General features: G+C 48.6%; 60 protein-coding genes, 2 tRNA genes, 3 rRNA genes and 1 pseudogene (1 of these 66 only partly in view). 16 read left to right on the top strand and 50 right to left on the bottom strand.

Translation table 11 applies throughout. The annotated features are described in order from the left end of the window. The 27 genes from rpsK to rpsJ form a co-directional block, all read right to left on the bottom strand. On the bottom strand, positions 1-194 hold the 5' portion of the coding sequence (rpsK, locus tag ACQY33_RS05595) for a 30S ribosomal protein S11 (protein ID WP_428074757.1). Its footprint begins 235 nt before the window's first position; the window shows 194 of its 429 coding nt (coding positions 1-194); its start codon is at positions 192-194; its stop codon lies beyond the left edge, outside the window. Positions 195-218: 24 nt separating this feature from the next. Continuing rightward, positions 219-599, bottom strand: coding sequence for a 30S ribosomal protein S13 (gene rpsM, locus ACQY33_RS05590; RefSeq protein WP_428074755.1), 381 nt, complete (start codon positions 597-599; stop codon positions 219-221). 21 nt (positions 600-620) lie between these two features. Next, positions 621-734, bottom strand: coding sequence for a 50S ribosomal protein L36 (gene rpmJ, locus ACQY33_RS05585; RefSeq protein ID WP_177746066.1), 114 nt, complete (start codon positions 732-734; stop codon positions 621-623). Beyond that, positions 735-947: a translation initiation factor IF-1 gene (gene infA / locus ACQY33_RS05580; RefSeq protein ID WP_428074753.1), complete on the bottom strand. Its 213-nt coding sequence runs from the start codon at positions 945-947 to the stop codon at positions 735-737. A gap of 44 nt (positions 948-991) precedes the next feature. Next, on the bottom strand, positions 992-1,744 hold the full coding sequence (gene map / locus ACQY33_RS05575; RefSeq protein WP_428074751.1) for a type I methionyl aminopeptidase: 753 nt from the start codon (positions 1,742-1,744) through the stop codon (positions 992-994). Further along, on the bottom strand, positions 1,741-2,382 hold the full coding sequence (locus ACQY33_RS05570; protein ID WP_428074749.1) for an adenylate kinase: 642 nt from the start codon (positions 2,380-2,382) through the stop codon (positions 1,741-1,743). The genes map and ACQY33_RS05570 overlap by 4 nt, the downstream gene beginning before the upstream one ends. A 140-nt stretch (positions 2,383-2,522) precedes the next feature. Further along, positions 2,523-3,863, bottom strand: coding sequence for a preprotein translocase subunit SecY (gene secY / locus ACQY33_RS05565; RefSeq protein ID WP_428074747.1), 1,341 nt, complete (start codon positions 3,861-3,863; stop codon positions 2,523-2,525). Continuing rightward, complete coding sequence (rplO, locus tag ACQY33_RS05560) at positions 3,863-4,324, bottom strand: 50S ribosomal protein L15 (protein ID WP_428074745.1); 462 nt, start codon at positions 4,322-4,324, stop codon at positions 3,863-3,865. Before rplO ends, secY begins: the two co-directional genes overlap by 1 nt. A gap of 18 nt (positions 4,325-4,342) precedes the next feature. Next, complete coding sequence (gene rpsE / locus ACQY33_RS05555) at positions 4,343-4,942, bottom strand: 30S ribosomal protein S5 (RefSeq protein ID WP_428074743.1); 600 nt, start codon at positions 4,940-4,942, stop codon at positions 4,343-4,345. Positions 4,943-4,960: 18 nt separating this feature from the next. Then, positions 4,961-5,326 carry a 50S ribosomal protein L18 gene (gene rplR / locus ACQY33_RS05550; RefSeq protein ID WP_428074741.1) on the bottom strand — a complete coding sequence of 122 codons (366 nt, stop codon included), beginning with the start codon at positions 5,324-5,326 and terminating at the stop codon, positions 4,961-4,963. A 2-nt stretch (positions 5,327-5,328) separates the two neighbouring features. Further along, complete coding sequence (gene rplF, locus ACQY33_RS05545) at positions 5,329-5,880, bottom strand: 50S ribosomal protein L6 (RefSeq protein WP_428074739.1); 552 nt, start codon at positions 5,878-5,880, stop codon at positions 5,329-5,331. Between the two features lie 9 nt (positions 5,881-5,889). Beyond that, positions 5,890-6,282: a 30S ribosomal protein S8 gene (gene rpsH / locus ACQY33_RS05540; RefSeq protein WP_428074737.1), complete on the bottom strand. Its 393-nt coding sequence runs from the start codon at positions 6,280-6,282 to the stop codon at positions 5,890-5,892. Positions 6,283-6,356: 74 nt separating this feature from the next. Next, a complete protein-coding gene (locus ACQY33_RS05535) occupies positions 6,357-6,542 on the bottom strand; it encodes a type Z 30S ribosomal protein S14 (protein WP_087289315.1) in 186 nt (61 codons plus the stop codon). A gap of 14 nt (positions 6,543-6,556) precedes the next feature. Next, positions 6,557-7,150, bottom strand: a complete 594-nt coding sequence (gene rplE, locus ACQY33_RS05530) for a 50S ribosomal protein L5 (RefSeq protein ID WP_428074735.1) — start codon at positions 7,148-7,150, stop codon at positions 6,557-6,559. 16 nt (positions 7,151-7,166) lie between these two features. Beyond that, positions 7,167-7,475, bottom strand: a complete 309-nt coding sequence (gene rplX / locus ACQY33_RS05525) for a 50S ribosomal protein L24 (RefSeq protein ID WP_428074733.1) — start codon at positions 7,473-7,475, stop codon at positions 7,167-7,169. A 1-nt stretch (position 7,476) separates the two neighbouring features. Further along, positions 7,477-7,845, bottom strand: coding sequence for a 50S ribosomal protein L14 (rplN, locus tag ACQY33_RS05520; RefSeq protein ID WP_176778112.1), 369 nt, complete (start codon positions 7,843-7,845; stop codon positions 7,477-7,479). 28 nt (positions 7,846-7,873) lie between these two features. Further along, positions 7,874-8,143 (bottom strand): 30S ribosomal protein S17, encoded by a 270-nt coding sequence (gene rpsQ / locus ACQY33_RS05515; protein WP_428074731.1) that lies wholly within the window; start codon positions 8,141-8,143, stop codon positions 7,874-7,876. Positions 8,144-8,154: 11 nt separating this feature from the next. Then, positions 8,155-8,358, bottom strand: a complete 204-nt coding sequence (gene rpmC / locus ACQY33_RS05510) for a 50S ribosomal protein L29 (protein ID WP_428074729.1) — start codon at positions 8,356-8,358, stop codon at positions 8,155-8,157. 1 nt (position 8,359) lies between these two features. Continuing rightward, the gene (gene rplP / locus ACQY33_RS05505; RefSeq protein WP_428074727.1) at positions 8,360-8,770 is read right to left on the bottom strand and encodes a 50S ribosomal protein L16; all 411 of its coding nucleotides are present in this window, start codon (positions 8,768-8,770) and stop codon (positions 8,360-8,362) included. A 15-nt stretch (positions 8,771-8,785) separates the two neighbouring features. After that, positions 8,786-9,517, bottom strand: a complete 732-nt coding sequence (gene rpsC, locus ACQY33_RS05500) for a 30S ribosomal protein S3 (RefSeq protein ID WP_428074725.1) — start codon at positions 9,515-9,517, stop codon at positions 8,786-8,788. A gap of 3 nt (positions 9,518-9,520) precedes the next feature. After that, on the bottom strand, positions 9,521-9,880 hold the full coding sequence (rplV, locus tag ACQY33_RS05495) for a 50S ribosomal protein L22 (protein ID WP_428074723.1): 360 nt from the start codon (positions 9,878-9,880) through the stop codon (positions 9,521-9,523). Positions 9,881-9,896: 16 nt separating this feature from the next. Beyond that, positions 9,897-10,181, bottom strand: a complete 285-nt coding sequence (rpsS, locus tag ACQY33_RS05490; protein ID WP_428074721.1) for a 30S ribosomal protein S19 — start codon at positions 10,179-10,181, stop codon at positions 9,897-9,899. Between the two features lie 2 nt (positions 10,182-10,183). After that, entirely contained in the window at positions 10,184-11,026 is an 843-nt protein-coding gene (gene rplB / locus ACQY33_RS05485) for a 50S ribosomal protein L2 (RefSeq protein WP_428074719.1), read from the bottom strand. A 23-nt stretch (positions 11,027-11,049) separates the two neighbouring features. Then, positions 11,050-11,346: a 50S ribosomal protein L23 gene (locus ACQY33_RS05480; RefSeq protein ID WP_428074717.1), complete on the bottom strand. Its 297-nt coding sequence runs from the start codon at positions 11,344-11,346 to the stop codon at positions 11,050-11,052. Then, positions 11,346-11,978: a 50S ribosomal protein L4 gene (rplD, locus tag ACQY33_RS05475; RefSeq protein ID WP_428074715.1), complete on the bottom strand. Its 633-nt coding sequence runs from the start codon at positions 11,976-11,978 to the stop codon at positions 11,346-11,348. Before rplD ends, ACQY33_RS05480 begins: the two co-directional genes overlap by 1 nt. Before the next feature lie 12 nt (positions 11,979-11,990). Beyond that, a complete protein-coding gene (rplC, locus tag ACQY33_RS05470; RefSeq protein ID WP_428074713.1) occupies positions 11,991-12,782 on the bottom strand; it encodes a 50S ribosomal protein L3 in 792 nt (263 codons plus the stop codon). 15 nt (positions 12,783-12,797) lie between these two features. Then, positions 12,798-13,142, bottom strand: coding sequence for a 30S ribosomal protein S10 (gene rpsJ / locus ACQY33_RS05465; RefSeq protein ID WP_428074711.1), 345 nt, complete (start codon positions 13,140-13,142; stop codon positions 12,798-12,800). Positions 13,143-13,525: 383 nt separating this feature from the next. On the opposite strand from rpsJ, the gene ACQY33_RS05460 reads away from it, so the two are divergent. Beyond that, complete coding sequence (locus tag ACQY33_RS05460) at positions 13,526-14,101, top strand: hypothetical protein (protein ID WP_428074709.1); 576 nt, start codon at positions 13,526-13,528, stop codon at positions 14,099-14,101. Next, positions 14,098-14,349 carry an ankyrin repeat domain-containing protein gene (locus ACQY33_RS05455; RefSeq protein WP_428074707.1) on the top strand — a complete coding sequence of 84 codons (252 nt, stop codon included), beginning with the start codon at positions 14,098-14,100 and terminating at the stop codon, positions 14,347-14,349. The genes ACQY33_RS05460 and ACQY33_RS05455 overlap by 4 nt, the downstream gene beginning before the upstream one ends. Before the next feature lie 106 nt (positions 14,350-14,455). On the opposite strand, the gene ACQY33_RS05450 is transcribed toward ACQY33_RS05455, so the two are convergent. From ACQY33_RS05450 to ACQY33_RS05360, 19 genes and pseudogenes are all read right to left on the bottom strand, one after another. Beyond that, positions 14,456-15,214, bottom strand: a complete 759-nt coding sequence (locus ACQY33_RS05450) for a hypothetical protein (RefSeq protein WP_428074705.1) — start codon at positions 15,212-15,214, stop codon at positions 14,456-14,458. Between the two features lie 26 nt (positions 15,215-15,240). Next, positions 15,241-15,600 (bottom strand): hypothetical protein, encoded by a 360-nt coding sequence (locus ACQY33_RS05445; protein WP_428074703.1) that lies wholly within the window; start codon positions 15,598-15,600, stop codon positions 15,241-15,243. 11 nt (positions 15,601-15,611) lie between these two features. Beyond that, positions 15,612-15,968, bottom strand: a complete 357-nt coding sequence (locus ACQY33_RS05440) for a hypothetical protein (RefSeq protein ID WP_428074701.1) — start codon at positions 15,966-15,968, stop codon at positions 15,612-15,614. A 9-nt stretch (positions 15,969-15,977) separates the two neighbouring features. Then, positions 15,978-16,301: a hypothetical protein gene (locus tag ACQY33_RS05435; protein ID WP_428074699.1), complete on the bottom strand. Its 324-nt coding sequence runs from the start codon at positions 16,299-16,301 to the stop codon at positions 15,978-15,980. A gap of 47 nt (positions 16,302-16,348) precedes the next feature. Beyond that, positions 16,349-16,684: a hypothetical protein gene (locus tag ACQY33_RS05430; protein WP_428074697.1), complete on the bottom strand. Its 336-nt coding sequence runs from the start codon at positions 16,682-16,684 to the stop codon at positions 16,349-16,351. Positions 16,685-16,829: 145 nt separating this feature from the next. Then, positions 16,830-18,932, bottom strand: a complete 2,103-nt coding sequence (gene fusA / locus ACQY33_RS05425; protein ID WP_428074696.1) for an elongation factor G — start codon at positions 18,930-18,932, stop codon at positions 16,830-16,832. Positions 18,933-18,945: 13 nt separating this feature from the next. Continuing rightward, entirely contained in the window at positions 18,946-19,425 is a 480-nt protein-coding gene (gene rpsG / locus ACQY33_RS05420; RefSeq protein WP_428074694.1) for a 30S ribosomal protein S7, read from the bottom strand. A 19-nt stretch (positions 19,426-19,444) separates the two neighbouring features. Next, positions 19,445-19,825 (bottom strand): 30S ribosomal protein S12, encoded by a 381-nt coding sequence (gene rpsL, locus ACQY33_RS05415; protein WP_428074692.1) that lies wholly within the window; start codon positions 19,823-19,825, stop codon positions 19,445-19,447. Then, a complete protein-coding gene (gene rpoC / locus ACQY33_RS05410) occupies positions 19,825-23,988 on the bottom strand; it encodes a DNA-directed RNA polymerase subunit beta' (RefSeq protein WP_428074690.1) in 4,164 nt (1,387 codons plus the stop codon). Before rpoC ends, rpsL begins: the two co-directional genes overlap by 1 nt. A gap of 18 nt (positions 23,989-24,006) precedes the next feature. After that, positions 24,007-27,963, bottom strand: a complete 3,957-nt coding sequence (gene rpoB, locus ACQY33_RS05405) for a DNA-directed RNA polymerase subunit beta (protein WP_428074688.1) — start codon at positions 27,961-27,963, stop codon at positions 24,007-24,009. 72 nt (positions 27,964-28,035) lie between these two features. Then, entirely contained in the window at positions 28,036-28,413 is a 378-nt protein-coding gene (rplL, locus tag ACQY33_RS05400; protein ID WP_428074850.1) for a 50S ribosomal protein L7/L12, read from the bottom strand. 266 nt (positions 28,414-28,679) lie between these two features. Further along, positions 28,680-29,207, bottom strand: coding sequence for a 50S ribosomal protein L10 (gene rplJ / locus ACQY33_RS05395; protein WP_428074686.1), 528 nt, complete (start codon positions 29,205-29,207; stop codon positions 28,680-28,682). A 241-nt stretch (positions 29,208-29,448) separates the two neighbouring features. Beyond that, positions 29,449-31,146 (bottom strand): hypothetical protein, encoded by a 1,698-nt coding sequence (locus ACQY33_RS05390; RefSeq protein ID WP_428074684.1) that lies wholly within the window; start codon positions 31,144-31,146, stop codon positions 29,449-29,451. A gap of 51 nt (positions 31,147-31,197) precedes the next feature. After that, a pseudogene (locus ACQY33_RS05385) lies at positions 31,198-31,674 on the bottom strand (GNAT family N-acetyltransferase). Positions 31,675-32,067: 393 nt separating this feature from the next. After that, a 5S ribosomal RNA gene (gene rrf, locus ACQY33_RS05380) occupies positions 32,068-32,186 on the bottom strand. Between the two features lie 214 nt (positions 32,187-32,400). After that, positions 32,401-35,434 (bottom strand): 23S ribosomal RNA (locus tag ACQY33_RS05375). Between the two features lie 317 nt (positions 35,435-35,751). Next, a tRNA-Ala gene (locus tag ACQY33_RS05370) sits at positions 35,752-35,824 on the bottom strand. A 16-nt stretch (positions 35,825-35,840) separates the two neighbouring features. Then, positions 35,841-35,914 (bottom strand) — tRNA-Ile (locus tag ACQY33_RS05365). A gap of 160 nt (positions 35,915-36,074) precedes the next feature. Next, positions 36,075-37,586: ribosomal RNA gene (locus ACQY33_RS05360) — 16S ribosomal RNA — on the bottom strand. The 16S, 23S and 5S rRNA genes sit together here with 2 tRNA genes alongside, the layout of an rRNA operon. 1,120 nt (positions 37,587-38,706) lie before the next feature. Here ACQY33_RS05360 and ACQY33_RS05355 point away from each other — a divergent pair. Next, positions 38,707-39,735 (top strand): phytoene/squalene synthase family protein, encoded by a 1,029-nt coding sequence (locus ACQY33_RS05355; RefSeq protein WP_428074682.1) that lies wholly within the window; start codon positions 38,707-38,709, stop codon positions 39,733-39,735. 296 nt (positions 39,736-40,031) lie between these two features. Here ACQY33_RS05355 and ACQY33_RS05350 read toward each other — a convergent pair whose 3' ends face one another. Further along, positions 40,032-40,595, bottom strand: coding sequence for a type IV pilin protein (locus ACQY33_RS05350; protein ID WP_428074680.1), 564 nt, complete (start codon positions 40,593-40,595; stop codon positions 40,032-40,034). A 161-nt stretch (positions 40,596-40,756) separates the two neighbouring features. Beyond that, a complete protein-coding gene (locus tag ACQY33_RS05345) occupies positions 40,757-41,140 on the bottom strand; it encodes a MazG family protein (RefSeq protein ID WP_428074678.1) in 384 nt (127 codons plus the stop codon). Between the two features lie 58 nt (positions 41,141-41,198). Here ACQY33_RS05345 and ACQY33_RS05340 point away from each other — a divergent pair, with 58 nt between their 5' ends. The 5 genes from ACQY33_RS05340 (at position 41,199) to ybeY (ending at position 45,873) form a co-directional block, all read left to right on the top strand. Continuing rightward, positions 41,199-42,509 (top strand): hypothetical protein, encoded by a 1,311-nt coding sequence (locus ACQY33_RS05340; protein ID WP_428074676.1) that lies wholly within the window; start codon positions 41,199-41,201, stop codon positions 42,507-42,509. Between the two features lie 77 nt (positions 42,510-42,586). Next, positions 42,587-43,216 carry an FAD-dependent thymidylate synthase gene (thyX, locus tag ACQY33_RS05335; RefSeq protein ID WP_428074848.1) on the top strand — a complete coding sequence of 210 codons (630 nt, stop codon included), beginning with the start codon at positions 42,587-42,589 and terminating at the stop codon, positions 43,214-43,216. Between the two features lie 23 nt (positions 43,217-43,239). Then, complete coding sequence (gene glgC, locus ACQY33_RS05330; RefSeq protein ID WP_428074674.1) at positions 43,240-44,448, top strand: glucose-1-phosphate adenylyltransferase; 1,209 nt, start codon at positions 43,240-43,242, stop codon at positions 44,446-44,448. A 39-nt stretch (positions 44,449-44,487) separates the two neighbouring features. Continuing rightward, positions 44,488-45,426, top strand: coding sequence for a PhoH family protein (locus ACQY33_RS05325; RefSeq protein WP_428074672.1), 939 nt, complete (start codon positions 44,488-44,490; stop codon positions 45,424-45,426). Between the two features lie 3 nt (positions 45,427-45,429). Then, on the top strand, positions 45,430-45,873 hold the full coding sequence (gene ybeY / locus ACQY33_RS05320) for an rRNA maturation RNase YbeY (protein ID WP_428074670.1): 444 nt from the start codon (positions 45,430-45,432) through the stop codon (positions 45,871-45,873). Between the two features lie 41 nt (positions 45,874-45,914). Here ybeY and ACQY33_RS05315 read toward each other — a convergent pair whose 3' ends face one another. After that, positions 45,915-46,709: a metallophosphoesterase gene (locus ACQY33_RS05315; protein ID WP_428074668.1), complete on the bottom strand. Its 795-nt coding sequence runs from the start codon at positions 46,707-46,709 to the stop codon at positions 45,915-45,917. A 77-nt stretch (positions 46,710-46,786) separates the two neighbouring features. Here ACQY33_RS05315 and ACQY33_RS05310 point away from each other — a divergent pair, with 77 nt between their 5' ends. The 8 genes from ACQY33_RS05310 (at position 46,787) to obgE (ending at position 54,975) form a co-directional block, all read left to right on the top strand. Beyond that, positions 46,787-48,787 (top strand): FAD-binding oxidoreductase, encoded by a 2,001-nt coding sequence (locus tag ACQY33_RS05310; protein WP_428074666.1) that lies wholly within the window; start codon positions 46,787-46,789, stop codon positions 48,785-48,787. Then, positions 48,780-50,066 carry a 4Fe-4S dicluster domain-containing protein gene (locus tag ACQY33_RS05305; RefSeq protein ID WP_428074664.1) on the top strand — a complete coding sequence of 429 codons (1,287 nt, stop codon included), beginning with the start codon at positions 48,780-48,782 and terminating at the stop codon, positions 50,064-50,066. Before ACQY33_RS05310 ends, ACQY33_RS05305 begins: the two co-directional genes overlap by 8 nt. Before the next feature lie 5 nt (positions 50,067-50,071). Beyond that, positions 50,072-51,304: an HD domain-containing phosphohydrolase gene (locus ACQY33_RS05300; protein WP_428074662.1), complete on the top strand. Its 1,233-nt coding sequence runs from the start codon at positions 50,072-50,074 to the stop codon at positions 51,302-51,304. 106 nt (positions 51,305-51,410) lie between these two features. Next, a complete protein-coding gene (mnmA, locus tag ACQY33_RS05295; RefSeq protein WP_428074660.1) occupies positions 51,411-52,490 on the top strand; it encodes a tRNA 2-thiouridine(34) synthase MnmA in 1,080 nt (359 codons plus the stop codon). A gap of 128 nt (positions 52,491-52,618) precedes the next feature. Continuing rightward, positions 52,619-52,930: a 50S ribosomal protein L21 gene (rplU, locus tag ACQY33_RS05290; protein ID WP_428074658.1), complete on the top strand. Its 312-nt coding sequence runs from the start codon at positions 52,619-52,621 to the stop codon at positions 52,928-52,930. Between the two features lie 21 nt (positions 52,931-52,951). Beyond that, positions 52,952-53,329, top strand: coding sequence for a 50S ribosomal protein L27 (gene rpmA / locus ACQY33_RS05285; protein ID WP_428074656.1), 378 nt, complete (start codon positions 52,952-52,954; stop codon positions 53,327-53,329). Positions 53,330-53,414: 85 nt separating this feature from the next. Beyond that, positions 53,415-53,570, top strand: a complete 156-nt coding sequence (locus ACQY33_RS05280) for a hypothetical protein (protein ID WP_428074654.1) — start codon at positions 53,415-53,417, stop codon at positions 53,568-53,570. Between the two features lie 25 nt (positions 53,571-53,595). After that, positions 53,596-54,975, top strand: a complete 1,380-nt coding sequence (gene obgE, locus ACQY33_RS05275) for a GTPase ObgE (protein WP_428074652.1) — start codon at positions 53,596-53,598, stop codon at positions 54,973-54,975. Between the two features lie 146 nt (positions 54,976-55,121). Here the strand turns inward: obgE and ACQY33_RS05270 are convergent. After that, on the bottom strand, positions 55,122-55,809 hold a 688-nt coding region (locus tag ACQY33_RS05270), incomplete at its 5' end, for a hypothetical protein (protein ID WP_428074650.1).

The raw sequence follows: 55,809 nt of genomic DNA, 5'->3' as shown, positions 1-55,809 counted from the left end.
AAACCGTGGGAACCGGCGGTAGACCAGGCGATGGTGTTGCCTTTGTCGTCGCTGATCGTTACAATGGTGTTGTTGAACGAGCAATTAATGTGCACTACGCCGAATACCGGCGCTTTGGCGTTTTTCTTTTTTCCTTTCACAGCGGCGGGAGCTTTGGCTTCCGCGGCTTCTTTCGTTACTTTTTCTTCTGCCATAGTTAAATTCCTAAGTCTCTAAATTTATTTAGCTGCAGCCTTGGAACCCACGGTTTTGCGGCGGCCGCGTCTGGTTCTGGCGTTGGTTTTGGTTCTCTGTCCGCGCACGGGCAGGTTTCTGCGGTGGCGCTGGCCTTTGTAGGAACCGATTTCAATAAAGCGGTGAATGTTTTGGGCTACTTCTCTTCTTAATTCGCCTTCCACTTTATATTCTTTCTGCAAGATAGTGTTCAAGAGACCGGCCTGCTGTTCGGTCAAATCTTTCACGCGGGTGGCGGGGTCAATCTGGCCTTCCAATTTGGCGAGGACTTCTTTGGCGTTTTTCTTGCCGATGCCATAGATGTATTCTAAGGCTACGTCTATTCTTTTATTTTTCGGTAAATCAATACCTGCGACTCTTGCCATATGTTCTAAAACTCCTGTAAATTAACCTTGGCGCTGTTTGTGTTTTGCTACTTCGCAAACCACCCGAACCACGCCGTTGCGTTTAATGATTTTGCATTTTTGACATATCTTTTTCACACTGGCTCTGACTTTCATTTATTTCTCCCTATAAGTAATCCGGCCTTTGGTTAAATCATACGGGGAAAGCTCTAATTTTACTTTGTCCCCGGGCAGGATTCTTATATGATGAACTCTCATTTTGCCGGATATGTGGCCAAGAACCGTTTTGCCCCCGGCTATCTCTATTTTAAACATAGCGTTGGGCAACGCTTCCAAGACCTTTCCTTCCAGTTCGATTTTATCGCTCATACATCTCCGAGTTCGGATTAAATCAGAATATGCTCCCGTAGGAGTTATTCAAAAGCAGTGAAAATTTCACTGCCGTTAGCCGTCACGGCTACCGTGTGCTCAAAGTGGGCCGCATAACTGCCGTCCCGCGTGACCACCGTCCAACCGTCACTAAGCTGCCTGACTCTGTACGTTCCCGCTGTAATCATGGGTTCAATGGCAAGCACCATGCCCTCTTCTAAAACAGGGCCGGTGCCCGGCTTACCAAAATTTGGTATGCTGGGCTCTTCGTGCATATTGCGGCCAATACCATGCCCGCAATAATCTCTTACTACTCCCATGTTGTGAAGCTCGGCAAAAGTCTCCACCGCGTGCCCGATATCTCCTAACCGGGCCCCGGGTTTGACAAGCCCAATCGCTTTATGCAAAGACTTCTTGGTAACGTCCATCAGTCTTTGGGCTTCGTCAGACACTTTTCCCACGCCGAGGGTGATAGCGGCATCAGAACAGAAGCCGTCAAGCCGGGCCCCTGTATCTATACTTATAATATCACCACTCTTTAATATTCTATCTTTTTTGGGGATTCCGTGCACGACTTCTTCATTTATTGAAGCGCAAATGCTGCCCGGATATCCTGCATAACCCAAGAAACACGGCGTCGCCCCGAAGGAGCGGATGGTTTCTTCGGCCGCTTTGTCCAAATCGTATGTAGACACGCCCGGCTTAACCAACTGCGTCATTAATTTTAATACCGCAGCCGTTACTTTGCCGCTGGCGCGCATTAAATCCAACTCATGTTTGCTTTTAACTTCTATCATTTTGCGCCTTCTTCCAAAATATTGGAAATTTCCGCAAATACTTGATCCGGCGTTTGATGTCCGTCCACTTCCTTATACACGCCGCTGTTTTTATAATAATCTTTTACAGGAAGCGTTTCCTGATGATATACGTCTATGCGGTGTTTTACGCGTTCGGCCGTATCGTCCGCACGGGTATATAATTCACCGCCGCAGGCCTTGCAGGTTGGCAGCGGGGAGGACGGATCCACGTGATAAATTTCCCCGCATTTTTTGCACTGGCGGCGGGAGGTGATGCGGCTGATGATTTCTTCTTCCGGCAAAGTAATCATAATCACATGCGTTACTTTGCGGTTTAGGCGCTTCATCATGCTGTCCAGTGCTTCCGCTTGGGCCACCGTGCGGGGAAAGCCGTCAAAAATTATGCCTTTATCGGTAGATTTCACAATGTTTTCCAACATGGAAATCATCAAAGCGTCCGGCACTAAATTTCCTTTGTTAATAATGCCGGCAATTTCTTTGCCCAGCTCACTGCCTTTGGCTATTTCCGCGCGGAGCACGTCCCCCGTGGAAATATGATACAAATGAAATTTGTCCTGCATTTTGGCCGACTGAGTGCCTTTTCCGGCGCCGGGGCAGCCCATTAACACGATGTTCATGATCCAAAAAGCCTGTCCTTAAAAATCTGTTTTTGGAGCTTTTAAAACCCAAAAAATAAAATAGATGTTGACTGCGTTTAAAGCTCACAGAGGCCGCCGCTTCCGCCAAGCGGAAACGCGGCAGCCTCTTAATATGCAAATTACTGGCCTACGTTAAACCAGCGGCCTTTAATTCTTTTGCTGCCTTTCATCAGCGGTTCATAATTGCGCGCCAACAGGTGAGCCTGTATCTGCCCCACTGTATCCAACGCAACGCCTACCACGATTAAAAGCGCCGTACCGCCGAAGTAAAAATCTACACCAAATTTTGTGCGGAAGAAATCCGGCAAAATGGCAATCGCGCACACGAAAATCGCGCCGCAGAAAGTTAAGCGGTTCATCACCCACTCAATGTAGTTTTTAGTCGGGTCTCCGGGGCGAATACCCGGAATAAAGCCGCCCCATTTCTTCATGTTATCCGCCAAGTCCGCGGGGTTAACCGTCATGGAGTTGTAAAAATAGCAGAAGAAAATAATCAAGCCCGAGAACAACAGCATATACCATATATTGCTGGGGTTCATATAGCTCATCAGCGTTTGGGCCCAGGGAGCTTCTTGGTTAAAGCTGGCTATCGTAAGCGGCAAAGAAATGACGGAAGAGGCAAAAATTACCGCAATCACGCCGCTTTGGTCTATCTTGAGCGGCAGATAGCTGGTTTGCCCGCCATACATTTTATTGCCTACCTGGCGTTTGGCATATTGCACCGGTATCTGGCGTTGGGCCGTTTCCAGCCAAACCACCAAAGCGGTAATAACCGCCACCGCGGCCAAAATGACTAACGCCATAAAGAAATCCATCTCATCCGTTTTAACGCGGTTGACCACTTCCATAATGGCGCTGGGCAAACGTTCCACAATGCCGGCAAAAATGATTAAGGAAATACCGTTCCCAATCCCTTTTTCCGTAATTTGTTCACCCAACCACATTACAAACATGGTGCCCGCCGCTAACGTAAGCACCGTGGTAATAAAAAACATTACCGACGGATTGACCACCGCGGACATGCCGCCCGCGCCCTCTACCTTGGTAATGGCAAAGGTCATCATGGCGCCCTGTAACAGGGCCAAAAACAACGCAAAAATACGGGTAATCTGGTTTTCTTTTCTCCGGCCGCTTTCGCCTTCCTTATGCATGCGGTCCAACGCGGGGAAAATATGCGCCCCGCGCACGAGCCCCATGATAATGGAAGCGTTAATGTACGGCATAATACCCAAAGCCAGAATGGAAAAACGCCCTAAAGCGCCCCCGGAAAACAGGTTCATAAAACCTAAAATTCCGTTTTCATGCTGGGCAAACATTTGGCGGAGCACTTCCGCATTGATGCCGGGTATCGGGATTGCGGACGCAATCCGGAAAACAGCCAACGCCCCTATCAAGAAGAGAAGCCTCTTCTTGAGTTCGGGGGCGTTGAAGATATTTGCAACCGTATTGTTGGTATCCATTATTTGGTCTTCTTTTCAATAACGGTAACGGTGCCGCCGGCTTTCTCAATCGCCGCTTTGGCGGTGGAGGAAAAACCGTGGGCGGACACTTTCAGCGCTTTGGTCAGTTCACCCATGGCGAGGACTTTTACGCTGGTGGCGTCATGAATAGCGCCGGCTTTTTTCAAAGCTTCGGGGGTTACTTCTTCACCCGCTTTAAAGAGTTTTTCCAACGTGCCTACGTTGACATAGTCAAACCGTCTGGCAAAATCTTTGTTGGAAAAACCGCTCTTAGGCGTATGGCGGATCAAAGGCATCTGTCCGCCTTCTTTGCTTTCTTTGCGGGTATTGCCGGAGCGGGAAGTCTGCCCTTTCATACCTTTGGTGCAGTAGTTACCCAAGCCGGAACCCGGGCCGAGGCCCAGTCTTCTTTTGGCTTTTCTGGAGCCATGTTTAGGGAAAAGTTTATTCAAAGTTACCATATCTTTTTCTCCACAAAACTATTCGGCCTTGGCGGCTTCGGCTTGCGCTTCGGCTTTCGGGGCGTCCGCCTCAACAGGGGCGGCTTTACCGCGCAGCACATCCACGGTTTCTTTGCTCTTGAGCAGTTTTAAGGCTTCCAACGTGGCATATACTAAATTGCACGGATTGGTGCTGCCCAAGCTTTTGGCCAACACGTCTTTGATGCCGGCGGCTTCAAACACCAGGCGCACACCCGCGCCGGCGATTACGCCGGTACCGGGGGCGGCGGGTTTCATCCATACGGAAGAAGAACCGAACTTGCCGATTACTTCATGCGGAATGGTTTCGCCCACAACCGGGAAAGAAATCATGTGTTTGCGGGCGTGGGATTCAGCCTTGGCGATAGCCAGTTGAACCTGGTTCGCTTTGCCGATGGCCACGCCGATTTTGCCGGAGCCGTTGCCAACTACTACCAACGCGCGGAAACCGAAACGTTTACCGCCTTTTACCACTTTGGCCGTGCGGGCCACGTGGATTACAGTGGATTTTCCTTCCATCGCCGGTTTGGCTTTAGGAAACTCGGCTCTTTTGCCTTTCGCTTCTTTTTTGTTTTCGCTCTTCAGCGTTTCATTAGACATTAAATTCACCTGTAACTCTTAGAATTTTAAGCCTGCTTCTCTGGCGGAATCAGCAAGCGCTTTAATTCTGCCGTGGTAGACTCTGCCGCCGCGATCAAACATCACTTCGGTAATACCTTTTTCCAAAGCTTTCTTGGCGATTACGGCGCCCAAGGCTTTGGCGGCTTCAATGCTTTTGCCAGAAGCTTCATATTTGCCGTTCAATTCGGCAGACAAGGTGGTGGCAGACACTAACGTGCTGTGGGTCTTGTCGTCAATGATTTGGGCATAAATGTATTTTAAGCTTCTGTAAACGGACAGTCTCGGTCTGTGAGCGCCGGTGGCCAGCAGGTGGCCGCGGCTTCTGTCTTTTCTGTATTGGTATCTTTCCTGTTTAGTAGCCATAATTATTTGCCTCCCGCCGCAGTTTTACCGGCTTTGCGAACAATGTGCTCGCCTTGGTATTTAATACCGCTGCCCTTGTAGGGTTCCGGAGGTCTGATTCTTCTAATCTTAGCAGCAAAGTCACCCACTAAAAATTTATCGCTTCCTTTAATGGAAACCGCACCGCTTTTGCCGTCTACGGTTACGGTTAAACCTTGCGGAATGTCCATATTCACCGGGTGGGAAAAGCCCAATTCCAGGTTTAATTTGGTGCCCGCCACGGAAGCACGATACCCTAAACCGTTGATTTCCAATACTTTGGTAAAACCGTTGGTTACGCCTTCAACAATGTTGAAAACGTTCGCGCGGGTGGTGCCGTGAATGGCGTTGAGTTCTTTTTCCTTCCCTTCCGGGATAGCAAAAGAAAGGACATTGTCTTTAAAGTTGATGGTCACGTCCGCCGGGCAAGTGTAAGACAAGGTGCCCAACGCGCCGGTGGCGGTAATGGTTTGCCCTTTTACTTCCACTTTGGTTTTGGCGGGAACATTGATTACTTTTTTACCAATTCTGCTCATATTCCCCCCTTACCAAACCTGGCACAGCAATTCGCCGCCCATCTTTTGGGCTTTGGCTTGGCTGTCGGTCATGATGCCTTTAGACGTAGACAAAATGGTAATGCCAAAAGCACCGCGGACTTTGGGAATGTTGTTGTACGCGCTGTACACCCGCTGCCCCGGTTTGGAAACTCTTCTGAGCCCTTGGATTACGCATTCGTTTTCAGGCGTATATTTGAGGAAAACTCTCACTACGCCGCCTTTGGTTTCGTTATGCACGGCTTTGAAATTGGCAATATAGCCTTCTTCTTTCAAAACGCGGGCAATTTCCGTTTTAATCTTGGAAAAAGGAATATCCACTTTTTCCTTCTTTTTCATGTTGGCGTTTCTTATTCTGGTTAAGAAATCTGCGATTGGATCCATGTGTATAGGCCGCCCTTTCAGAACACTTTCCGCTTAGCGGAGTTAATCCGATAAGGCGCCTCCTCCTGTAAATTTTACCAGCTTGATTTTCTAAGACCCGGGATTAAACCCTGGTGTGCCATCTTTCTCAGGCAGATACGGCAGAGACCGAAGTCGCGATAATAACCTCTCGCGCGGCCGCAGATCTGGCATCTGTTATGATACCGCACGGCAAACTTTTGGTCTTTAGCCATTTTTGCAACCCATGCTTTGGTAGCCATAAAGTGTTTGCTCCTTATTTAGCAGCCGCTTTGCGAAAAGGCATACCCATGTAAGTCATGAGCAGGCGGCCGGCTTCGTCGTTCTTGGCCGTGGTGACGAACGTAATGTTCATACCATGGGCTTTGGGTGATTTTTCCACATCAATTTCCGGGAAAATATAGTGTTCTTTAATACCCAGGTTTAAATTGCCTTTGCCGTCAAAAGCTTTGTCGTTAAAGCCCTGAAAGTCGCGGATGCGGGGGCAGGCAATGCAAATAAAGCGTTCCAAGAATTCATACATTCTGGCGCCGCGCAAAGTAACGCGCACGCCAATGGGCATCCCTTCTCTAAGTTTAAAGTTGGAGATGGATTTCTTGGCTCTTCTTACCTGTGCAGACTGGCCGGCAATAGCGGTCAAGTCTTCACGGGCAACGTCTAACGCTTTAATGTCTTCGCGGGCGTCTTTCACGCCTACGTTGATGACGATTTTTTCCAGCTTCGGCACGGCCATGGGGCTTTTTTGTCCCATTTCTTTAAGCAAAGCAGGCAGTACTTTTTCTTTGTACAGTTTCTGCAGTCTGGGCTGGTAATCTGACGGAACTTTCGTATTCTTCGTTTCTTTTGTCATTTTAACTTTACCTAGATTAAATGATCGGCTCATTGCATTTGCGGCATACGCGCGTTTTGGTACCATCGGCCGCTATTTGAATTTTAGGGGTCATGGCTTTTTTGCACTTGCCGCACACCACTGCCACGTTGGAAGCGTCTAAAGCCGCTTCCATCTTGGTGATGCCGCCTTGTTTGTTTTGGGAAGGCTTAACGTGTTTAGAAATCATATTAATACCCACCACTACCACTTTGTTCTTGGACGGGTTGACAGATTTCACTTCACCTTTTTTGCCTTTGTCCTTGCCGGACAAAACCAACACAGTGTCTTTTTTCTTGATAATCATACTATACTACCTCGGGGGCCAGAGAGATGATTTTCAGGAAATTCTTTTCCCGCAGTTCTCTCGCAATAGGGCCAAACACACGCGTGCCTTTAGGTTCGCCATTATCGTTAATGATGCAAACAGCGTTGTCATCAAAGCGGATATAGGAACCGTCTTTACGTCTTTTTTCGCGGGCTACGCGTACTACTACCGCGCGCACCACGTCGCCTTTTTTAATGGCGGAAGTAGGGATCGCATCTCTGACGGAGCACATCACGACGTCTCCCAAAGTTGCGATATCCCGGTGGTGGCCACCGCGCACCTTAAAGCATTGTACTTTGCGGGCGCCGGAATTGTCGGCCACGTTGAGGATGCTTCTGAGTTGAATCATAGTTTAATAACTCCGTAAGTTTTAAAAACTAAGCTCTGGCTTTTTCCACAATTTTGGAAACACGCCATTTGGTCGTTTTGGACACGGGGCGAGTGCTCATAATTTCCACTTTATCCCCGATTTTGCTCTCGTTGCCTTCGTCGTGCGCATGGAATTTGGCCGCTCTTTTCAGCGTTTTGCTGTACAGACCGGTACGAACCAGACGTTCCACGAGTACGGTGCGGGTTTTGTTCATCTTGTCAGAAACCACAACGCCGGTGAGAACTTTTCTTTGTCCACGGGATTCTTGTTTTTCCATATTTAAAACCTCTAGTTCTGCTCTTTCTTCTGGTTGATCAAGGTCTGCAGAAGAGCAATCTCGCGTCTTACAGCCCGGATTTCCATCGGGTTGGCGATGGGGGTGGTGCTGTGTTTGAAAAGAAGGTTGAATTTCTTTTCTTTCGCTTTACCGAGGGCTTCTTGTAATTGAGCCACGGTTTTTTGTTTCAAAGCTTCTTTTTCGTTCGTCTTCATACTATCTTCTCGTCACCAATTTAGTTCTGATGGGCAGTTTGTCGGCGGCCAGCTTCATGGCTTGTTTGGTATCTTCCAGCGTGGCGCCTTCCAACTCAAACAACACTCTGCCGGGTTTTACGACACACACCCAATGATCCGGAGCCCCTTTACCTTTACCCATACGGGTTTCAGCCGGGTGTTTGGTGATGGCTTTATCCGGGAAAATGCGAATCCAGAGTTTACCTTTCTTCTTGATGAATCTGGACAGCGTAATACGGGCAGCTTCTATCTGCCGGGCGGTGATCCATTTGGGTTCCAATGCTTTCAGCCCATACTCACCGAACACAACCTCAGCGCCTCTTTTGGCATTGCCTTTAATGCGGGGGGCGCTAAACGGTTTGCGATATTTTACTCTTTTAGGCATTAACATAAGTAAAGACCTCTACTATTTAGCTTCCTTGGCCGGAGCAACGACTTCCGTGACGCCTTCGGCAGAAACGCTTTCCATATCTCTATGTTTTTTAAGTTCCTGCATAATCTCTTTGGGAGATTTGGCAAAGTGCGTTCTCTTAAAGATCCACACTTTTACGCCAATTTTACCGCTGATGGTGGACGCTTCCGTAAAACCGTAATCAATATCCGCGCACAGGGTGTGCAGCGGTACGCGGCCTTCGCGTTTCCATTCGGTGCGGGCAATTTCGGCACCGCCTAAACGGCCGGATACCATAATTTTAATACCCAACGCTTTGCCAGCTAAGGCTTTTTCAATCGCTTTCTTGATGGCGGCGCCATAGTGGGCGCGTTTTTCAAGCTGCATGGCGATGGACTGCGCCACCAGCTGGGCATCCGTTTCCGGGCTCTTGATTTCAATGACGTTCACAAAGGTTTTGCTGCCGGTGAGGGCTTCAATTTCTTTGCGAAGGGCTTCAATATCGGCCCCTTTCTTGCCAATCACCACACCCGGGCGGGCGGTGTGAATGTTTAAGCGCAGGAAAGCGCCGGCACGTTCAATGCCTACGTAGCTTACGGCAGCCATTTTGAACTTGTCATCAACAATTTTGCGAATTTGGAAATCTTCCATAATAAGCGCCGGCATATTCTTGGGGGCGAACCAGCGGGAACGCCAATCCTGAATATAACCCAGTCTTATTGAACGGGGGTGAATCTTATGTCCCATATCTTAGCGACCTCCCTTTTTTTCGTCGGAAACGATGACAGTCAGATGGCACATGCTCTTTTTGTAGGGCATAGCGCGGCCTTGCGGGCCGGGCTGAACTCTTCTTAAGTGATTGCTGGGCCCTAAATTGGCAAAGGCTTCTTTAATGAACACTTTGCTCATATCCAGTTTTTTGCCCGCTTTTACTTCCAGGTTGGCGGCAGCGCTGTGAACCGTTTTGAACACGAGATCAGAGGTTCTTTTGGCAATGAACGGAAGGACGTCTTCCGCCGCTTTGACATTTTTACCGCGGATCTGGTCCAACACGAGGTTCACCTTGCGGCTACCGTACCGTTGAAATTTAGCTTTTGCACAAGCTTCCATATCAAATCCTCAACTCTTATTTCAAGGCGGTGGAGTCTTTGGTCATACCACCGTGGCCTTTGAATACCCGGGTGAAAGAAAATTCACCGAGTTTGTAACCTACCATTCTCTCAGAGACATAGATGGGAAGGAACTTTCTGCCGTTATGCACCAAGAAGGTGTGTCCCACAAATTCGGGAACAATCGTGCAGGCTCTCGCCCACGTTTTGATAGGTTTCTTTTCATTGGAAGAGTTCATCGCTTGAACTTTTTCCAACAGGTTTAAATCTACATAAGGACCTTTTTTAGTTGATCTTCCCATAATTACTTACCAGCCTTATTTTTTCTTCTGTCGCTGACGATCATCCAACCAAACGCTTTCTTAGTGGAGCGGGTCTTCAAACCGCGAGTCTGTTGGTTCCAGGGGGAACGAGGTATGTTGCCGCCTTTGCCGTGTCCGCGGCCGCCGCCCATCGGGTGGTCCACTGCGTTCATGGCGCTGCCGCGTACAGTCGGGCGGATACCGCGGTGACGGTTGCGGCCGGCGTTACCAATTACCACGTTGGCGTGGTCTACATTGCCGACTTGCCCTATCGTAGCGCAGCAGGCGCTGGGCACCAGGCGGATTTCGCCGGACGGCATTTTGATGTGGGCATATTCCGCTTCGCGGGCCATCAGCTGGGCTTGAGAGCCGGCGCTTCTGGCAAGCTGGGCGCCTTTGCCTACTTGCAGTTCAATGGCGTGGATAAAAGTACCTTCAGGAATATTTTTAAGAGCAAGGCAGTTACCCACTTTAATTTCAGCAGTAGGGCCGGACATTAATACGTCCCCCACTTTTACGCCAACCGGGTGAAGAATGTATCTCTTTTCGCCGTCGGCATAATTCAAAAGACAAATACGGGCGCTGCGGTTCGGGTCGTACTCAATGGCAACAACCTTGGCCGGAATGCCCAGTTTTTCTCTCTTAAAATCAATTTGTCTGTAAGCGCGTCTGTGTCCGCCGCCAATGTGGCGAACCATGACCATACCGGTGTTATTGCGTCCGCCGGTTTTGCGCAGACCTTTGGTTAAGCTCTTCTCCGGGGTTTTTTTGGTGATTTCCGAAAAGTCGGCCACCGTAATTGTTCTGCGGGAAGGGGTATAAGGTCTAAATGACTTAATAGGCATAGTTAGTAGTTCTCCTTAATACTCTACTTAGCAGTGGCTTCCACCACTTCTATTTTATCGCCTTCTTTAAGGGTTACGAAAGCTTTCTTGTAGTCAGGTCTTTTCCCTTCGTACCGACCCATACGGTGCGTTTTGCCCGTAACGGTGATGGTGTTGATTTTAACAACGGTAACGTTAAAGATCTTTTCTACGGCAGTTTTGATTTCGCCCTTAGATGCATCTTTGGATACCACAAAACCGTAGCGGTTTTGGGAATCTCTGGCAATCAGGCTCTTTTCAGTCAAAAGAGGCTTCTTTAAAATATCGTAAGTGCGGGTCATTATTTGGCCTCCTTAGCGAACGTAGCGCTGATTTTTTCTAACGCTTCCTTGGTCATGATTACCTTGGTGCTGTTAAGCACTACATAGGCATTGACGTCTTCAGGCAGCATATGGGTAAGCCCGGCAATGTTGCGGCTGGCCAGTTTGGTGTTGGCATCCGTAAAATTGCCCAACAAAAGCGGTTTGCGGCCGGCGGACAATGTTTCCAACACGGCGGCGAAACCTTTGGTTTTGGGTTCGCTTACTTTCAAATCTTCCAATACAACCAGGTTGCCTTCAGAAAGTTTGGTAGACAACGCCATGGCTAAAGCCAAGCGGCGTTTGCCGGCGGGCAGTTCCTGGCGGAAAGAGTGCGGGGTGGGGCCGAAAGCCACGCCGCCATGGCGGAATTGGGGAGCCCGCAAGCTGCCCTGACGCGCACGGCCGGTGCCTTTCTGCTTCCACGGTTTTTTGCCGGTGCCGGAAACTTCACTGCGGGTTTTCACATCGGCGGTGCCGCTTCTTTGGTTGGCTAAGAAAGCGGTGACGACTTCGTGCAAGAAAGTGGGGTTCGCTTTAACGGCAAACAAGCTTTCCGGCAAAGCGCACGTCCCTTTTTCTTGACCTTTGATATCTAAAACTTTTGTTTCCATAGGTCCAAGTCCTTACTTCTTGTTAGCGGCTTTGGAGGCAGAAATTTTCTGCACGATGGGAGCCACTACATGTTTTCTGTTTTTGGAAGTTTCCAATACGGACACGATGGAGCCTTTGGCGCCCGGCACGGAACCTTTTAAGAAAAGGAGACCGTTTTCGCTGTCCACTTTGATAACTTCAATTTTGGATACGGTGTGGGTGGTGGTGCCGTAATGCCCAGCCATGCGCTGGCCGGAAAGCACTTTACCCAAAGAACGGCGGGAGCCCAAAGAACCCGGGGCTCTTTCTCTGTCAGACGCACCGTGGGAAGCAGGCTGACCGGCAAAGCCGTGGCGCTTCATGGCGCCGGCATAACCGTGGCCTTTAATTTTACCCTGTACGTCTACATAATCGCCGGGTTTAAATACTTTTTCAAGTGAAATGACTTGGCCAATTTCAAAACCGTTCACGTCGGCAACACGGCATTCCTTCATATGTTTGACCGGCGAGGCGTTTACTTTTTTAAAGTAACCGAGTTCAGGTTTGTTCAGTTTGCTTTCTTTCACTTCGCCAAAACCTACGCAAACGGCGTTGTAGCCGTCTTTTTCTATGGTTCTGACACGCACAACCTTGCAGGGGCCCGCTTTTACTACGGACACGCCATACAGATTGCCTTTTTCATCAAAGAGCTGGGTCATGCCGATTTTTTCGCCTAATACAAAGCGGAAAGTTTCGGGAGCTTCTTTGACAGTTTCTGCTTTGGCCGCTTCAGCAACGGGGGTTGCCTCTTGGGCACCAGCAGCTTGTTTGATTTCTTCTGTCATAGTGTCTTAATTTCCTTAATTGCTTTTAATGGCCACATCTACGCCGGCGGGCAAATCAAGCTTCATTAATTCGTCCACAGTTTTAGAGGTGGGGCTTTTTAGATCAATCAGTCTTTTGTGAATACGCATTTCAAACTGTTCTCTGCTTTTCTTGTCGGTATGGGGGGAGCGAAGCACCGTGTACTTCTTAATCCGAACCGGCAATAAAACAGGACCCGCCACGATGGCACCCGTTTTTTGGGCAGTTTCCACAATGCGGGAAACCGAGGTGTCCAACATGCGATGGTCATAAGAACGCAATTTAATGCGGATTCTTTCTTGGCTCAACACATGAGCTTTTTTATCTGTTTTTTCTGCCATTTTGTTTTCCTTAAAACAACTTTTGTAAAAAAATTATACGACAGAAAATCCTTCCCCGGTTCGTCTCCTACGACGAGCCGGTAAGGAATTTTGCTGCCATGCTTCTAAATTCGGTACTCTTTATTATACCAAAAATAGGGGCGCTTGTGGGGGAATTTTACTAGCCGTTTTCACCGTTGGGCGTTCAAATCCGCCTCCTAAAATTCGCTTGTATATATTGTATAATATCCCTATTGTATTGTAAAGAGTTTATCTTTTGGCATATTAAAAAGAGACAATAACCATGGAACAAGATCCATTATCTCAAACAATCTTAATGAACAAATGCAAAAAACAACCAATTCTTGTGGATGGGCCTGTTTCTTTTGTTCACATTAGCCGCAATGGCTTTTATTTCACCCGAAACCCGTTTGGCAAAAATCATAAAATATCCTTTCCAACAAGCCTATGACTCATGGCAAATGCTGAAGTTTTTCTCCCTTTTTATAACCGCTTTATTATTATTTGGGATTTGGGTGGAATGGTCCTTATTACAAACCGCGCCACAGCACGTCACCACTCCGATGTCACAACAGGTGATGAGCTGGGTATTAATATTAACCCCTTTTTTTATTTTACTAAGCATAGCCGCTTGGTTTACACGCCCATATGAAAACCCCTCCCTGCTGCAACAATGTTTAAGAATCTATTTGTTTATATGGGTAAAATATTGCCTGATACTCCTCTCTTTGCGGCAGTTTTTCTTTGAGTTTTCTTCTGTGATGCAGCATTTCCACCAGTCCAATTTGTGGTATTGGTGGCTTTCCCATCCAAACGAACCCTATCCGCAGAATCTGTTGGCCTCCATAGAAGAAGCAAAAAAGCGTTCCCTGCCCAACAACAGCCAGAAAACCCGCCTCTGCACGCGCAGCCACAGGAGCAATTCCCCAAAAAGGGAAACACCTCCCCTTTATATATGATGGTGTTGTCCCAAGATTTAGATAAGGTAAAACAAGCGTTGCTAAACGGGGCGGACGTGAATGCTCCTTACCCTGAAAACGGCAATACTCCCCCGCACATAGCCGCCTTAAACGGTTATACGGAAATTGTAAAGTTATTATTGGCGCAACCTTATATAGATAAAAACATCAAAAATAAAGAAGGCAAAACCGCGTTGGATTTGGCAAAAGAGCGAAACAGAACTGAAGTATTCCATCTGCTGTCGTAACTTTAATATTATGTTAAGATGCCAAAAGGCCCCGGGCATAACCCAGGGCTTTTAGTTAAAAAGAACCGTTCCAAAAACAAGGAGTGGCCGTAAATAAAAAAGAGGTTTAAGGCAGAATATTTTTCAGTTGCGCTTTAACTTCCCGCGTTTTTTGCTGGGGATTAAAGCCCCAAGTTAAATCCAACTGATAATCCGTTTTTCCTTCCAGCGGGGTTTCCCAGGCAATATCCCCTTTTAACACGTCCTTCCGTACAATGTTTTGAAAAGGCGTTCCCGCTTTTAAATATAAATAATAAGGTGCGGACTCAGTCTCTTCCTTCACGGTATAAGAACCTGGGATTAAAAGGGTATCTTCCAGCGCAGAAAAAGGCAGGTCTGTATGAATTTTTAATACGGACTGCCCTCCCCCCATAAACCGGGCTACCAAACCAAACGTCTCCCGGCGCAAAGAACCTCTTATTTCCATATCCGAGGCGGAAAATGTATCCGGGTTTACCCCGGCCGCCCCCACCTGGGCCGCATATTGCTTTTCTTTTATCGCGCCGGAAGGCATATCAAACTCCCAGCGAAACGGCTTAAAACCCGGAGCGGCAAGGGTAACATAACGGGTGCCTTGGCCTAAATAAACGGCATATCCTTGTGTGGTTTTTTCCACGCCGCATCCGCCGATAGCGGACATCTGAAAATCCAATGAGGGTATTTGGCTCTCAACCAAAAGAAGCCCGCATTCTAGCCCGTTCATATCCAAACGGCTTTGGGATTCTTCCAGCGCGGCAATTTCTTGAACGGGAGAAACCTGAAATTCATATCCATGCACCCCCCCTGCTGTTAAAAGCAGGGCGAAAACATACAGAATTTTTTTCATATTGGTTTCTCCCGTTCAGCTTTGGCTTATTTACCAAAATAGCTTTCCATGGGTTTGGGCTCCCCGATGCAAATGTTCTGTTCGCATTTAGGGGTAATTTCCACATAGCACATTTCACGCGTGCACGGAGCTATTTCGCACTCTTCGGCCCAAATTTTATTTACCTTTTCCGCCGCTTTGGTATTCACCGCCGCATAGCCGGCACAAGGGCAGCAGCCTTTTTTAACGGCTACGCAATCGGCATCCGTTTTGCAGGATTTATCCGCCTTGGCAATGGCTTTGGTGACGGCTTCCGGCGTTGCATTAATACCCACCGGTTTAGGAGCAGAGGCCGCGCAAGCCGCCAATAAACCTGTTCCCATCAATAAAAAGAATACTTTTTTCATAATATCTCTCCTTATCTGGCAAAGTAAGATTCTATCGGTTTAAGGGTACCGGTACAAACATTGTTTTTACACACGGGGTCAATTTCCACATAGCACATTTGCAAGGTGCAGGGAGCGGCGGCGCAAGCCGCGTTCCACTGGTTTTGCAAATCTGCCGCGGCGGATTTGTTTACCGATTCATACCCCTGGCACAGGCAACAGCCTTTTTTAACGGCGGCGCAGTCCGCATCCGTTCTGCAAGACTTATCCGCCTTTTCTACCAATTGGGTATATTGCGCGGGGGAAATATTTTCTGTCACTTTTTTACTGGCTCCCGCGCAAGCACATACAAATAATACTGCCCCTAACAAGACGATACTTTTTTTCATAATTTTCACCTAATTCCCTGCTAATTTGCCCACACAGCGGTTATTTTGGCAGGAAACATCCAAATCCGTAAAGCACATTACCTGCAAGCACGGGGCGGAAGTACATTCCGCCACCCATTTGGCGCGCAACGCGGCCGCCGCGCGGCGGTTTACGGCCACTTTACCGTCACAGCGGCAGCAAGTGCGGTTAACGGCCACACAATCTGCGTCTGTTTGACAGTCTCTGTTGGCTTCAATAATACCTTGGTAGGTATTGCTTTTGTCCGCCGAAGCACAACCAGCCAATAGCGCCCCAAAAAGAACCAACCCTACAAACAATACTCCTCTTTTCATATAAAATTCTCCGTTATATGTACAATTACGTCTATATTATATCAAAATCAACGAATGCTTTCTGCGTTAGCCTGCTGTAAACGGCAGCGGCCGTTATCACACCAGGTTTTGATGTGGGATGTATCCGGCGTTTTTTCACAGCGGGTGTACCAATCCGCCTCCCGTATACGGTTTAAATCAGGCACTTCCATACGGTTTACCGCCGCATACCCCCACTGCGGATACCGGCAAGACAAAAGAACCGCCGTACAATCCGCGTCCGCCGTACAAGCTACATGTACTTTTTCAATATAATAAGCCATAGTGGCATTCATGTGTTTTTCCAAACTGCCGCCGCACCCCGCCAACATCACGGCGGCTATTATCCAAAATCCGTGTTTCATATATTGTATTGTAACAAAATTTTGGCTAATATCCAGCTTTACTTTTTGTTTTTTACATACGTTTAAAAACAGTTTTTGACCCGATAAACCAATAAAAACGGGGAGGTATGTACATACCTCCCCGTAACAACTCAAACTGCTTCGATTAGGCGGCCACTTTGTCAGCGGTTCTCTTCTCAATAATGGCTTTGGCCACGTTTGCGGGAACTTCAGCATAGTGGCTGGGTTCCATGGTGAACGAAGCACGGCCCTGAGACAAAGAGCGCACCGTAGTAGCATAACCGAACATCTCGGCCAGCGGCACTTCCGCGCGTACATAGCGCACGTTGCCGCGCACGCCCATTTCGCCAATTTGACCGCGGCGGGAGCTCAAGTCACCAATAATATCCCCCAGGTTGGCTTCCGGAGCGACCACTTCCACTTTCATAATCGGTTCCAGAATAATAGGGGCGGCTTTCTTGGCGCCGTCTTTCAAGGCCATGGAAGCGGCGATTTTAAAGGCCATTTCGGAGGAGTCTACTTCGTGGAAGGACCCGTCGAACACGGCTACTTTAATATCCACCAACGGATAACCGGCTATTGCGCCGTTATCCAACGCTTCACGGCAGCCTTTTTCAATGGCAGGAATATATTCTTTCGGAATGCGGCCCTGGGTGATTTCGTTAACGAATTCAAACCCTTTGCCTTTTTCCTGCGGTTCCAGGCGCAAGAACACGTGACCGTATTGACCACGTCCGCCGGACTGACGCACGAATTTGGTTTCCTGTTCCACCGTCTTGGTGATGGTTTCGCGGTAGGCTACCTGCGGGGCGCCTACATTGGCTTGCACGTTAAATTCACGTTTCATGCGGTCCACAATAATATCCAAGTGAAGTTCGCCCATACCGGAAATTTCGGTCTGGCCGGTTTCTTCATTGGTGCGGACGCGGAAAGTTTGGTCTTCTTCCGCCAAGCGGGCCAACGCGTTGGACATTTTTTCTTCATCTTCCTTGGATTTCGGTTCTACCGCAATGGTGATAACCGGTTCAGGGAAGGTGATGCTTTCCAACACAATCGGATGATCAGGCGCGCAGATGGTTTGACCCACGCGGGCGTTTTTAATAGCCACGGTGGCGGCGATTTCGCCGGCGCTCAATTCTTTTACTTCTTCGCGTTTATCGGCCATCATACGCATCATGCGGCCTACGCGTTCCGTGGCGTTTTTGCCGGGGAACAAGACCGTATCGCCCGCTTTCAGCGTACCGGAATAAATGCGGAAAAAGCTCAGTTTACCCACAAACGGATCCGTTTGAATTTTAAAGATAAGGCCGCAGAAAGGCTCTTTATTAGAGGCTTTGCGTTCTTCGGTATCACCGGTGTTGGGGTTGGTTCCTTTAATGGCGGGAACGTCTTCAGGAGAGGGAAGGTAATCGTTCACGCAGTCCAACAAGGGCTGTACGCCTTTGTTTTTGTAGGAAGAACCGCAAATAACCGGGAAGAACTTACCCGTAAGCGTACCCTTGCGGATCGCTTTCTTGATTTCTTCTACGGAGAAATTCGTTTCGCCGTTTAAGTAACGTTCCATAATGGCTTCATCAAAATCGGCGATTTTTTCAATCATTTCCGTATGGGCTTTTTCAGCGGCTTCTTTCAAATCCGCCGGGATTTCCACTTCATTAAAGGTAGCGCCGTTGTGGTCGCCGTCCCAAATGACGGCTTTCATCTTTACCAAATCCACAATGCCCACAAATTTGTCTTCAGCGCCTACCGGCAGCTGAATGGGGCAGGCGTTTCCGCCCAGTTTTTCTTTAATGGAATTGGCGGAGCGGATAAAATCGGCGCCGATGCGGTCCATCTTGTTGATGTAGGCGATGCGGGGTACGCCGTATTTATCAGCCTGGCGCCATACGGTTTCAGATTGAGGTTCCACACCCTGTACACCGTCAAAGCAGCACACGGCGCCGTCCAAAACGCGCAAAGAACGTTCCACTTCGGCGGTAAAGTCTACGTGGCCGGGGGTGTCAATGATGTTTAACTGGCAGTCTTTCCATACGCAGTAGATGGCGGCGGAAGTGATCGTAATGCCTCTTTCACGTTCCTGTTCCATCCAGTCCGTCACGGAAGCGCCGTCATGCGTTTCCCCGATTTTGTGCACTTTACCGGTGTAGTAAAGAATTCTTTCAGAGGTGGTGGTTTTACCCGCGTCAATGTGCGCGATAATACCGATGTTTCTGATTTTATTTAAAGGGTAAGTTTTAAATTCGGCCATATCTTATTCCCAATTACCATTTAAAATGGGCAAAAGCGCGGTTGGCTTCGGCCATTTTATGCACGTCTTCTCTTTTCTTAAACGCGGTACCTTCTTTTTTGGAGCCCAAGATGATTTCTTCGGCCAGTTTTTCGGCCATCGGGCGGCCTTTGCGGCTCTGCGCGGCGCCAATTAACCAGCGCATAGCCAAAGAGGTGCTGCGAAGGGGTTTCACTTCCGTGGGAACCTGATACGTGGCACCGCCCACGCGGCGGGCTTTTACTTCCACCAACGGGCGGACGTTTTCAATGCATTTGTTGAATACGTCCAAAGCGTTTTCTTTGGTTTTCTCGGCAATGATAGCCATGGCACCGTCCAAGATTTTCTCGGCGGTAGACGTCTTTCCTTCAAAATTTAATTTATTAATGAACCGGGAAACCAACACGGAATTGTATTTAAAATCCGGTGCGGGTTGCGGTCTTCTGTCTCTGGGTCTTAAACCTTTTCTAGGCATATTCTTCTAACTCCTGAAATTATTTACCGGCCTTGGGTCTCTTTACGCCGTAAAGAGATCTGCCCTGTTTTCTGTTTTCCACGCCGGACGCGTCCAACGCGCCGCGGATGATGTGATAACGCACACCCGGCAAGTCTTTCACACGGCCGCCGCGCACGAGCACGATAGAGTGTTCCTGCAAGTTGTGGCCTTCTCCGGGAATATAAGCGGTGACTTCCATTTTAGAGGTCAGCTTCACGCGGGCAACCTTTCTTAAAGCAGAGTTAGGCTTTTTGGGGGTTGTGGTGTAAACACGGGTGCAAACGCCGCGTCTTTGCGGGCAAGCTTGCAACGCCGGGGATTTCGTTCTGTGAATTTCTTTCGCCCGTCCGTATTTTACTAATTGGTTTACTGTTGGCATTACTTCTCTCCTGTTTCTTTGCGTTTTTCTTCAAACTCTTCGGCTATTTGCCGGGCGGATATACCTGTACCCGCCGGGATCAAATGGCCTACAATTACGTTTTCTTTCAGGCCCTGCAATTCATCAACTTGGCCCGTGATTGCGGCATCCGTCAGGACTTTTGTCGTCTCCTGGAAGCTTGCCGCGGATATAAAGGATTCGGACGCTAAAGACGCTTTGCTGATACCCAAAAGGATGGTTTCGGCATCGGCCATGCGTTTGCCGGCTGCTTTCATTTTCGCGTTTTCACGCAGCCAGCTGGCGCGGCTGATGATTTCCCCTTTCAGGAAATGCGTGTCTCCCGCGTCCAGAATTTTCACGTTCCCCAACATCTGACGGACAATAACCTCGATATGTCTGTCATTAATCGTAACGCCCTGCAGTCTGTACACTTCCTGGATGGCGTTTAAAAGGAACTCTTGCGCTTCTTTATCACCTTTGACGCGCAATACGTCATGCGGGTCAATGGCGCCGTCGGTCAGGGCTTCGCCCACACCAACGTGGTCGCCTTCGTACACAACCAAGTGCTTCCCTTGCGGAATGCTGTATTGTTTGACCTGGTTGGTCTCTTCGTTGCGTACGACTACTTCAATCAAACCTTTGGGAGAGGTTTCCAAGCTTACGATGCCCTCAAACTCCGAAATAATAGCCGGGTTGCGGGGGCGGCGCGCTTCAAACAACTCCGCAATTCTGGGCAGACCGCCCGTGATGTCTTTGGTGCCGCCGGCTTCACGTCCGATCTTGGCTAAGACGTCTCCGGGTTCTACCTCTTCGCCGCTTTCCACCATTAAAATGGTGTCAATAGGAAGCGGCAAGTTCATTTTGGAACCTTTTCCGTCAATGCTAATGCGCGGGTTCTTTTTACCCATGCGGCTGGCAATAATTTTGCGTTCAATGACACCCGTCACTTTGTTGCGTTCTTCCTGCAGGGTGATACCTTCCACCACATCGGTCAGTTTAACCGTGCCTTTTACTTCGGCAAGCACAGGAATGGAGTGCGGGTCCCATTCGGCCAGCAAGGTTCCTTTTTCCACGGTGGCTTTATCCGCGGTATAAACGGAAGCCCCGTATTGAATCTTATATTCTTTTATTGTACCATTTCCGGCCTCTACAAAGATAGAGCCGTTTCTGGAAATACAAATTTTGTTGTCGTAGCGGTTGGTAATCAGTTTTACGTCTTTAAACGTTACTTTACCGGAAATTTCCGCCACCGCCTGAGAGCGGGACAACACGCGCGACGCCGTACCACCGATGTGGAAGGTACGCAGCGTTAACTGGGTACCCGGTTCACCAATGGACTGGGCCGCAATGATACCCACAGAGTCGCCGGGGTTGCTCTTGCTGGCCGTGGCCAAAGACAAACCATAGCAGCGGGCGCATACGCCGTAGGGCGCTTCACAGGTAAGCACGGAGCGGATGCGTACGGATTCCACACCGTATTTCTTTACCAGTTTGCTCTGTTCCAGGTTAATTAAATCGCCTTCTTTGATGATGGTCAAGTCTTTGCCGTCTTTGGTTTTGACTACAACATCTTCCAAGCTGGTGCGGCCCAAAATACGTTCTTCTATGGGTTCCACCATGTCTTCCCCGCTCATCAAGGATTTGACTACAATCCCGTTATGGGTGCCGCAGTCTTCTTCCGTAATCACTACGTTATGGGCTACGTCTACCAAGCGGCGGGTTAAGTAACCGGCGTCGGCCGTTTTCAAAGCCGTATCGGACAAACCTTTACGACCGCCGTGCGTGGAAATAAAGTATTCCAACACGGACAAGCCTTCGCGGAAGTTGGCGGTAATCGGGTTTTCAATAATTTCACCCTGGCCGCCGGTAAGTTTCTTCTGCGGTTTAGCCATCAAGCCGCGCATACCGGCCAGCTGGCGCACCTGCTGGCGGGAACCGCGGGCGCCGGAATCCGCCATCATGTAGACGGAGTTAAAGCGCTGGCCGCTGTGTTCTTTGTTGGTAGGGTCATATTTGGAATCTTCAAACTTTTTCATTTCTTTGAAGAGTTCCGCCCCCACGTCATCGGTAACGCGGGTCCAAATATCAATAACTTTGTTATAACGTTCGCCTTCCGTAATGATACCCGCTTCCGCCTGGGCCTGAATTTGGGCCACTTGTTTTTTGGCGTCAGCGATGTATTTTTGTTTGGCGGCGGGGATGGTCATATCCGCAACGGAGATGGACAAGCCGGATTTAGTGGCATAGCTGTAACCCATCTTCATGATGTTATCCAAAAGCTGCACGGCGGCGTAGCGGCCGTACTTTTTGCTCTTGTAGCATTCATCCACCAAAGAGGCCAATACTTTTTTATCAACGGTTTTGTTGATGTATTCCCAACCTTTCGGCATCACTTGGTTGAAAATAATGCGGCCTACGGAAGTAAAATCTTTCCATTTGGAAGCGTCGGCTTCTTCTTCGGGCTTTAAGCCGGGTTCAGGAATGGCGTTAATCCCGCGCACTTTAATTTTGGCGTGCAGGGAAAGTTTGCCGTATTCCAAAGCCACCAAGGCTTCTTCTTTGCTGCCGAAAATAGAGCCTTCCCCGATATCTCCGTCTTTAACGGTGGTAATAAAGTTAATACCTAGTACCATATCGTGGGACGGGGTGGCTATCGGCTTGCCGGAAGCGGGAGACAAAATATTGTTGGAAGCCAACATCAAAGAACGCGCTTCCATTTGCGCTTCCAAAGAAAGCGGCACGTGAACGGCCATCTGGTCACCGTCAAAGTCAGCGTTGAAAGCGGCGCAGGTAAGCGGATGCAGCTGAATGGCTTTCCCTTCAATCAGTACCGGTTCAAACGCCTGAATACCCAAGCGGTGCAAGGTGGGGGCGCGGTTTAAAAGAACCGGGTGGTTTTTGGTTACTTTTTCCAAAATATCCCAAATTTCCGGGCGTACACGCTCCAACATTTTCTTGGCGGATTTGAGGGTAACCCCTTCCTTCTTCATCAGTTCGCCAATGATAAACGGTTTAAAAAGTTCCAGCGCCATCAGTTTGGGCAAACCGCACTGGTGGAGTTTCAAGTTCGGGCCTACCACGATAACGGAACGGCCGGAATAGTCCACACGCTTACCCAACAGGTTCTGGCGGAAACGCCCGTGTTTGCCTTTAATGCTGTCAGACAAAGATTTAAGCGGTCTGCCGCCGGGCCCAATGAAAAACTTGCCGCGGGCGCCGTTTTCAATCAAGGCGTCCACCGCTTCCTGCAGGAGGCGTTTTTCGTTGTAAATCATCACTTCCGGCGCACGCAAAGATTCAATGTGTTTCAAGCGGTTGTTGCGGTTAATGATGCGGCGGTACAAGTCGTTTAAGTCAGACGCGGCAAAACGGCCGCCATCCAGCGGAACGAGCGGGCGCAAATCCGGCGGGATGACGGGCAATACGCTCATAATCATCCATTCCGGGCGGTTGCCGCTTTCTTTAAACTCTTCCATCGTTTTAATGCGGCGGATGAGTTTGGTGCGTTCCAATTCGCTTTGCGTGTTTTTCAGCTGTTCGTGCAAAGCGGGAATTTCTTTATCAAAATCAATATCTTCCAGCAGCTTTTTAATGGCCGGGGCGCCAATGTCCACTTTCAAGCGGGCTCCGTGTTTTTTGCGGGCTTCGCGCACTTGAACATCGGAAAGCAAGGTGCCTTTTTTATAATCCGTACGGCCGGTTACGCTGTCCACGCAGTCTTCTATCACCACATAAGCGGCATAATAGACCACGCGTTCCAAATCCGTGGTGCGCATATCCAAAATAATACCGATGCGGGACGGATTTTTGCGTAAAAACCATACGTGGGCCACCGGCACGGCCAGTTCAATATGGCCCATGCGTTCGCGGCGCACTTTGGACTCGGTAATTTCCACGCCGCAGCGGTCGCACTGAATGCCTTTGAATTTTACCCAACGGTATTTGCCGCAGGCGCATTCATAGTCTTTGGTCGGCCCGAAAATGCGTTCGCAGAACAGACCGTCGCGCTCCGGTTTGAGCGTGCGGTAGTTGATGGTTTCCGGTTTTTTTACTTCCCCGTAAGACCAGGACAGAATCTGTTCCGGGCTGGCAATGCCCAACTTAATGGCATCAAAGTCAAAGAAATTTAATTCGCTAAGTTTTTTCACTTTTTTCGTTTGCATGTTCAAAAGCTCCGAACGCTATTTCGTAACGTCTTGCGCCTCTGCGGGGGCGTCTTGTTTAGCCTCTTCTACTTTATCGGAGGCGCAAGGCGCGGCGGCCGCGCCTTCTTCGTCCACTTTTTTCAGCAAGTCTACGCTTAAGCCCAAAGCCTGCAATTCTTTAATTAATACTTTAAAAGATTCAGGCACGCCGGGCTGGGCGGGGGCTTCCCCTTTGACGATGGATTCATACATCTTGGTGCGGCCCACAAAATCGTCAGACTTGACGGTCAAAAACTCCTGCAGCGTGTAGGTGGCGCCGTAACCTTCAATAGCCCACACTTCCATTTCACCGAAACGCTGACCGCCAAACTGCGCTTTACCGCCTAACGGCTGGCGCGTAATTAAGCTGTAAGGACCGGTGGAACGGGCGTGTACTTTGTCTTCCACCAAGTGAATCAGTTTGAGCATATACATGTAACCAATGGTTACTTTTTCTTCAAACGGTTCCCCGGTGCGGCCATCGTACAAGGTGATGCGGCAGTAATCATCCGGCAGGTATTTGGCGGCGTATTCTTCACGCGCTTTGCCGGTAAGGCCTTTGTCGTCCAGAATTTTTTCTTTGGCTTTTTTGATTTGTTCCACCACTTCCGCTTCGCTGGGGCCGTCAAACACCGGGGTGGCGGCATTGTAATGCAAGTGATGCGCCGCCCAACCCAGCATGGTTTCTAACAGCTGGCCCACGTTCATACGGGAAGGAATACCCAACGGGGAAAGCACCACGTCTAACGGAGTGCCGTCCGGCAGGAAGGGCATGTCCTCTTCCGGCAAGATACGCGCCACAATCCCTTTGTTACCGTGGCGGCCGGACATTTTGTCCCCTACGTGCAGTTTGCGTTTGGAAGCGATGAACACTTTAACGGATTTATTTACCGTTACGCCAAGTTCGTCGCCTTGTTTGGAAAATTCAATTTCGCGCGCGTAATGTTCTTCAGCTTTCTTCTCCATCAATTTATACAAGGCGGTTAAACGGGCTTCTTCTTTCTTTAAGTCAGCCTCTTTTTTGATGGTTTCTTTGGCGTTGGCCAAAGCGCGCTTGCGCTGTTCTTTTAAGAGTTCCAACGTAGAATTCTTTTCATCTTCCAGCGCTTTCAAGCGGGCTTTTTCTTCCGCTTTAGTCAGCTTTTCTTTGCGCACAAATACGCGGGTGCCCACTACTTTGCCGCTGGTGCCCGGAGGCACGCGCAAGGAAGCGTCCACCACATCGTCCGCTTTTTTGCCGAAGATGACTTTCAACAGTCTTTCTTCCGGCGTAAGCTGCTGTTCCCCTTTCGGGGTTACTTTACCCACTAAAATATCACCGGGTTCCACCACCGTGGCCGGCAGCACAATGCCGTCATTGTCCAGGTGGGAGAGCGCTTCCGCGCCGATGTTGGGAATATCGCGGGTAATTTCTTCCGCCCCTAATTTGGTGTTGCGGGCATCCACCGTAAATTCATGCAGGTGGATGGAAGTAAATAAATCATCTTTTACCAAACGGCTGGAAACCAAGATGGCGTCTTCGTAGTTATACCCTTCCCAGCACATAAAGCCCACTAACAGGTTGCGGCCTAAAGCCAGGTAACCGTTGTCCATGGCCGGGCCGTCACCCAATACTTGTCCAGCGGCTACTTTGTCACCGGTGCGCACAATGGGGTGCTGGTTGATGCAGGTGTCTTGGTTGGAGCGTTTGTATTTCAACAATTCATACACGTCGTTGGAACCGTCTTTGGCTTGCACGATGATTTTGGAAGCATCGGCAAATTGCACCACGCCGGCGCGTTTGGCTACCACAGCGGTACCGGAGTCGCGCGCCACTTCGTGTTCAATGCCGGTACCCACGTAAGGGGCTTCCGTAATGAGCAGGGGCACGCCCTGGCGTTGCATGTTACAACCCATGAGCGCGCGGTTGGCGTCGTCGTGTTCCAAGAACGGAATTAACGCGGCCGATACGCTGATAACCTGCAAGGGGGACACGTCCATATAGTCCACCTCTTTGGGGGTAACGAGCGGATAGTCCGAGCGGACACGGCCCTGTACACGTTCCGCCGTGATTTTGCCGTTCTTATCCATAGGCGTATTGGCCTGGGCTACAAATTTATCGTCTTCTTCATCGGCGGTTAAGGTTTCAATTTGGTCTGTTACTTTGCCGTTTTCCACTTTGCGGTACGGGGTTTCAATCAAACCGAATTTATTGACTTTGGAATAGCACGCCAAAGAAGTGATCAAACCGATGTTCGGGCCTTCCGGGGTTTCAATGGGGCACACGCGGCCATAGTGCGTATAGTGCACGTCGCGCACTTCAAAGCCGGCGCGCTTTCTGTTTAAACCGCCGGGGCCCAAAGCGGAAAGTCTGCGTTTGTGGGTCAATTCGCCCAAGGGGTTAATTTGATCCATAAACTGGGACAGCTGGGACGTACCAAAGAATTTGCGGATAATGGCCTGTACCGGCTGAGCGTTTACCAACGCGCGGGGCGTAAAGGAAGTCAGCTCGCGGTTCATGCGGTCCCGCGCGGTTTTGGCCATTTGGGAAAGGCCTACGCGGATTTGGTTTTCCAACAATTCCCCAATCCCGCGGATGCGGCGGTTGCCCAAGTGGTCAATATCGTCCACTTTAAAGGTCATGCCGTCCCCATACATCTTTTGGGCATCTTCACCGGCGTTTAGGGCCAACAGATATTTCACGGTTACGATAATATCTTCCGGCGCCAACGTGCGGCGTTTTTCAGACGGCATGGTGAATTTTTTAAATTTATATTTGCTGATTAAGTCAAACATTTTGTGGAACTTTTTGTTAATTTTGTAGCGTCCCACAAAGCTCAGGTCATAGCGGCGGATGTTGTCAAAAATCAAGTTGTTAAGGAACTTTTCCGCCTGCTCTTTTACCACGAAGTCCTGCCCTCTCATCTTTTTGTAAATTTCAGCTTGGGCTTCGGCCGCGGTGCGGATGGAGTCCTTGCGGTGTTCCAAGGTGGCTAAGATACCGGGGTCGTCCTGGCGGGGTTTGCCGGAAATGACTTTAATGGTTTTTACTTTCTTTTCAATTAAGGTTTTAAACAGTTTGTCGTCAATAGGAAGGGTGGCCTTGTCATCCAAGTTCCACAACACTTCGCCGGTGGCCGGGTCGTAAATATCATCCGCGGCGTAACGGCCGATGACGTTCTCAATAGCGCTGGGTTTGACTTCCACATCTTCGCAGTTATAGAAAGTTTGGATAATCTGTGCGTTGGTTTCCAAACCGCAGGCGCGAAGGAACGTGGAGGCTAACACTTTTTTCTTGCGGTCAATGCGGACCCACAAAGCGTTCATCAAGTCAAAGGAAAACTCAATCCAGGCGCCGCGGTATGGAATAATGCGCGCCACATACAAGCGTTTACCAAAGGTGGACTGTTTTTTCTCTTCGTCTTCTTCAAAAATAATACCCGGGGAGCGGTGCATCTGGCTTACCACCACGCGTTCCGCGCCGTTGTATACAAAGCAGCCCGCGTCCGTCATTAAAGGCACGTCGCACAATACGACGTCCTGGTCGGACGCTTCTTTCATTTTTCCGTTTTTCTGTTTTACGTACAAGCGCAGCAACGCTTTAAGCGGAGCGGAATAAGTACTGTCACGCACGGCGGCTTCCGTCGGCGTGGCATAACGCGGGGTGCCAAATTCGTATTTTAAAAATTCAAGTCTCATGCTCCCGTCGGGGGCTTCAATAGGGAAAACGTCTTCAAACGCGGCCTGCAGGCCTTTTAACTCTCTCTTGGAGGGAGAGACGTCTAACTGCAAAAAGTCTTTAAAAGACTGTTTTTGCATGTCTAATAAATCGGGTAAAGGGAGCTTGGTAGAGATTTTGCCGAAATTTGTTTGCTTTTCAATCATTTTGCCAATATCCTGCTGCTTTTTGGAAGTCAGCCCGTTTGCCGTTTTCCACGCACAAGGAAAACCAAACCGACTACTTAAATACCCCATACGCCCTGGGGGTACGCAAGCCCCAGCCCCGTTTTTACACGGGGCAAGGGCTTAAATAATACCGTTGTTGAACTATTTGAGTTCTACGGTGCCGCCGGCTTCGGTGATTTTCTTTTTCAGTTCTTCAGCTTCAGCTTTGGCAACGTTTTCTTTTACGGCTTTCGGGGCGCCTTCAACCAAGTCTTTGGCTTCTTTCAAGCCCAAGCCGGTGATTTCGCGCACCACTTTGATTACGCCAATTTTCTTGGCGGCGTCAACAGCGGTCAACACAACGTTGAATTCGTCTTTTTCTTCAGCGGCAGCGGCACCGGCAGCAGCAGGAGCAGCGGCAACGGCCACAGCGGGAGCGGCGGCCTTTACGCCGAATTTTTCTTCAATAGCTTTCACGAGTTCGGAAAGTTCCAGAACGGTGAGTTCAGCAATAGCGTTTACTAATTCTTCTTTGGTCAATTTAGCCATTTTATTTTTTTCCTTATTTCTTAGAGTAGCTGCCTTCTGCGTGGGCCGTGCCCACGCCCGTGCATTTATCCTTTCGGGCTACTACCGCACTTTGGCGGGTTTAGATTTGGTTTACACAGCCGGGCTTAGCAAGCCCGCCGGTTCTTTGGGCTTAGGCAACATACGCCGGATAAACGCCGCCGTATTTATACCTAAACAAGCCCAAAAAACCATAACCGCCCGGTTGAAGTTGCCCCCAACCCGGCAGGCTGCACGCCTTATTTGCCGTTTTGTTTGTCTTCCACGGCTTTGATGACGTAAGCCAAATCCCGTAACGGAGCTTGCAGGACTTGAGCGGACTGCGCAACCGCGCTGTAAAGCGCGCCGGCCAGCTTGGAGAGGTTTTCTTCTTTGGTACCAATGGTAGCCAATTGTTTTACCTGGTCTTCGCTGTACCAAACGCCGTCCGAATAACAAGCTCTGAGCTTCAAAGCCGCAAATTTCTTTTGGAAATCCACCAACGCTTTGGCCACGGCGGCGATATCACCGCCTACGGCAATAGCCGTGGGCCCTTGGAAGAGCTTGGCGTCCGCGCCTTCAATTTTAGCCTGGCTGATGGCGTGTTCCACGATGGAGTTGCGTTCCACACGGAATTTAGCTCCCGTGGGGCGCAGCTGCGCGCGCAGTTCAGCCATATCCACGAACTTCAAGCCTTGATAGGCCGTGAAGAACAAGGTGCCGGCTTCTTGAATTTCCTGAGATAAGTCTTGCGACTTTTGTTTCTTTTGGTCTTTGGTCAGGTTCATTTTTTTGCCTGTATTACTGCAAAACGCCTGCGCGTTTTTCCCTATTTTTAGACAGAGAAAACGACAGCCAAGGACACCCCTTCCCTACGGTTTCCCGTCGGAGGATGTCTTGGTATGCGTTTTGGTAAATCGGTTTGTTGCTTCTATTATTTTATCAATAAAAGCCGCCTATTGCAACCATTTTTGCAAACGTTTTATCCGCGGCTCTTAAAAATATTATACAAAATTTTTGCGTATTTGTTTATTTTTTAAGCACAAATTTGCGCACGCGCGGGGAAGCCCCCGGTTTGCGTTTATACCAGCGTTTGCCGGCGGGGCGGGTCATATTTTCCACCGGTTCACCGCTTAAATCCAACCCCGGATAAAAATTATACATGAGGCGGCGGAACTTCTCTTCGTACACGCGGCTTTCATTTGCGTCCCGTTTTAAAGAGGAAACAGTAAATTCTTTCTTAAAATCCGGCTCCGGCCCGTCCGTGCCAAAACGGGTGGAAAAAGCAAGCATGCGGTCACTGCGCAGAAAAGTCTGCGGCTGGAGCGGGACATATTCCGCCAGTCCGTGCGGGCCGGTGGAATCCAGCTCCACCCGCAAACCGGCGTAGCGTTTTTCCCGGTCGGTCTTTACCACGATCCATTCCCCTTCCTCAAACCCTTTGGGACGGAGCACGGTGGTGTTTAAATTTAAGTCCGGCTCATCATACGTTTCTTCGCGCGAATCGTCCCACGTGGCAAAACTGATTTTGCGGGCAAACACCGTTTCTTTTCCGTCCAGCAGTTCCTCGGTTTCGGAAATCAGGGCGCCTTTATCCAAAAAGTCAATTTCCCATAATTTGCGGTAATTGCCGGCCTTGCGCTCGGCCGATAAATAGCGCGGCGTTTCTATAATATCCGTATTGTGCAAGAACTCCCCGTTCAGCCAAGACTGCACCCGCGTGTATTTGGGGTAATACGTCCAGCGGTATTCTTCTTGCCCGCGGCGAGCATAAACCAAGCGGCCTTGGTCATCCTTGCGGGTGGCATCATAAGTTTCCCAATCCGTGGGATTATAGCCTTTTGTTAAAACAGCCGGATTTAAACCCTGCTTGTGGGCCGCAATTTGACGCCATACATCATACGCTTCCCGAGAGGGCAGACCTCTTTCCCCTTCCCGGCTCCAGCCGCCTTGTTCCTGGCAGTTAACATACCTCTTTAAACTGCCGCGGCAAAAACTCTTCCACCCTTCCGCTCCGCCGCGGCGCGGACGCACACCGGCAACACAATCCAACCCTAAAATAAAATCATCCAAATCCGAGCAGGAAAAATCCTTTCCTCCGTTTACCACATATTCAGCCTGCGCCGCGGAACCTTCCTGCTTAGGCATGGCCAGCGCCACGCCCATATCCTGCCACAATAAATGAATATCCGGGGAGGCCCCGTTTAACGCAATAACGGCCGGGCGCTGGGCGGAACCCGCCAGCAAATACCCCACTATCTTTTTACCCCCCGCATGGGCGGACACATACTCGGGCGGGAGCAAAATAACCCGGATATCCTCCCGCGCGTTGGCATAGGCGTATCCCTGCGCGCCGGAGCCTTTATCTAACATGCGCCCAAACTGTTTGGCAATAGGCTGGTTATAAGAGCAATTTTGCTGATTGACAATCACCGGGCGGGTAAGCACTTCCTGCAAGTCTTTAAATTCCGCCGCCCGGCCGGAAGACTCAATACGGGTATACATGGAACGCAGCCAGCGGGAAACCGCCTCCCCCAGTTGGGCGGGTTCAAAAGCATATTGGCTTAGGTCCCCGTCCACACAAATGGAAACGGGCTGGCGCGCCACAATGCGCTGCAGCATAGACATGGGGGAAGCCGGTTTGTCTATCCCCCAAGGGGACGCCGCGGCTACACCACACAAAATAAGTCCGGCTAAACCAAATAGAACTTTCTTATATGCGTTCATACAATACCTATTTATATTATACGATATCCCTCTTATCCCTAACGGCATGCCTTAATCTAAAGGCCGCACCAGAACCCATTGCTCTTGATTTTCTCGGAAAGGCAAAAAACCAAGGCGTTTATATAAACGTACGGCTGGGTCTTGTTTTTGTACTGACAAAGAAACTTGTTTATATTTCTTTTGTTTTAATAATTCCAACATGGCTTTTAATAAAGCCGTACCTATCCCTTTCCCGCGGTACGGCGGCAAAACAGAAACCGCCAAAGAAGGAGTAGTATCTTCTACATGAGCAAAATCATTTATTATGCGCACCCATACTACACCCATTATGCGCCCTTCCTTTTCAGCCGCCAGTGCGCAGTCGTCTTTTAAGCGGCCAAAATGAGAAATATATATTTGAAGCTAGGGCAAATAAATAATGTCTTTAGCCGGCGGCGTGATTGTTTCGGGCACAAAAATGGCCTCATATAAAAAATCCGCAAGTAAAGGGGGTTCCTCCGTTTTAAGTGGACGAATAAAAAATCGCATATCACCTCAAAATACGTAAAAATAATACGACCATACGCTTCTGGCTTATTTTACCCGGTTATTTGCTTGCCCCGGAATGATGTATAGCCAAAATCGGTAAAACCAGCCAAAGCGCAGCGGAGCAAACCGCCGTTCAAGGAGAATTTCCGAATACGTAGATAAATTTCCTATACACCCGGCCCGGCGAAGTTCCCGAACACGGCGGGAAAGCGCTTTAGGGAAGCAGGGTATGCGCCCGGATTTGCTTACCCACGGGAAAAAGCCTTTTCCGATAAATACAAGTTTTTCCTATAAAATGGATTTTTCCTCACCGACTGAGCTTCATAACTCCAAACAGGCAACAAAAAACCCCGCCTGATAAGCGGGGTTTATAAAAGGAAAAGGCTGGGATGAGACCGACAACGATCTACTCTCTCAGCGCCGAATTGGGCGCCAATACCATCGACCCTGAAGAGCTTAACTGCCGTGTTCGGAATGGGAACGGGTGTTGCCTCTTCGGAATTATTATCAGTCTCATTCCAGCCTCTTAATTAAAAGAACAAATCTGTTTAAAAAGGAACTATCAACGCCGGTACGACAATTCCTTTTTAAAAGCGGTTGAACTCGTGCTCGCTGTTTAGTTGCAACAGGTCATCGCATCCTTTCAACCTTTATCTTATGATATCAGATATTTTAGAAAAGCGCAAGTGTTTTTACACTCACATTCTTCAATCAGGATTAAAGAATATGGCCAAGCCTCACGACCTATTAGTACAGATTAGCTGAACACATTACTGTGCTTACACACTCTGCCTATCAACCCGGTAGTCTTCCGGGGGTCTTCTGGGTAGTTAATCTACCAGGGAAACCTTATCTTGAGGCGGGTTTCACGCTTATATGCTTTCAGCGTTTATCCCTACCGAACACCGCTAATCAGCTATGCCTCTGGCGAGACAACTGATATACAGGAGGTTCGTTCATCCAGGCCCTCTCGTACTATGGACAACTCCTCTCAAGTTTCCTGTGCATACAGCAGATAGAGACCGTACTGTCTCACGACGTACTGAACCCAGCTCACGTACCACTTTAATGGGCGAACAGCCCAACCCTTCCCACCTGCTTCAGCGGGAGGATGTGATGAGCCGACATCGAGGTGCCAAACCGAGCCGTCGATGTGAACTCTTGGGCCCGATCAGCCTGTTATCCCCAGGGTAGCTTTTGTCCGTTGAGCGATGGCCCTCCCACGAGGGACCACCGGATCACTAAGTCCTGCTTTCGCACCTGTTCGGACCGTCGTCCTCACAGTCAAGCTCCTTTCTACCTTTGCGCTCAATGGCCGATTTCTATACGGCCTGAAGGAACCTTAGAACGCCTCCGTTACTCTTTAGGAGGCGACCGCCCCAGTCAAACTGCCCACCTGCCACTGTCCCCAACCCGGATTCACGGGTGTAGGTTAGAATCACAATCCACAAAAGCTGGTATTTCATTGTTGCCTCCACACCCCCCTCAAGGGATGTTTCAAAGGCTCCCAGCTATTCTACGTAATGTAAACCATAATCCAATAACAAGCTACAGTAAAGCTCCATAGGGTCTTTTCGTCTTGCTGCATGTATCAAGCGTCTTCACTTGAACCACAATTTCGCCGAGCCCACCGTCGAGACAGCGGCTTCTTTGTTATGCCATTCGTGCAGGTCGGAACTTACCCGACAAGGAATTTCGCTACCTTAGGACGGTTATAGTTACCGCCGCCGTTTACCGGGGCTTAAGTTCGCAGCTTCGCCTTGCGGCTAACCACTCCCCTTGACCTTCCGGCACCGGGCAGGCATCAGGCCCTATACATCATCTTGAGATTTCAGCAGAGCCCTAAGTTTTTGTTAAACAGTCACGAAGCCCAATTCACTGCGACCCTTTCACCATGTATTGCTACACAGCTACTTGGGCACTCCTTCTTCCGAAGTTACGGAGCTAGTTTGCCTAGTTCCTTGACGATGGTTATCTCGCGCGCCTTAGGATTTTCACCCCATCCACCTGTGTCGGTTTACGGTACGGTTATAGTAAGAACTCCCTACGAAGTTTTTCTAGGCAGTATGATTGAACCACTTCGCGTGCATCGCTGCACACTGGTCTCGGTTTTCGGCTTAGCCTTCAAGCGGATTTGCCTACCTGAAGATGCCTACGGCCTTTCACCTGGTAATCCCTCACCAGGATGGTCTACTCTTCTGCGTCCCTCCCTAGGTTATGACGCGCTTACTATAGTTCAGGAATATTAACCTGATGTCCTTCGCCTACGCCTTTCGGCCTGAGCTTAGGCCCGACTGACCCTGAGCCGACGAACGTTGCTCAAGGAAACCTTAGATTTTCGGCGGGAAGGATTCTCACCTTCCTTGTCGCTACTCATTCCAGCATTCTCACTTATTAGCGCTCCAGCACTCCTTTCGGTATACCTTCGCAGCTGCTAATAACGCTCCCCTACCCCTGTACAAAGGCGAACCAATGTACAAGCCGTAATTTCGGTACTATGCTTAGCCCCGAGTCATCTTCGGCGCAGATTCACTCGACTAGTGAGCTATTACGCACTCTTCAAAGGGTGGCTGCTTCTAAGCCAACCTCCTAGCTGTTTAAGTAAATCCACATCCTTTACCACTTAGCATAGATTTTGGGACCTAAATTGACGGTCTGGGCTGTTTCCCTCTCGCACGTGAAGCTTATCCCTCACGAACTGACTGCTGTGAAATACGCCGAGGTATTCGGAGTTTGACTGACATCGGAAGGAGGGTCGCTCCCCCTAAATCAACCAGTGCTCTACCCCCTCGGGTTAACTCACAACGCTAGCCCTAAAGCTATTTCGGGGAGAACCAGCTATCACCAAGTTCGATTGGCCTTTCACCCCTAACCCCACCTCATGTAGAAACTTTTCAACGTTTAACACTCCGGCCCTCCATTCACTGTTACGCGAACTTCAGCCTGGACAGGGTTAGATCACTTGGCTTCGGGTCTAATATGACGAACTAAACGCCCTATTCGGGCTCGCTTTCACTACGGCTGCGGAGCTCTTCACCCCTTAACCTTGCTCGGCACATTAACTCGCTGGATCATTCTTCAACAGGCACACTGTCGCACATTCCCTTGCGGGCATAGTGCTACAATAGCTTGTAGATGTACGGTTTCAGGTTCTATTTCACTCCCCTCTCGGGGTTCTTTTCGCCTTTCCCTCGCGGTACTGGTTCACTATCGGTTGCCAGAGAGTATTTAGCCTTGGAGAGTGGCCTCCCCGGATTCCCACCGGATTGCACGTGACCAGTGGTACTTAGGTACTTGTTAAGAGACGGCTAAGTTTTCGTTTAAGGGACTATCACCCTCTATGGTTGGACTTTCCAGACCATTCAACTAACTTGCCGTTTGGTAACTCTTTGTGTCTAACACGAACAAGCCCTGCAACCCCAGCCCACGCACTCTATGCGCCTGACGACACATACAGTGCGGAGGCTGGTTTAGGCTATTCCCGTTTCGCTCGCCACTACTCAGGGAATCTCGTTGATTTCTTTTCCTGTAGGTACTGAGATGTTTCACTTCCCTACGTTGTCTTCTATCACCCTATCTCCGAGCCCGAAAGCTCAGCCTTCATGTGATGATTTACAGGCTCTCACCTGTAAGGGTTCCCCCATTCAGAAATCTGCGGATCACAGGATATTTGCTCCTACCCGCAGCTTATCGCAGCTTATCACGTCTTTCATCGACTTCTGGCACCAAGGCATTCACCATACACCCTTGTAGCTTGACCATATTCTTTAATCCGACTGATTTTCATCAATCATGGTCATTTAAATGCTAGATAATTGCTTATCTATGATAACCATTAACTTTTAAGTTAATTGTTCTCATGCTTAATTGTGTAAGTGTAAGTATTTTTATTAACTACTAAAAATACAAACGCTTGGCTTTTCTAAAATATATTTTCATTTTCTCTGCTGCCCGCCAATTGCTTTTATCTGTTCAAGAATTGACTTCCGGAGCCTTACGAGAAAAGATTGAATATAAGTTATCTGATTTTCAAAGAACTACAAATTTGACGCAACATTTTTTCGCAACAGTTAATTGTGGAGCTGATCGGGATCGAACCGACGACCTCCTGCTTGCAAAGCAGGCGCTCTCCCAGCTGAGCTACAGCCCCTTAAAACTTAAAGCCGTGGGCCCGGAAGGAATTGAACCTTCGACCTCACGCTTATCAAGCGTGCGCTCTAACCAGCTGAGCTACGAGCCCAAGCTAACTAATATAAATAGGCTTGTATTAAGTTTACTTCATAAAAGAGCTTAAGCCCTGGAACTGTTAATGTGCGAGTGGCCGACTTGAAATGAATAGCGCTTTCGCGCACCAATTTAAAAGCTACCGACCTATTCTAACTTCTAAAAGAAATTAGAATAAAGGAGGTGATCCAGCCGCACCTTCCGGTACGGCTACCTTGTTACGACTTCACCCCAATCACCAATCACAACTTAGGACCCAGACGACCTGGATACTTCTGTTGCAATTGACTTTCGTGGTGTGACGGGCGGTGTGTACAAGACCCGGGAACGTATTCACCGCAGCGTGCTGATCTGCGATTACTAGAGATTCCGGCTTCATGTGGGCGAATTGCAGCCCACAATCTGAACTGGGGCATAGTTTAGGGATTGGCTCCACCTTACGGTATTGCTGCCCTCTGTCTATACCATTGTAGTACGTGTGTAGCCCTGGACATAAAGGCCATGATGATTTGACGTCATCCCCACCTTCCTCCACGTTATCCGCGGCGGTCTCCTGAGAGATCCTATTGCTAGGCAACACAGGATAGGGGTTGCGCTCGTTGCGGGACTTAACCCAACATCTCACGACACGAGCTGACGACAACCATGCAGCACCTCGGCTGGCTCCCTTGCGGGTCGCACCTACTTTCATAAGTGCTACCACCAGTCGTTCGAGCCCAGGTAAGGTTTTTCGCGTAGCGTCGAATTAAACCACATACTCCACCTCTTGTGCGGGTCCCCGTCAATTCCTTTGAGTTTTAACCTTGCGGCCGTACTCCCCAGGCGGATAACTTAATGCGTTAGCGGCGGCACGGAAGGGGTCGATACCTCCCACACCTAGTTATCATCGTTTACGGCTAGGACTACCGGGGTATCTAATCCCGTTTGCTCCCCTAGCTTTCGCACTTTAGCGTCAGTAAAGGCCCAGAAATCCGCCTTCGCCACCGGTGTTCCTCCTAATATCTACGCATTTCACTGCTACACTAGGAATTCCGATTTCCTCTGCCTCACTCAAGAACGCCAGTTTCCGTTGCAGTTTCTGGGTTGAGCCCAGAGATTACACAACAGACTTAACATTCCGCCTACGCGCGCTTTACGCCTAGTAATTCCGAGTAACGCTTGCCACCTACGTCTTACCGCGGCTGCTGGCACGTAGTTAGCCGTGGCTTATTCAAGGGGTACCGTCATTTGTTTCTTCCCCCTTAAAAGGAGTTTACAATCCGAGAACCTTCATCCTCCACGCATCGTTGCTGGATCAGGCTTTCGCCCATTGTCCAAAATTCCCCACTGCTGCCTCCCGTAGGAGTAGGGCCCGTGTCTCAGTGCCCTTGTGGCCGGTCGCCCTTTCAGGCCGGCTATCCGTCGTAGCCTTGGTAGGCCGTTACCCTACCAACTAGCTGATAGAATATAAGGTCGTCTTCAAGCGATAAATCTTTAATCTTTTAACGATGCCGCTAAAAGATGTTATGGGGTATTAGCAATCCTTTCGGACTGTTATTCCCCACTCAAAGGTGGATTCCTTATACATTACTCACCCGTCTGCCACTAAACTTACTTCGGTATTGCTACCAAAGCAAGTCCCGTTCGACTTGCATGTGTTATGCACGATGCCAGCGTTAACTCTGAGCCAGGATCAAACTCTCCATTAGAATTTATAATCTTTAAACCGCAAGCGGTTCAAAGACCGTAAATCGCTAACAGCGAGCTGTTGACTTTTGACTCTCTACTCTTTTGAATTAACTTTGGTGTCATATATATAGCTATATGACTTAGCTTTAATGAGCTTTTGAACTGTTAAACACAAAGTGTTTTTTCATTTCAAATCGCCCATTCGCACATTGCTGTCAAATTTTCAGAGAACGAAACTTCCTCGTTGCTCTCTTTTTCAAGAGGCAAAGGAAAGTTTTTCACTTCTTTACGCTGTTAAAGCTGTAAAGATATTATAACAAAATCTTTTTTATTTTGTCAAGCCTTTTTTAAAGCTTTATTTATCAACTGCTCGGCTTGTCAAAATCTTTACTACTCTTTTATTAAAGCATATTTTTTTGCGTTTGTCAAGCACTTTTTATTAAGGTTGATTTCCGCTATGCTTGTTACTACATTTATTATTAAAGCAAATTTATCTGTTTGTGTCAAGTCTTTTTTAAAACTTCTTGGAATATTCAAGAAATTCATGGCCGCTTAGGACCGGAGGGGCAAAGACTTAACGGTACAGCTAATTGTTTTTGCAAGACCCGCAAGACTAACTTGTCCGGCTGGGCTCAGTCCGTCTTCTGCCTTTTCTCTATATAAGGTGACGTTTCGCTGCCAAAAAGTTTTCTGCTTGCTTCAGACTTACAAAAACCAGAAGTTTTGTTAAGTGAATATTTAAAAGAACAATTACGACTACGAAATATAGTCTATCAAAAAAAGACAGAAATGTCAAGCCCCTTTTTCATCTTTTTCAAAAAATATTTTGAAAAGGGGTCCTTGAGCTTCTGTGGAAACAATCCTTTTTGTTTCCTTATATATCTAGTGTATATAATTTGCAAAAGAATGTCAAGCGTTTTTTCTCCGTCGGGAAAATCTTTTTTGTTGCTTTCTTTTACAAAAAACGCACCAAATATTTGCATATGGGCAAAACCTGTTTGCCCTGTTGTTATTATTATATCCTTTTTCTATAAAAAGAGCAAGCCGCTCCTGCCGCGGTAAAAATGCAATCGGCTTGCTACATATATGAGGGGGAGAGAAAACGCCGCCCTTTTTCTAAAATTTGCTATCCTTATATATATGGATAAGCAAACGCAGACCCTTTTGAAATACACCTCGCGCAGTTTATATTTAAGTGCGCGCATTTTACCCCGCACCATACGGGATGCTTTTGGCATTGCTTATCTGTTATGCCGCTATGCGGACAGTATCGCAGACACTTCTCTTTTGCCGCCTCAGCGCCGCTTGTACTGGATAGCCAAATATCCGCAAATGATTGCTCTTCCGAATGAAAAAGAACAGAAGGAATTAGTAAAAGAAATATGCGGTTCTTCGGATAATCCTTACGAGAAAGAACTATTAGAAAATCTCCCTTGCTGTTTACGGGCATTTCAGGCGCTTTGCGCACCCCAGCGACAAGCCGTATTGGAAGTAGCCCGCCAAGTATGCAACGGCATGCAGATGGACCTGCAAACTTTCCCGGCGGAAAATTCCGGACAAATCGCCTCCTTGCACACGGCACAAGATTTGGAGCACTACTGCCATTTAATGGGCGGAGCGCCCGGCGTATTTTGGAGCACCCTCATTACGCAAACCGTACGCCTGCCTATTGAAAAAGAACGTTTGCTCCTTTTGGGAAGAAACATTGGGGACGCTTTGCAAATCGTCAACATTCTGCGGGACTTGCCCAAAGATTTACGCATCGGGCGCTGCTATTTCCCGTTGGAGGAATTATCCCCTTTAGGGTTAACCCCGCAAGATTTATTAGAGCCGAAAAACTCTCCCCGCTTTGAGCCCATCAAACAAAAATGGATATATTGGGGATTAAGCAAACTGCAATCCGCTTTTGAATACATGCAGGCGCTGCCAAAAACCCAGCTGCGGCACCGGGCGGCGGTGGCCTGGCCGGTGTTATGGACGGCGGACACCTTATATAAGGTATATCAGGAACAAAATTTATTGGATGTTGCACACCGGGTTAAAATTCCACGGCGGGTGATTTATAAAACAATGCTTCTCTCCCCTTTTGTATTGCCCAGTAACCGCCTGTTTGCCAAATGGCTTGAAAACAAAATGGCGCTTTTCTCTTCTTTTAAAAACACCCTTTAAGGGCCTAATTTTTATAGGCCCTTTTTCGCCCTTGAATTTTACGGTTTCTTTATTAAAGTATAAGTACAAAGTACTCCGGGAAAGCCCGACATCTTTGGTTGCAGTTGCTGGATGCACAGCGTGTATCCCGATTGCGTGAAGACCCAGATGCGTTGCCCCCGGAAGAAAGAGGAACATAAGTCATGGTAATGACAAGAATGAGCTAAACCCCCGACTGATGATACGCGGGGGTTTATTTTTGTGTTATACAGCAGAAATTAATGTATAAGGATGTTTTCCTCAAAAAACAGAGAAATCTACTGAGTCCAATATTCTCCTAATCGATTAGGCCAACCAACTATCTTACAGAAATTAGCCCTATATGGATTCTGCGCTTCAGCCGCACCCCCATATTGCCAGCAGTATATTTCCCCCGGCGTTGTCCGCACTGATCCCCCGGAGTGTACTTTGTTGGCTATCGTAACTACAAACCCAACAGCCGCGATGGTAGATGTGCTGGTGCCTTTGCGGTCAATTAACATAACAACCATTTCTTGATTATTATGAAAAGCAATCGCCACATTTCCATGCGCACGCATATTTGGGAAAAAAGCAGGATTGATTGCCCATGAAACCGGTCCAGAATAGGGCTCACCCGGAAAATCCAAATCTAAAGCGTCCATATCAAAAGCATAAGTGCCTGTGCTCATATAATATACCTGCTGAGCCTTAAGCGCACTGTTTGCCAAGGTGAGAAGCTCCGCCGCCTGTGATTTTAGAACCGCTTTCCGGTAACTGGGCACAGCCACAGAAGCTAAAATTCCTATTATCAGAACCACCACTAACAGCTCTATTAGTGTAAATCCGCCCTTTTTATTCATAACCTGTACCCCCCTCTTGCACAACATTAAACCCACTATATCAAAAAAAAAAAACAAAGAAAGGCTTTACAACAAAGGACAATAAAGAGAAGGGGTATCGTTCGGTTTTTATCTTACTATAAAAAGAGTCCCACTTTTCCGATCGGACGAATTTGAATTATCTATTGATAACGGTGCTCTTTCTTTTTCATTTCCTTCCATACCGCCAGGGCTTCCTCAGGCGTGGCGGCTTTGGGATACTGGCCAAACACATGCGGGTGACGGCGGTGCAACTTTTCATACAAACCGTCTATTACGTCCTGTATGGTAAATTTGCCTTCTTCCGCGGCCAGCTGGCTGTGCATAAGCACCTGCAAGAGAACATCCCCCAATTCTTCCTTCATGTTTTCATCGTCTTTTTTCTCAATAGCTTCTATCAGTTCCTGGCTTTCATTTTGCAAACATTTAATTAAGCTTTCATGCGTTTGTTTCTTATCCCACGGGCAGCCGTTGGGGCCGCGCAAAATGGCAAAAGTTTCTACCAATTCATCAAAACTGTGCGTCATATAATGCATGCTCCTTTTTGGTTGTTAGGCCTTCTAAAAAATGCTATACAGTTATTATATGAAAATAAATATTCTTGCCGCTTTTTTGCTGTTCACAACAGCCCTTTTACCTTTACAGGCGCAAAACGCCCAAGCCGTGGTGGTGAAACAAGACGGGGATAAAATTTATTTAGATATTTCTTCCCTTTCTTCCCCGCTTAAAAAAGGCGATTCGTTTAAAATTATTACGGCGTCCGAGCCGCTTATCAACCCCCAAACCGGCAAAAACCTGGGCGATATATACCAATATTCTCCCGAGGGCACTATTACTGAGGTGCAGCCCCTTTACGCCGTGGGCGAAATTAAAAACGCTAAACAATACGCTGCCGGGGCAAAAGCGGTTTTAGAAAGTCAACCGGAGCAAATCCAAACCCCGGCTGCCGCGCAAAACGCCAAAGAAGAAAAGTCTTCCCGCAAGATTATCACGTATCAACCGGTGGAACAAACCATCGTCAGTTTAACGGAGGGCAACGTTACCGCCCCCAACCAAATTATTACCTTAAGCGATAAAGGCCAAGTTACCGTATACTCCCCCGCCAATGATACGTTAACTCCCGTTTTAACGGCCCATCTCCCCGCGGGAACAGAACCTATCGCCATTTCCGCCGTAGACGTGAAAAAAACGGGAGCCAGCCAACTTTTTGCCAGCTATTATAATCCTTCCCGCAAAATAATATCCACCTCCGTACTGGAAGCCCAAAACGAAAATTTGGAAACAACGAACACATTCAACTCGTTTGTGAAAGAAATAGGCTGCTCCCCGGATAAAACCCTTTGGGGGCAAACGCCGTTTGTTTTGGGCGGCAATCCCGGCAACGCCCGCAAGGTATTATATAACGGCAAAAAATTTGAGTTGGCTAAAGATGACATCAACACCCGACGGGAATGGTTAAACGGGATTAATTTTTATCCGTATGAACAAGACAAAACCGGCCTGGTATACATCACCTCCAGCGGGACATTAAAGGCCCAAACCGGCAAAGAGCGCTGGGCAAAAAGCAAAAGCCTTTTCTCTTCCACCCCAAATCGTGTAAAATATAAACAAGACGTGGTAAAATTTTATCCGTCGGTGCAAGTATATCAGAAAGGCAATACGCCTGTTATCGTGGCCGCGCAAAATACGGCCAAATTGGGCCTGCTGGCGGATTTATTTGGCCAATACAAAGACGGAAAAATTCATTTTCTTAATATAGAGAAAGGTCGTTTGGTAAGCGAAGATACCGTGGAATTAGACGGCTACGTCTATGATACGGCTTGCACGCAAGACGCTATTTTAACGGCAGAAACGCTTGAAGAAGGCTACAGTTCCATAAAAGCCATAGCCAAATAACCCGGGAGATTACTGTGACTGATTCCAATGAAAAAATTGACGTGTTAGACAAAGGCTTTATCCGCCTGGTAGATTTTATGGGTGGGGATAACCGTGTAGTTAGTTCCGCCCGTGTGTCTTTTGGGGCGGTATCCAAAGGGGAAGAACAAGACAAACGTTTAATTAAATATTTGTTGGAACACGCGCACCATACCCCGTTTGAACATTGTTATTTTCAATTTCATATTTGCTGCCCTATTTTTGTAGCGCGCCAATGGATGCGCCACCGCTGGGGCTCTTATAACGAAGTAAGCGCCCGCTACACCCAAGTAAAAGACGAATTTTATATTCCTTCCCAGTTCCGCGGGCAGGATACCAAAAACAAACAAGGCTCCGTACCCACTTCTTCTTTAGATCAAGAAACCCTGATTAAATTATATGAAGACAGCGTGGAAGCCTCTTACGCCGCTTACAATAAACTGATAGAAGCCGGCGTAGCCCGCGAAATGGCCCGCGGCGTTTTGCCCGTGTGCCAATATACCCAATTTTACTGGAGCGTTAACGCCCGCAGTTTACTTAACTTCTTATCTTTACGTACAGACAAACACGCCCAATGGGAAATACGCGTTTACGCAGACGCCATTGCCAAAATCTTCCAAGAAAAGATGCCGTGGTCTTGGGAAGCGTTTGAGGAGTTAAGCCGCAAACTGCCGTTAGGCTCCGAGTAAAATTACCTTATTTAGGGGGCTCTATGAGAGTACTGGGCATGATTATGGCCGGCGGGAAAGGGGAACGTCTTTATCCGTTAACGAAAGACCGCTCCAAACCCTCCGTTCCGTTTGGCGGCAATTACAGAATTGTGGATTTTGTGCTTTCCAATTTTGTAAATTCCGGCATTTTTTCGTCTTATGTATTAGTGCAGTACCTGTCTCAAAGTTTAATTGAATACCTGCGCACTACCTGGCGTCACGAAGGTATCATACCGGATCATTTCCTTACCTGCGTGCCGCCGCAAATGCGCTTGGGTGAAATCTGGTACCGCGGCACGGCGGATTCCGTACGCCAAAATATCAACTTGGTAAAAGATTTTAACCCGGATTTGGTAGCCATCTTCGGCGCGGACCATATTTACCGCATGGACGTACGCCAAATGATAGACTTCCACTTAAAAAACAAAGCGGATGTTACCGTGGCGGCTAATTCCGTGTCTATTAAAGAGGCTTCTTCCTTTGGCGTACTCGGGGTGGACGAGACGGACCGCATTATCCAATTTGAAGAAAAACCCGCTAAACCCCAGCCTATACCCGGAAACCCAAAAATGGCTTACGCTTCTATGGGCAATTATATTTTTAATACGGATGTTTTGCTGCAAGTGCTGCAAAAACGCTTTTGCGACGTGCCCGCCCTGGATTTTGGTAAACACATACTGCCCAAAATCTTAACGGACCACCGCACTTTCGCCTATAATTTCCAAAGTCAAACGCTCCCCGGCGCCAAGCCGTATGAAGAACAGGGTTACTGGCGCGACGTGGGAACCATAGAATCTTTTTGGCAAACCAATATGGATTTGCTGGGCCCCAAGCCTAAGCTGGATTTAAATAACCCCCAGTGGCCCATCAATACCACCTCCTCCCGGCTGCCTCCCGTCAAAAATTTGGGCGGCACGGTGACGGACTCCATGTTGGGCAGCGGGTGCTTAATTTATCCCAAAGCCAAAATAAAACACAGCGTGCTCAGTTCCGGCGTGATCGTGCACGAAGGGACCGAAATTGAAGACTGCGTGATTATGGACTCGTGCGAAATTAAAGCCGGCGCCAAATTAAAAAAAGTAATTATGGACCGCTTTAACACGGTAGCCCCCAAGCAAACCATCGGGCACGACCCGGAAGCCGATGCCCAAAAATATTATATAGATCCTTCCGGTATCGTAGTAATACCGCGCGGGAAAAATAAATTCTAACACACAAACCGCGCGGCAAAAACCGCGCGGTTTTTTATTATGCTTAAAACGGTTAAATTAAAAAATCAAGACGAAATCCTGCTGGTTCTTGGCATACAGGACAGCAAACTGCGCGCGCTAGAAAAAGAAATGCGCGTGGAATGTTTTATTAAATATAACGTCCAAGGCGAAGGGGCCGAACTGACTATTAAAGGCACCAATTCCCGCGTAGACAAAGCCTTAGCTAAAATACAAAAAGACTTGGCGCTAAGCGCACAAAAGAAACCGCTTTCTTTGTTAAAAGACGTAAAACCCTTTGCCGACAACATCCTCTTCCGCCCCGAGCACGCACGCCCGATAGAAGCCCGTACGGAAAACCAAAAAAAATACATAGAGGCTGTTTTTGCCAATGACTTGGTTATTTCCATCGGCCCGGCCGGCACGGGCAAAACTTTTCTGGCCTGCGCGTGCGCGCTGCGCGCGCTGGAGCTGGGGTTGGTACAACGCGTTGTTGTCACCCGCCCCATTGTGGAAGCCGGGGAAAAGCTGGGTTTTTTACCGGGCGATATTGAAGAAAAGGTGGACCCTTACCTCCGCCCCATTTATGACGCGTTTTATGACATGCTGGGCGCGGAGCGTTTCCGCGCGATGAAATACAATAACGTGTTGGAAATCGTCCCCCTGGCCTACATGCGCGGGCGCACGCTGGAAAACGCTTTTATTATTTTGGACGAAGCCCAAAACACCCTGCCCGCCCAAATGAAAATGTTTCTTACCCGCATGGGGTTGCATTCCAAAATGGTGGTAAACGGGGATTTAACCCAAATTGACCTGCCCCCCAAACAACAAAGCGGACTGGTGCAAATACAAAAAATATTAAAGAATGTACCGGGGGCGGCCTTTTGCCCCATGGAAGCGCAAGACATTGTGCGCCACCCTTTGGTAAAAGACATTTTAGCCGCTTACACCAAGTGGGAAAAGAAACACCCGGAAAAATAATTTATGAACGTAAATATTTTTTATCAAACGGACGTACCCAAACACCTGCGCCGCACGGGGCTTATTAAAAAAGCCGTACTGAGCGCATTGGGAGAATACCGCAAAGAAAAGGCGGAAGTAAATATTGTTTTTGTAGACAAAAAAGAAATACTGCGCATTAACAAAGCGTACTTAAACCACCATTACGTGACAGACGTCATTTCCTTCAACCAACCCCGGCCGCCGTTTACCCATGGGGAGCCTTGGGCTTTTGGAGATGTTTTTGTCTGCTACCAGGTGGCGCGGGAACAAGCCAAAAATTTTGGGCACACTTTTTTGCAGGAAATGATGATGTACGCCGTGCACGGCACCCTGCACCTAACCGGCATGGACGACCATACCCCGCCCGAACGCGCCGAAATGGACCGGCAGGCAGAAAAAATTATCGCACGCGCGCTGGCCCAATAAATATAAACAACCATTAAAAAACCGCCTGTTCAAGGCGGTTTTTATACTTCTGAGGCTAAAGGAGCTTCTTTAATTTCGGGCTTTCCTTCCGTAAACACCAAATATTGCAGCTTTCGGTGCAGCCCCACATCCACCGGCACAATGTTATGCCCGTTATTTAAATCAATATGGTCCACCTGCGTGTGTCCCACAATTTGCGTGATGGGGCTGACCGGGTAAGAATTTAACAAATCATCCAAATCTTCCCAAAATATTCCGCCGTATTTATCCGGCCCGCTGCGGGTAATGCTGATGTTAAAAATAGGATGGCGGTAAAATTCATGCTTAATGGCTTCGCGGAAAATCATGTTCATCAGCATAGACAAATTAACCGCATTGGGGTCATCCAGCTGTAATTCAAAAATTTTAAGCAACTTGCGCGTTACACCGGCGTGCGTAAACAAATATCCTTTATACGCATAGGCGGCGCGCAATTCCCCGTTTATTACTTGGCGGATTAATTTATCACGGATTAATTTTGCCTCTTCTTTATTAAAACCGGAAATTAAATAATTGCTAAGCAAAAGTTCCAGTTCATGGTTTCCTATTAGGCGGATTATATCCCCCTGCATATCTCCGGCCTGGCGCTGCAGTTTGTCCAGCAAATCATCCACCATGCGCGGCTGGGGACCACGGTCAAAAATGTCCCCCATTTGCAGCAAACGGTTATTCCCGCCGGACCAGTTTAAATGTTCATCCACCAAACCGGCATGGCGCAAGATACGAACAAAAGAATCATACTGTCCGTGCACATCACCAATAACAATTAGTTTTCTTGTTATTTTTTCATTAACCATAGTCTGCCAGGCCTATGAAATAATATAATAATAGTATACAAAAAGCATGTAAAAAAAGTGCAATCTTACTAAAAAATATGCAAATCAGCCGCAGCGTTTTAAAACAACTAAAAAAAATTGCCGGAGAACAAAACGTCCTTACAGACGCATTGTCTTTATCGCTTTATTCTTATGACTGCTCCCTCTCCCGCACCAAGCCGGATGTAGTTATTTTAGTTTCTGAGGGAAAAACGCTCCCTGTCCTTATCCAATTTTTAGTTAAACACCACATTCCGTTTACACCGCGCGCCGCGGCCACCAACCACGCGGGCGGATGCGCCACTTTATATGGTGGGGCCGTATTGGATTTAACCCGCTTAAACCGCATCTTAACTATTAACACCCAAGAAAAATTTGCCGAAGTTCAACCCGGCGTAATAACGGCAGACTTGCAGGATCAAGTCTCCCGCCTGGGCCTTTTATACGCGCCGGATCCCGCCAGCGCGCGCGTATGTACGTTGGGAGGTAACGCCGCCCAAAACGCCAGCGGCGCACGCTGTATGAAATACGGCGGCACGGCAGATTACATATTGGAGGCGGATTGGATATCCCCCACCGGGGAAACTGTACATCTCACCCGCGGCAACCCGGGACCGGACTGGATTGGCTTTTTATGCGGCAGTGAAGGCACACTGGGGCTGTTTTCCCAACTGCGCCTGAAACTAATTGATGAGCCTAAACACATAAAAACTTTTTTAGTCACTTTCTCTTCTTTGCAAGAAGGCATACAAACCGTAACCGATTTGGCCGCCCAAGGCATTATTCCCCGCTGTGTGGAAGCCATGGATAATTACACCACCAAAACGGTGGAAGAATTTTCCCACGCCGGCTACCCTACCGACGCGCAGGCTTTGCTTATTTTGGAGTTGGACGGCACCCCCAAACAAATAGAAACAGAGGCCGCCCGGCTGGAAGAAATTTGCCGCAAAAATTCCTGCCAAACTTTCACCGCCGCGCGGACCGAGGCGGAACGCGCCAAACTGTGGCTGGGGCGCCGCGCCGCTTACGCGGCCACCACGCTTACCGCGCCGAACGTTATGGTGGGGGACGGCACCGTCCCGCGCAGCCAGTTGCCGCTGGCCTTACAGAAAGTAAATGAAATTATTTCCCGTTACGGGTTAACGGCGGGGTTATTGTTTCACGCGGGGGACGGCAATTTTCACCCTCATTTAGTGTTTGATGAACGCAACCGCCTGCAGGCCAGCTTGGCGGCAAAAGCCGCTAAAGAAATTTTACAGGCCTGCGTGGAATGCGGGGGCACGGTATCCGGGGAACACGGCGTTGGCGTGGAAAAACGCGCCGCCATGGCTTTTGAATACGATAAACACACGCTGGGGTTTTTTTCTTCCTTAAAAAACGCGCTGGACCCGCAGCATCTTTCCAACCCCGGCAAAATCATTCCGGTGGACTTTGCCGAAAAATGCCGCCCGGATACGCCTTTATCCCCGGCGGAAGAACAATTAGCCCAAGAAATAAAAAAACGCTTTAACCAAAACATATCCTCTTGGGTTACGGGGGCGGGTTCCCGCCGCAAACATACAACGTCCTCCCCTCTCAACACGCGCGGTTTAAACAAAATTATAGAAGTGGACAAAAACAACTATACCGTAACGGCGCAGGCCGGGGTATCCACGGCGGAATTAGCCCAGCGGTTGGAAAAAGAAGGCGTTTTCTCTTCTTTAGCGGCGGATAAAGGAACCTTGGGCGGAGCTTTCGCCTGTAATATCTGCCCGGAATTTTCCCGCCAAGTAACCGGATTAAAAGCCCTTTTGCCTACCGGCCAGCTTGTCTGCTATGGCGGTAAAATAATGAAAAACGCCGCCGGATACAATTTATGCCGCTTGTTTGCCGGCTCCGCCGGGGAGCTGGGGCTTATTACGGAACTTACTTTTAAAATTTATGCCACCCCACAAAACCGCCTAGCGCGTAAACAGGCGGCGCAAAATTCCGTTTGGCCAAAAGCCTTCACAGCGGTCAAACAAGCCGCAGACCCCGCCTTTTTATTCGGTCAAGTAAAAGAGAGAGAAACCCATGAATGAATTCTTTTCCCCCACGTTAGACCCACGCCGCCCCAAAGAGCATATAGACGCCCTGCCCGCGCCCGGGGGTATACGCTCTCTTTATGACAGCGTGTGCTTTTGCAACCGCTGCAACAGCTGCGCGCAAAGCTGCCCTACCTTTCGTTTGCGCCAAGAAGAATTTTTCTCCCCACGCGGCAGAAACCAAATTTTGCGTTTAGTATTGGAAGGCAAATTTAAAATTGCCCCGTACCGCCGCCTCATAGAGAAAAGCATGGCTTCCTGTCTGTTGTGCGGGGCATGCGCGGCCGGCTGCCCGGGTAAAATTCCTACGGCGGAACACGTACTGGAAATGCAGCGCGCATTGGGCGTTAGGCCGCTTCCGGTTTTGCTGCACAAAATTTTATCCTGGAGGACGTCCTCCCCCCGCCTGTTTGAAACCACAGCCGCTCTTTGCCGCTGGGCGCACAACAGCTACGGCGTAAAGCTGCTGCGCGCGTGCGGTATCACCCGCCTTCCTTTTTTGCGCTGGATAAACCACGCCGACGATATCCTCCCGCATAAAATTACATTTTTACGCCAACACCTTAAAAAAGAAAATCCTCCCCATAACCCGGGTGTTTTATATCTTCCCTCTTTAGAAGCGGCTTATTTGGACGGCTCTTTGGGTCTGGCGGCATACCAAAAACTGCAGGGGCATCAACCTAAAGTGCTGTTTGGTGTTTCCAGCGGGTTGTTTGAGTATGTATACGGCTCCCTGCGGCGCGCGCGCCATGCCGCCCAAAAGCTAATGATGTCAGCCGGAAACGGCTCTACCCCGGTGGTAACGGACTCGGCGGACGTATTTTTCTTTATCAAAAATTATCCGCGTCTCTTTTCCCACAGCAAAGTGTGGGAACGCAAAGCCCGCCGCCTTGCCGCGCGGGTGCGTTTTATTGCGGATTATTTGCCTAAAAAGCCCCAAATCCAAGGCATAAACCGGGTTCAAATAGATAAAAGCGCCTTGTTCTCTTTTGAAAATGAGGCTTTTGAAAAAACGGAAAAAATATTTCGTGTTATTTTTAAGAAAAATTTGCTACATTATGGGTATAAGGACACACCCACACCTCCGTTTGGCTATAGTTTCCGCAAGGAAAATTTATCTAAAGAGGTGTGTTTTTGCAGGGTAAAAGACATCGCCCGGACACAGACCGACGCCGTATTCTTCCTTTCCGGGTTGTCCGCCATGGAGCTTAATTACTGGTTAAAAAAGTATTACCCCAGCGCCAAGGCGGAACATATAGTACGTTTGAATGGGTAAGGCTTATGCAATCGTTCAAATTGGAAGCGCCCAAACTTTCTGCCGAAGAGAAACTGAACCTGCTGGTGGAATTCGGCACCCGCGTCTCTAGCGAATTGCGCTTGGATAAACTGCTGGATATCATAGCCAAGCAAATTACCAAAATGTTAGACGTGGGGAGATGCACCATCTACTTAAAAGACGTAGAGAAAAACGAGCTTTGGTCCAAAATAGCCCAAGGGCGCGGGCTGGAACATACGGAAATACGCGTCCCGTTAAACGGCAGCGGCATTATATCCATTGTGGCCCGCACGGGCGAAACCATTAATCTTCCCAACGCTTACGAAGACCCCCGTTTTTGTATGGATGTGGACATGGTAACCGATTTCCGCACCCACACCATGCTGGCCGTACCGCTTAAAAACAATTCCGGAAAAGTACTGGGCGTATTTCAGGTAGCCAATAAGTCAGACGCCACCCCTTTTGATAAAAAAGACGAAGGCATTTTGCTTCTGCTGGCCACTTTGGCCGCCAGCGCCATTGAAATAGCCAAATTATACCAAGACGTACACGTCGCCCAGCTGGAAACCATATACCGCCTGGCCGTTACCGCGGAATACCGTGACCAGCAAGACACCCGCGCGCATTTAAAAAACATCAGCATTATTTCTTACCTGCTGGCCTTGGCGCTGGGCATGAGCAAAAAAGAAGCGGATTTAATTAAAAACGCCAGCCCGCTGCACGATATTGGCAAAGTAGCGCTGGCGGATAATATTTTGTTAAAACCGGGCAAGTTAACGCCGGAAGAATTTGAAATCATGAAATCCCACACCGTTTACGGGGGACGCATTTTAGAGGGGGCGCACTCCAAGATTTTGCAAATCGCCCATAAAATGAGTCTTTACCACCACGAAAAATGGAACGGAAGGGGTTACCCCAAAGGCTTAAAGGGAGAAGAAATACCGGTGGAAGCGCGTATTGTAACCGTGGCGGACGTGTTTGACGCGCTGTGCGTGTTTCGCGTGTATAAAAAAGCCTGGAAGACGGACGATGCCTATGCGTATATTGTAGGGGAGTCCGGCAAAGCGTTTGACCCGCGCATTGTGGCCGCCTTTAAGAAAATTTATCCTTCCATTCGCAAATTATATTCCCCGGCGGCTTCTTACGCCACAAAAGAGGAAATGGAAAATTCCTCCGCCTCAGACGCGCAAGCCGCCAAAGACTATTCACAAGAACAAAACGCTTCCGAAAGTTTATAAACAGCACCTGGCAGGCGCTGTTTTTGTTTCCGCCTTTATAAATTAATACAATATAGTGTCCTTTTGGCTTTCAACCTTAAGTACAATTTTTACTGTGAGGATTTTGATGGAAAAAGAGACCGTTTTAATAGGTTTAAGCGGCGGGGTAGACTCCGCCGCCGCCGCAGTACTGCTGAAAGAGCAGGGGTACCGCGTCATCGGCGCCACCATGTTGATATGGGATCCTTCCCTCCCCGTTCCCACGGGTCCTTACGCCAAAAACGCCTGCTTATCCCCGGAGAAGGAAGATTTAAGCGAAATACGCGCCATTGCCAAACGCTTGGATATAGAATTTTTTGCCATAGACTGCCGGGAACGTTACCGCCAAGTCGTGCTGGAAAATTTCCGGCAGGAATATGCCTGCGGGCACACGCCCAACCCGTGCGTTATTTGCAACAGCCGCATTAAGTTTGGCGTACTTCCGCAAGAGGCCCGCCGGCAAAGAATCGCCTTTGATAAATTTGCCACCGGCCATTACGCCCGCGTGTTTTTTGACAGTCAAACCGGCAAATACCAACTGAAAAAAGGGGCGGACCCGGCACGGGACCAAAGCTACTTCCTGCACCGCCTGACCCAAGAACAGCTGGCCGGCGTTTTATTTCCGCTGGGGGATATGACAAAACCGCAAATACGCGCCTTAGCCCGCCAAGCGGGCCTGGCCGTGGCGGACAAAGAAGACAGCCAAGATTTTTACTGCGGGGATTATAATGAGTTGTTGAATTTTCCCAACCGCCCGGGGGATATTGTTACACAAGACGGAACCCCCGTTGCCCGCCATAACGGCATTTGGGGCTATACCATAGGCAAACGCAAAGGCTTAGGCATAAGCGGGTTTAAAACACCGATGTATGTGGTGCGTATAGACGCGCGAAAGAATCAAGTGGTTATCGGCCCCAAAGAGGCGCTGTATTCTTCCTCTTTGCAAGCGGAGGACGTCAGCTGGGTAAGCGGGCTGCCCCCGGCCCCGGTTTTTGACTGCCAGATCAAAATACGCAACCTGCATATTCCGGCCCAGGCCCGCGTAACCGTGTTAGAAAACGGGAAATTGTCCGCCGTGTTTGAGCAACCGCAATTATCGGTAACGGCGGGGCAATCCGCCGTGTTATATGATGGGGAAAATGTACTTGGCGGGGGTATTATCTGCTAAATATAAGCCGCAAAAGCCCCATTTATGCTATAATATAAATACAAATTAAGGAAGGGCAAAAGCCTGTCTGCCCAAACCGCAAGGGTTTTGGGCGGGGGTTTTGTCTCTTTATTTGGTAAAATAAAATTATGTACGCAATTATTGAAACTGGTGGAAAACAGTACTGGGTAAAACCCGGTCAAGATCTGCAGGTTGAAAAACTGGACGCGCAAGCCGGCGATAATGTAGAACTGAAAGTTCTCTGGGCCGCTAACGAAGAAGGTACCTCAGCAGATACCAAAGCCTCTAACACGGCTAAGGTCACCGCTCAGGTGGTCAAACACTTGAGAGGTCATAAAATCCTCGTATTTAAAAAGAGACCGAAAAAAGGGTACGAAAGAACCCGCGGTCATCGCCAGGATTTAACTCAAATCAAAATCACCGACATCCAGTTGGCGTAAATTGGGAGAAAGCAATAAACTATGGCACACACAAAAGCACAAGGTTCTTCCTCTAACGGAAGAGACAGCCACGGCCAACGTTTAGGTATTAAACGCTACGGCTCCCAGTTTGTGAACGCTGGGGAAATCATCGTCCGCCAACGCGGTACGAAATTCCTGCCCGGTAACAATGTATCCCGCAGCAGTGACGACAGCCTTTTCGCCCGCGTGGCCGGCATCGTTACTTTTGAATGGGTAACCCGCGGCAAGAAACAGGTTTCCGTCTACCCTAAAGAAGGGGAAGCCAAAGAAACCAAAGCTGCCAAAAAAGTAACGGCTAAGGCCGCTAAACCCGCCGCCAAGAAAACGGCGGCCAAAAAAGCGCCTGCCAAAGCCAAAAAAGCGGAAGCAGCTAAATAAAATCGTACGGTTTTAAAAAGCGGCGGGACTCGTCCTGCCGCTTTTTTTATCCGCCTGACGAAATAAAACTGTTGTAAAATGTAGTATGAAGCAAGACCCGTTACATGTAAAACAAGACGAATGGACCTACACCTGCACGCAAAGCGCCGCACGGCGCAAAGTAAAACGCGCGCGGGGCAAGGCCAAGCGGCAACTTTCAAAAAAATTAGTAGGGCAGGCATTACGGGATACAAACAATTAGCCTGCGCAATTTGTAAGGATACGATATGCAATCAGGAAGCTTTTTAGACCGTGTAAAAATTTATGTAACCGCCGGAAAAGGCGGGGACGGCTGCCTTTCTTTTAGAAGAGAAAAATTCATAGAATTCGGCGGGCCGAACGGAGGAAACGGCGGCAAAGGCGGAGACGTGATTATCCGCGCCGAAAGCAACCTGACCACCCTCTTGGAACTGGCTTACAACCCGCATATTGAAGCCCCTAACGGCGAAAAAGGCGGCACTTATAACAAAACCGGCCGCGCGGGAGAAGATAAAATTATTCTGGTCCCCTGCGGAACCATCATCCGCCAAGACGGGCAAGTCATAGCGGATTTAACCCAGCACGGGCAAGAGGTTATTGTAGCCAAAGGCGGAAACGGCGGCCGGGGAAACCAATCTTTTAAAACCCGCAACAACACCGCCCCGCGCATTGCGGAACTGGGCCAACCCGGGGAGGAGGTAACCCTCATTTTAGAATTAAAAGTACTGGCGGATTTGGGGCTGGTGGGTTTTCCCAACGCGGGCAAAAGCACGTTTTTAACGCGCATTTCCGCCGCGCGCCCCAAAATAGCCGATTATCCTTTTACCACTTTAAACCCCAATTTGGGCATTACCATGCACAAAGGGCGCAGCTTTGCCACGGCGGACATACCAGGCATTATTGAAGGCGCCAGCGAGGGCAAAGGCTTAGGATATCAATTTTTAAAACACATTGAACGCACCCGCGTGCTTTTACACTTGGTGGACCCGGAAGGCTTTGACGCGATGGACGCGGCCGCCTCGGTAAAAGTAATAGAAAATGAATTAAAAACATTTGATAAAGAACTGGCAAAAAAGCCGCGTATCATCGCCGTAAATAAAATGGACTTGCCCTGCGCGCAAAAGGCGTATGAAAGCATTAAAAAGAAATTTAAAAAACACAAAGTAATGCTGATGTCCGCCGCCACGGGGGAAGGGGTGGACAAAGTGCTGGACGAAGTGGTGAAAGTTCTTTCCGTCACCCCGGTGCCTGCCCCGGTAAAGCCCCAAAAAACAACGGCAACACATAAGGTGGAGCCGATGTTTCGTATAGAACGGGATGAAGAAGGCGTGATACATATTACCGGCAAAAAAGTGGAAGAATTTATCCGCATGACCAACTTTTCCCAGCCGCAGGCCGTTACCCGGCTAAGAGGAATATTCAAAAAAATCGGACTGGAAAAAGCCCTGCTTAAATTTGGAGTACAAGACGGGGACCCCATGATGGTGGGCGGACGGGAATTTGAATGGAACGGCAATTTCGACGAAGAAGCCCCCGTCACCCCCGAGCACGCCGGCTACAAACAGCGTGAGACCAAAGCGGAACGTTTGGCTAAACGCCGCATGCGGCGGGAAGCCAAAAAACACTAAACACTACATAAAAAAGAGCTTGCCCTCAAGTAAGCTCTTTTTTAACAGGCAACCCTTTACAATAAACCTAATAAACAAACAGCCCCCCGTGTCCGGGGGGCTGTTCCTCGTTGGGGTTGCCAACGGGGAGGTCTGGTAAAGTGGAGTTATTCAGTCTTACAAGCCAGGCTTCTTTGTCTAGCAGTATAACAGATATAGGCCAATTTATTATCAGGTAAAAAACAACCAAAGACGGTGTTACTAGAGCCACCCATACTGCAATTTATCCCTCGAGTATCTGTAATTAGATACTGTTTAGGATTTTTATAAACAAAGTGGTCCCAATTTACAGAAAACTCTCCTCCCATATTTTGACAGACATCATAATCATTAGAGCCCTGACAAGATCCTATTCCTGCATTTGCTGCTCCAGGACAAGCAACACCAACATATTGCGATATTTTCCACGTAGGTACCTGGCCCGAATAACCAGGAGTCATGCGCCAATCGACACAGTCTCTACCGAACGCTTTCTGTTGTTCCAAACTCGCCTCATCAAAATATTTAGCAGAGTAAGGTCGAGTATCATAACAAGTATCGTCATCCCCAGGAGTGAAAGTTTTCTCTACCCAAGAAGTCGCCTGCCAAACACATGCATTCACACAAGTATCTTGGGTTTTGTCATACTTACAAGTAGCCTGGTTCCAAGTATACGTAATAGTACCTGTCTGCCCATCCGGACACTCTTCCGTATAGCTCTGCCCTTTTGTGGGTTGGCAGACTTCTTCTTGGCAGTTATCCGTTTTCTTATAACTGCAGGTAGGTTCCCCCTGCCAAGTATACGTAATGGTTCCA

It is taken from the genome of Candidatus Avelusimicrobium aviculae (assembly GCF_949292495.1).
Classification (GTDB): Bacteria; Elusimicrobiota; Elusimicrobia; order Elusimicrobiales; family Elusimicrobiaceae; genus Avelusimicrobium; species Avelusimicrobium aviculae.
The sequence above is the reverse complement of the archived record's forward strand: the minus strand, read 5'-3'. Positions and strand labels throughout refer to the sequence as shown.

Excerpts from the sequence above, each read along its gene's own strand:
- ACQY33_RS05325 (WP_428074672.1), top strand. The coding sequence starts at position 44,488 with ATGCTTAAAACGGTTAAATTAAAAAATCAAGACGAAATCCTGCTGGTT.
- ACQY33_RS05440 (WP_428074701.1), bottom strand. The coding sequence starts at position 15,968 with ATGAAAAAAAGTATCGTCTTGTTAGGGGCAGTATTATTTGTATGTGCT.
- rplD (WP_428074715.1), bottom strand. The coding sequence starts at position 11,978 with ATGGAAACAAAAGTTTTAGATATCAAAGGTCAAGAAAAAGGGACGTGC.
- ACQY33_RS05315 (WP_428074668.1), bottom strand. The coding sequence starts at position 46,709 with ATGGTTAATGAAAAAATAACAAGAAAACTAATTGTTATTGGTGATGTG.
- rpsG (WP_428074694.1), bottom strand. The coding sequence starts at position 19,425 with ATGCCTAGAAAAGGTTTAAGACCCAGAGACAGAAGACCGCAACCCGCA.
- rpsC (WP_428074725.1), bottom strand. The coding sequence starts at position 9,517 with ATGGGACATAAGATTCACCCCCGTTCAATAAGACTGGGTTATATTCAG.
- obgE (WP_428074652.1), top strand. The coding sequence starts at position 53,596 with ATGCAATCAGGAAGCTTTTTAGACCGTGTAAAAATTTATGTAACCGCC.
- ACQY33_RS05350 (WP_428074680.1), bottom strand. The coding sequence starts at position 40,595 with ATGAATAAAAAGGGCGGATTTACACTAATAGAGCTGTTAGTGGTGGTT.
- rplV (WP_428074723.1), bottom strand. The coding sequence starts at position 9,880 with ATGGAAGCTTGTGCAAAAGCTAAATTTCAACGGTACGGTAGCCGCAAG.
- ACQY33_RS05340 (WP_428074676.1), top strand. The coding sequence starts at position 41,199 with ATGAAAATAAATATTCTTGCCGCTTTTTTGCTGTTCACAACAGCCCTT.
- ybeY (WP_428074670.1), top strand. The coding sequence starts at position 45,430 with ATGAACGTAAATATTTTTTATCAAACGGACGTACCCAAACACCTGCGC.
- rplR (WP_428074741.1), bottom strand. The coding sequence starts at position 5,326 with ATGGCTACTAAACAGGAAAGATACCAATACAGAAAAGACAGAAGCCGC.
- ACQY33_RS05450 (WP_428074705.1), bottom strand. The coding sequence starts at position 15,214 with ATGAAAAAAATTCTGTATGTTTTCGCCCTGCTTTTAACAGCAGGGGGG.
- rpsH (WP_428074737.1), bottom strand. The coding sequence starts at position 6,282 with ATGGATCCAATCGCAGATTTCTTAACCAGAATAAGAAACGCCAACATG.
- glgC (WP_428074674.1), top strand. The coding sequence starts at position 43,240 with ATGAGAGTACTGGGCATGATTATGGCCGGCGGGAAAGGGGAACGTCTT.
- ACQY33_RS05430 (WP_428074697.1), bottom strand. The coding sequence starts at position 16,684 with ATGAAACACGGATTTTGGATAATAGCCGCCGTGATGTTGGCGGGGTGC.
- ACQY33_RS05535 (WP_087289315.1), bottom strand. The coding sequence starts at position 6,542 with ATGGCTACCAAAGCATGGGTTGCAAAAATGGCTAAAGACCAAAAGTTT.
- thyX (WP_428074848.1), top strand. The coding sequence starts at position 42,587 with ATGGGTGGGGATAACCGTGTAGTTAGTTCCGCCCGTGTGTCTTTTGGG.
- rplC (WP_428074713.1), bottom strand. The coding sequence starts at position 12,782 with ATGACAGAAGAAATCAAACAAGCTGCTGGTGCCCAAGAGGCAACCCCC.
- ACQY33_RS05460 (WP_428074709.1), top strand. The coding sequence starts at position 13,526 with ATGGCTTTTATTTCACCCGAAACCCGTTTGGCAAAAATCATAAAATAT.
- rplX (WP_428074733.1), bottom strand. The coding sequence starts at position 7,475 with ATGATTATCAAGAAAAAAGACACTGTGTTGGTTTTGTCCGGCAAGGAC.
- ACQY33_RS05390 (WP_428074684.1), bottom strand. The coding sequence starts at position 31,146 with ATGAACGCATATAAGAAAGTTCTATTTGGTTTAGCCGGACTTATTTTG.
- rpsE (WP_428074743.1), bottom strand. The coding sequence starts at position 4,942 with ATGTCTAATGAAACGCTGAAGAGCGAAAACAAAAAAGAAGCGAAAGGC.
- rplJ (WP_428074686.1), bottom strand. The coding sequence starts at position 29,207 with ATGAACCTGACCAAAGACCAAAAGAAACAAAAGTCGCAAGACTTATCT.
- ACQY33_RS05305 (WP_428074664.1), top strand. The coding sequence starts at position 48,780 with ATGAATGAATTCTTTTCCCCCACGTTAGACCCACGCCGCCCCAAAGAG.
- fusA (WP_428074696.1), bottom strand. The coding sequence starts at position 18,932 with ATGGCCGAATTTAAAACTTACCCTTTAAATAAAATCAGAAACATCGGT.
- rplP (WP_428074727.1), bottom strand. The coding sequence starts at position 8,770 with ATGTTAATGCCTAAAAGAGTAAAATATCGCAAACCGTTTAGCGCCCCC.
- rpmJ (WP_177746066.1), bottom strand. The coding sequence starts at position 734 with ATGAAAGTCAGAGCCAGTGTGAAAAAGATATGTCAAAAATGCAAAATC.
- ACQY33_RS05445 (WP_428074703.1), bottom strand. The coding sequence starts at position 15,600 with ATGAAAAAAGTATTCTTTTTATTGATGGGAACAGGTTTATTGGCGGCT.
- rpsQ (WP_428074731.1), bottom strand. The coding sequence starts at position 8,143 with ATGGAAAAACAAGAATCCCGTGGACAAAGAAAAGTTCTCACCGGCGTT.
- rplB (WP_428074719.1), bottom strand. The coding sequence starts at position 11,026 with ATGCCTATTAAGTCATTTAGACCTTATACCCCTTCCCGCAGAACAATT.
- infA (WP_428074753.1), bottom strand. The coding sequence starts at position 947 with ATGAGCGATAAAATCGAACTGGAAGGAAAGGTCTTGGAAGCGTTGCCC.
- rplU (WP_428074658.1), top strand. The coding sequence starts at position 52,619 with ATGTACGCAATTATTGAAACTGGTGGAAAACAGTACTGGGTAAAACCC.
- rplF (WP_428074739.1), bottom strand. The coding sequence starts at position 5,880 with ATGAGCAGAATTGGTAAAAAAGTAATCAATGTTCCCGCCAAAACCAAA.
- ACQY33_RS05435 (WP_428074699.1), bottom strand. The coding sequence starts at position 16,301 with ATGAAAAGAGGAGTATTGTTTGTAGGGTTGGTTCTTTTTGGGGCGCTA.
- ACQY33_RS05345 (WP_428074678.1), bottom strand. The coding sequence starts at position 41,140 with ATGACGCACAGTTTTGATGAATTGGTAGAAACTTTTGCCATTTTGCGC.
- ACQY33_RS05310 (WP_428074666.1), top strand. The coding sequence starts at position 46,787 with ATGCAAATCAGCCGCAGCGTTTTAAAACAACTAAAAAAAATTGCCGGA.
- rplE (WP_428074735.1), bottom strand. The coding sequence starts at position 7,150 with ATGACAAAAGAAACGAAGAATACGAAAGTTCCGTCAGATTACCAGCCC.
- rpsL (WP_428074692.1), bottom strand. The coding sequence starts at position 19,825 with ATGCCAACAGTAAACCAATTAGTAAAATACGGACGGGCGAAAGAAATT.
- ACQY33_RS05455 (WP_428074707.1), top strand. The coding sequence starts at position 14,098 with ATGATGGTGTTGTCCCAAGATTTAGATAAGGTAAAACAAGCGTTGCTA.
- rpoC (WP_428074690.1), bottom strand. The coding sequence starts at position 23,988 with ATGCAAACGAAAAAAGTGAAAAAACTTAGCGAATTAAATTTCTTTGAC.
- rpmC (WP_428074729.1), bottom strand. The coding sequence starts at position 8,358 with ATGAAGACGAACGAAAAAGAAGCTTTGAAACAAAAAACCGTGGCTCAA.
- ACQY33_RS05570 (WP_428074749.1), bottom strand. The coding sequence starts at position 2,382 with ATGAACATCGTGTTAATGGGCTGCCCCGGCGCCGGAAAAGGCACTCAG.
- map (WP_428074751.1), bottom strand. The coding sequence starts at position 1,744 with ATGATAGAAGTTAAAAGCAAACATGAGTTGGATTTAATGCGCGCCAGC.
- ACQY33_RS05280 (WP_428074654.1), top strand. The coding sequence starts at position 53,415 with ATGAAGCAAGACCCGTTACATGTAAAACAAGACGAATGGACCTACACC.
- rpsJ (WP_428074711.1), bottom strand. The coding sequence starts at position 13,142 with ATGGCAGAAAAAACAGATAAAAAAGCTCATGTGTTGAGCCAAGAAAGA.
- ACQY33_RS05480 (WP_428074717.1), bottom strand. The coding sequence starts at position 11,346 with ATGACCCGCACTTACGATATTTTAAAGAAGCCTCTTTTGACTGAAAAG.
- mnmA (WP_428074660.1), top strand. The coding sequence starts at position 51,411 with ATGGAAAAAGAGACCGTTTTAATAGGTTTAAGCGGCGGGGTAGACTCC.
- rplN (WP_176778112.1), bottom strand. The coding sequence starts at position 7,845 with ATGATTCAACTCAGAAGCATCCTCAACGTGGCCGACAATTCCGGCGCC.
- rpsS (WP_428074721.1), bottom strand. The coding sequence starts at position 10,181 with ATGGGAAGATCAACTAAAAAAGGTCCTTATGTAGATTTAAACCTGTTG.
- rpoB (WP_428074688.1), bottom strand. The coding sequence starts at position 27,963 with ATGGGGTATTTAAGTAGTCGGTTTGGTTTTCCTTGTGCGTGGAAAACG.
- secY (WP_428074747.1), bottom strand. The coding sequence starts at position 3,863 with ATGGATACCAACAATACGGTTGCAAATATCTTCAACGCCCCCGAACTC.
- rpsM (WP_428074755.1), bottom strand. The coding sequence starts at position 599 with ATGGCAAGAGTCGCAGGTATTGATTTACCGAAAAATAAAAGAATAGAC.
- rplO (WP_428074745.1), bottom strand. The coding sequence starts at position 4,324 with ATGGTAACTTTGAATAAACTTTTCCCTAAACATGGCTCCAGAAAAGCC.
- ACQY33_RS05300 (WP_428074662.1), top strand. The coding sequence starts at position 50,072 with ATGCAATCGTTCAAATTGGAAGCGCCCAAACTTTCTGCCGAAGAGAAA.
- rpmA (WP_428074656.1), top strand. The coding sequence starts at position 52,952 with ATGGCACACACAAAAGCACAAGGTTCTTCCTCTAACGGAAGAGACAGC.
- ACQY33_RS05355 (WP_428074682.1), top strand. The coding sequence starts at position 38,707 with ATGGATAAGCAAACGCAGACCCTTTTGAAATACACCTCGCGCAGTTTA.